Here is a 57,671-nt window from a genome sequence, read left to right on the forward strand (position 1 = left end):
GGTGTCATCGGCGGCGAATACCTGGCCGGGCCCGAGAAAAAACAGGACGCCTTCACTGAAATCGTAGGATTGCCGGCCGTAGATGATGTTTCCTTTCAGGCCCCGCTTCAAGGCCACGGTATAGAGTTGCTGCACGACCGGCGTCGTAACGCGGGGCAGGCAGCGTGCCTCCTCCAGGTCGACTACCGTGAGCAGCGGGTGGGCCGGGGCGGGCAAACCGTAGAAGCGGGTATAGTCCGTGACGGTGTTGAGAACCAGGAATTCTTTGGCGGCAGCTTTCATAGCGGGGTAAGGTAAGAGGTAAGTTGGGCTGTTCGCTGCCTGGCTGGTTCGCAAACCGCTTCCGGGTTGAATACGAACAGCCCAACCCCCTGATCAGCTTTAGAAACCTTCGGGATAAGCCGCGCCGGCCGAGCTGCCCACCGGCATAATGGCTTCCAGCTCGGCTAATTCCGCGGGGCTGAGCGCAAGGCTGGCCGCCGCCACGTTCTGCTCCAGGTACTTACGGCGCTTGGTGCCCGGAATAGCCACCACGCCCTGGGCCAGCACCCAGGCCAGGGCCAGCTGCGCGGCCATGACGCCCTTGGCCTGGGCCAGCGCCTGGAGCTTTTCGACCAAAGCCAGGTTCCGGTAGAAATTCTCGCCCTGGTAACGGGGGAAAATCCGGCGCGAGTCGGAGGCTTCCAGGTCGTCGGGGCTCTTGAGTTCACCAGACAAAAAGCCCCGGCCCAGCGGCGAGTAGCCCACAAAGCCGATGCCCATGTCGCGGGTGAGCTGCAGCATGCCGTTTTCCTCCACGCCCCGGTCGAAGAGCGAGTACTCAGTTTGCAAAGCGGTAATGGGGTGCACCTGGTGGGCGCGGTGCAGAATGTCGGCCGACACTTCGGAAAGGCCCAAATAACGCACTTTGCCTTCTTCCACCAGGCGGCTCATAGCCCCCACGGTGTCTTCAATGGGCGTGTTCGGGTCGAGGCGGTGCAGGTAGTAAAGGTCCACGTAGTCGGTACCCAGGTTGCGCAACGAACGTTCAATGGATTTGCGCACGTACTCGGGGCGGCCGTTGTACTGGCCGGTCCAGTTTTCCTGGTCATCTACTTCGAAGCCGAATTTGGTGGCCAGAATAACCTCCTGGCGCCGGCCGGCAATGGCCCGGCCCACCAGCCGCTCGTTCAGCAGCGGGCCATACAGGTCGGCCGTGTCGAGCAGGTTGATGCCCAGCTCCAGGGCCCGGTGAATGGTAGCTACGCTTTCCGTTTCGTCGGCCTCGCCATACACGCTCATACCGTTTACGCCGGCCGTCATGCCCATGCAGCCCAGGCCTTCGACGGGTACTTCCAGGCCCTGGCTGCCCAGGGCTACTTTTTTGATGGTGCTCATTGTTGTGGTTGTCAAGGGAATAGTAGGAACAGATTACACTACAAAGGTCTGGCGGCAGCACTCCGGCCGAGCTATACAAACCGGTGCTTGTGCAACACAAAACGCGGCATCTACCGCCACGCCTGCACCTCGTGGCCCCCAAAGATGCTGCGGTTGACGGCCGGCGAGAAGATGCCGTAGGGGGAGGTCGGGGCCGGGGCACTGGCTTCATCCAGCCGCTGCAGCTGCTCGGGCGTAAGCTGAAGGGTGAGCGAAGCCAGGTTATCGTGAAGCTGGCTAAGCTGGCGGGCTCCCAGAATAAGAGAGCTGATACTTGGCTGGGCCAGCGTCCAGGCCAGAGCCACCGGAGCCAGGGGTTGCTCCAGTTGGGCGGCTACGTCGCGTAGCGTTTCCAGCACGCGCCAGTTGTGGTCGGTAAACTTGCTGTTGCCAAAGGGGTTAGGGCCGGTGAGCCGCCCCTGGCCGCTGGCTGAGCCGGTGCCTTCGGGCCGGTACTTGCCCGCCAGAAAACCAGCCGCCAGGGGGCTCCAGGGCGTAATGCCCAGCCCGCAGGCGCGGGCCGCGGCTACGTGCTCCTGCTCAATGGTGCGGGACACGAGCGAATACTCGAGTTGCAGGGCAATAGGGCCGGGCTGATGGTGAACCGCCGCCAGCGTAGCGGCTTGGGTCGCGTACCAGGCGGGCACGTTGGAGAAGCCGAAGTAGCGGATTTTGCCCGCCCGCACCAGGTCCCCGAGCGTTTGCAGCACTTCCTCCACCGGCGTCACCATGTCCCAGGTGTGCAGCCAGTACAGGTCCAGGTAATCGGTGCCCAGACGGCGCAGGGAGCCTTCCAGGGCCCGGTACAGGTTTTTGCGGCCGTTGCCGCCGGCGTGAGGGTTGCCGGGCTGGGCATTGAAGCCGAATTTAGAAGCCAGTACCAGCTGCTCCCGCAGGCCGCGGGCCTTGATGTAGCGGCCGAGCAACTCTTCACTGCGGCCGCCGGAATATACATCAGCAGTGTCCAGGAAATTGCCGCCCGCCTCCACGTAGGCCGTAAAAACGGCTTCGGATATCTCGTCGGTCGAGCCCCAGCGTGGGTTGCCGAAGGTCATGGTGCCCAGGGCCAGCGGACTAACCACCAGGCCCGAGCGGCCCAGGGTGCGAAAGGAAGTCAGGTTCATAGAGCAGGGGAATGGGTGGCAGAAAGTACTCGGCAAAGGTGCGGCCCGCACCTGCCCGCGGAGCTATACAAACCGCCGCTTCTGCAACACAAACTGCCGACCAATCCCACCTCAAAACCAACGTCGCCCCGGCCGCTTCTGATACCAGAGCAGCCGGGGCGACGTACAGGGTTCCGCTCGGAAACCTACTTCTTGAGCAGTTTCAGCAATTCTTCGGCGGCGGGTTCCGAAGAAGCCGGGTTCTGACCCGTAATCAGGTTGCCGTCCGTCACGACGTAGGGCTGCCAGTCGGCACCTTTGGAGTAGTTGCCGCCGTTTTCCTGCAGCATGTCTTCCACCAGGAAGGGCACAACGTCGGTGAGCTGCACGGCCGCTTCTTCGGTGTTGGTGAAGCCGGCTACTTTTTTGCCTTTCACCAGCGGCTCGCCGTTGGCGGCTTTCACGTGGCGCAGCACGCCGGGCGCGTGGCACACGGCGGCCACCGGTTTGCCGGCCGCATAGAGCGTCTCAATCAGCTCAATCGACTTTTTGTCCTCGGCCAGATCCCACAGCGGGCCATGGCCGCCGGGGTAGAATACCGCGTCGTAGTCGGCAGCCGAAACCGAGTCGAGCTTCACCGTGGAGGCCAGGGCCTGCTGGGCGGCGGGGTCGGCCTTGAAGCGCTTGGTGGCGTCGGTCTGGGCGCTGGGGTCGTCGCTCTTGGGGTCGAGGGGCGGCTGGCCCCCGGCGGGCGAGGCCAGCGTGAGGGTGGCGCCGGCATCTTTGAAAACGTAGTAGGGGGCGGCAAATTCCTCCAGCCAGAAGCCGGTTTTGTGACCCGTGTTGCCCAGCTCGTCGTGGGACGTCAATACCAATAATATGTTCATAGTGCGTTGTGTAGAAAGGGGAAGAAAGGAAAGTGAAAAGGGCCGTACTTAGGCCAGCAGCCGGTAAAACGTGGTTTTGCGCTCGGCCAGCAGGGGCACAATCTGATTCAGCACCAGCTCCTGAAAATGCGGGGCGGCCCGGTGGGCTAGCTGCGCGTCCTGGCTCACATACTGCTCGTAGATGAAAAACCGCGCCGGCTCGTCGGCCGACTGGTGGGCGGTGTAGACCAGGTTGCCGGGCTCGTGCTGGCGCACGGCCGCCGCGGCTTCGAGCAGCAGGCGGCGCACAGTTTCTATGTGGCCGGGCTGCACCAGCCACTCGGCGGCTACGCAATAGATATCGGCTGAAGTGCTCATGTTGCGGGAAATAGGGGAGGGAGGTAAAGCGGCTAGGCTACTTTCACAATGGCTTTGCCGGTGTTTTCGCCTGTGAAAAGGCCCAGGAAGGCGGCCGGAATCTGGTCGAAGCCTTCGGTAATGGTTTCCTCGAACTGCAGTTTGCCCTGGCCATACCACTCGGTCAGCTTCCGTACGCCTTCGGGCCAGCGGCTGAAGTAGTCACTCACGATAAAGCCCTGGAGCTTGGCGCTGGTTTTGAGCAGCTTGCCTTCGGGCCGGGGGCCTACGGGGGCTTCGGTATCGTTATAGCTCGAAATCTGGCCGCAGAGGGCAATGCGGGCGTGCTTGTTGAGCAGGTCGTACACCGCGTCGGTGATGGGGCCGCCCACGTTGTCGAAGTAGCAGTCTACGCCGTTGGGGGCCGCAGCGGCCAGGGCCTGGGCAATGTCGGGCGTGGTTTTGTAGTTGATAGCCTCATCAAAGCCCAGCTGCTTCAGGTACGCCACCTTCTCATCCGAGCCGGCCGTGCCAATCACACGTGCTCCCGCAATCTTGGCCAGCTGGCCCACCACCATGCCCACGGCCCCGGCTGCCCCCGATACGACTACCGTTTCGCCGGCTTTGGGCTGGCAAATGTCGAGCAGACCGAAGTAGGCCGTCAGCCCCGGCATGCCCAGCAGGCCCAGGAAGTAGCTCACCGGGGCTTTGTCGGTCGGGATGCGGTTCAGGCCTTTGCCGTCGGCGAGGCTGTATTGCTGCCAGGGCAGGTTGCCGACCACCACGCTGCCCACCGGCAAGGCTTCATTTTGGCTTTCGAGTACTTCGGCCACGGCCCCGCCCGCAATAGGCTCGCCCACGGTAAAAGGCGGCACGTAGGATTTACCCTCGTTCATGCGACCCCGCATGTAGGGGTCGACCGATACGTACAGGGTTTTGAGTAGCACCTGGCCCACACTGGGCGTTGGCAGCTCGATGGTTTCAAACTGGAATTGCTCAGCCGTCGGCAGACCTTTCGGGCGGCTGGCCAGCAGAATGGTTTGGGTTTTCATAGCGGCAGGATTGGGAAAAGAATAGAAACAACGGCGCCTGTCAGGCAGCGTTGTCGAAAGACATATTCCTTTGAAACGAGTCGTGATGACGATGGTCGTTCCAGCGGAAAAAGTCCTTCAGCAGTGCCGCCCGACAGGCGCCAGAAATAATGCTTACGCGTTGGTCGTCGTATTGAGCGTCACCTCAATGTTGCCTTTAGTAGCGCGCGAGTAGGGGCAAATGCCGTGGGCGGCTTCTACCAGCTGCTCGGCCTGGGCCTGCTCCACGCCGGGAATGTTCACGTGCAGATCGGCCGAAATGCCGTAGCCGCCGTCTTCCGCTTTGCCGAAGCCGATAAAGGCTTCCACCGTTACGCCTTCCAGCTTCACTTTGGCCTGGCGGGCGGCTACGCCAAGCGCACCTTCGAAGCAGGCAGCATAGCCGGCGGCAAACAGCTGTTCGGGGTTGGTAGCACCCGCTTTGCCGGGGCCGCCCATTTCCTTGGGCGTGCTCAGATCCACGTCCAGCACGTTGTTGCTGGTGCTAACATGACCGTCGCGGCCACCTTTGGCCAATGCTTGCGCAGTGAAGATTTTTTCGATTTTCATCGGAATAGAGAAGAGTGTGAGTTGGGTAAAAATAACCCGCCGGATCAGGCGAGCTTGGTTAAAAGCGTGTTGAGTTGGGAGCGAAGCTGCTCGAATTCATCCTGCGACATGCCCATGTGCCCCAGCAGCTGTTCGGGAATGTGGCAGGCGGCCTCGCGCAGGGCTTGGCCGGCTGGCAGCAGCGCAATGAGCACCGACCGTTCGTCGCGCGGGTCGCGGCGGCGGCTGAGCCACTGCTTCTGTTCCATACGTTTGAGCAGGGGAGTGAGCGTGCCCGAGTCGAGCAGTAGCTTTTCGCCCAGCTCCTTCACCGTCAGCTCGTCGTGCTCCCACAGCAGCAGAAATACCAGGTACTGCGGGTACGTCAGGTCCAGGGCCTGCAGATAGGGCTGGTAGGCCTTGGTCAGCATGCGCGAAACGGCATACAGCGGAAAACACAGCTGGTTTTCCAGTTTTAGCAGGGCCGCAGAAGAATTTTCGCTCGGAGTACTCATAGGGTTGTGCAAGTATAACGGGTTTGATTGCGCAATGTTTGATTGTGTACAATTAAATTTCTTATCTGATTATAACGTATTCGGTGTCAGGGCTTAAAAGTCGAGCAACAAGAAAGCCGGCCCTCCGCAGTTCGGAAAGCCGGCTTTCGAAACCTAAAAAGGAAAGTTGCTCTACGCTTTGTAGGCCGTGATGCCGCCGAGCAGGTTGCGCACGTGCGAGAAGCCGTGTTGGGTCAGCAGGGCCTTGGCCGTAGCCGAGCGTCCACCGCCTTTGCAGTGCACGATAATTTCCTGGTCTTTAAACTCTTCCAGGTCGGCAATTTTGTCGGGCAGAGTGCCCAGGGGAATGTTCTGGCTGCCGTCGATGCGGGATTCTTCATTTTCCCAGGTTTCGCGCACGTCCAGGATGATGGGGGTTTCGCCGGTGGCCTGGCGCTGCTTTAGCTCTTCGGGGGTGATGTCGTTCATAGGGGTAGGAGCGGGTGATACGTGACAGAAAGTACGGTGTCGGGCGCAACAATAGCCAATTCAGCCGAGGAATCAGCGAAACGGGTTAGCGGGCCAGCACCAGGCGCTTGTGCACAAGCTGGCCATCAGGCAAGGTAAGCCGCACCAGGTACACGCCAGCGGGCAGCTGGCGCAGGTCCAGCTCGCCGGTGCGGCTCTGGCCCGCAGGCTGCGTCCAGACGCTGCGGCCCAGGGCATCCAGCACGGCGGCTTGCTGGTAGGCACCTTCCACCCGCACCACGCCCGAGCTGGGGTTGGGGTAGAGCGAATAAGCTGCTGCCGCCTGGGCCTCGGTGTTGGCCGTTACGGTCTGGTTATTGGTCATCACCGGGCGCATAATAATGGAGCCATTCGGAGCACCGCCCACGCTGGAGTAGTCGAAGGAGGCGTTTTCCCAGGTACCAAACGTGTTTTTGAGGAAGTAGCCCTCCGGAGGCGCGTTGTTCAGATCCAGGGCAAAAGGCACCACCGAGTTGCCGAACGGCCCATGCCCGTAGCCCACGTAAAACGTGCCCGAAACCGGTACCGGGCTTGAAAAGATGATGTCGATGTAGCGCTGGCCGGCTGGCAGCGTGGCCGGAATCGTGAAGCTTTGGGTGGCCTTGGGCTGGGCACCGGGCTGGCCGTTCACGTCGTCCCACACGTTAGCCGTAATCAGGCGGCCGGCCGCGGCGGGCAGAATTGGGTAGAGGCGCAGGCTGCGCACCTGGTCGGGCTTGTTCAGGTCGAAGCGGTAGGCGCGGTAACGGACGCCGGTGTTCGAAAACCGCTCGATGCTGAGCGTGCCTTCCGGCGTGCCGTCGTCGTAGGCGTAGTAGTTTTTCAGCTCCGTAAGGCGCGAGATGGTGTCGTTGCGTACCGTGCGGGAGGTAGCGGCTTCCCCCGTGAGCAGGTAAATAGAATGGCGCAGCACCTTTTCTTCGGGCGTCACGGGAATGGCAAGACTGCGGGCGTCCACCGTCACGGGGCTCTGGCGCGTGCCCGGGTCGAGCGACTTGCCGGCCTTGGTGGTGGTAGCCACGGGGCCGGCAGGCAGAATCTGCACCGTGCCCAGCCAGTCGACCGGGGTGCTGGCCGGGCCGGGGCCCAGATTGTTTATTGTGGTGCTGATGACGTTGTTTAGCTCCGCGCTGGGAGTGGCATTGGCGTTGTACTGCCACACCGGCATAGCCGTGTAGCGCTTCAGCAGGCTGGTGAGCGGGCGGCTGGTGGCAATGTCGCGGCTGGTAGAGTCGGTGGCCGAGCGGTTGCGGTCCAGGCGCACGTAGTCGATGCTCCAGGCGTCGTCGTTGTCCACGTTCGACTGGTTGCCGGAGGTATGAAACCGGAACTGGAACCCCGCGTGCAGGTAGCGCGCTTCGGCCACGGGAAACAGCAGCTGCCGGAAGCCCGTGCGTACGCCCTGACTGCGCTGCATCCAGATCTGGCGCCAGATGCCGTTGTTGTCCAGGAATTCGAGCCGGATAAACACCGGCCGCGAACTGCTGGCATTGGTCGGGGCCGAGAAAATATTGCCCGCCTGCCAGAAATAGCTCAGGTACACGTTGTCGCCCGGCGTGAGGCCGCTCAGGTCGATGGGCTGGGACGTGAGCGTATCGGTGTCGCTGAAGAAGCTGCCGTAGGGCTGCCCGTTGCCTTTCAGGCCGTCGAAGGTGACGGCCCCGCGGGACGGTGGCGCCAGCACAAATCGGTTGTTGACCAGCGTGCCGCCGCCCCGCTGCCAGCGCTCCTGGCTGGGCGCGCCTTCGGGCTGGGTAGAGAAGTCGTCGAAAAAGGGCAGGGCGAGGACACTGGGGCGGGCCATTTCGGGCTGCGTCGTCAGCGAAGCCGCGCGGCTGGGGTCATTGGTCAACGGGCCTACTTCCTGGGCCTGGGCCGCAAGGGGCAGCAAGCCGGCCGCCAGCAGAAAAGACTGTACTAATCGTAATGAACGGGTCATAGAGGCAAGTTACGTAAGCCAAACGTGGGCGGCGGTCAGAATATTTCAAGGCTTGGGCCCGGGGCGCCCGGCCGCAGCAGTAGCGGGTATACGCTACAAGCAAAAGACCTTCCCGGCGGTTCCGAAAAGGTCTTTTGCAAAAGCTGCTGATCAGTGGAACACTGGTTACTCCACGGCTTTAAGCGGGGCGTCGCCGGCTATCCACAGGTCCACGAGCTGGCCCATGCGGATAGTGGCGCCGGGCGAAGGTACGGGGCGCTGCTTCACCACGGTGCCATCCGTCTGACCTTCCTCGGCGGGCTGGTAGAAAATTTCGCCCACCTGCAGGCCCTGGCCCACGAGCAGCGTGGCGGCTTCATCCTGGGGCATGTTCACCACGTTGGGCACCGGGAACTCCTGGTTACCCTGCCCGTCGCCGACCACCAGATCCACGCGGGTACCTTTGGCAATGGGGGCACCGGGCGCAATTTCCTTCCCGTTCACGAGCTGCTTGAGCACGGCGTTCTGGGCCAGGTCGGGCACCAGCTTGATTTCACCCACCACTAGGTCGTAGCTTTTCAGAATCATCTGGGCATTTTTCACCGAGCCGTCTACCAGCTTGGGCATCTTAATCACCGGTGGGTTTTTCATGCTCACCGAGATGTAGATTTTGCGGTCTTCCTTCACCCGCTCGCCCGGTGCAGGGTCCTGGGTCAGCACGGTGAAGGGCGCAATGGTGGGGTTATAGCTGCTGTCGTCCACGAAATAGCGCAGGTTCCGCTCGTCGAGGTAGTCTTCCAGGGCTTCCTGCTTCATGCCCGTAATCTTGGGCACCACGATGGTTTCGCCGTGGTTGGTGGTAATGGGCAGGTAGACGAAAAAGAAGCCAAACAGCAGCAACGCTCCCGCGGCCCCAATCACCAGCAGGTGCTTTACCAGGTCGAGGGGCGTATCCGATTTAAGAAATGACATTGGGGAAGAAATGCTAAAAGTTGGGAGCCGGAATTCAGCGCGAAAGGTAGGAGCTAAATGCCATTAGAAAACTATAAACCAGTTCCCCTCCTCAGTTGAGGAGGGGCATTAGAATAGCTTCTGGCTCTAGCCGGCGGCGGTCAGCTTGGCGTTGCGCTCTTTGCCGAATTCCAGAATCCGGTCGATGAAATCGTAGGGCGTGTAGCCGTTGAGGGCCGTTTGGTGGAAGATGCAGGTGGCGGGCGTCATGCCGGGCAGAGAGTTTACCTCGATGATGATAACCTCCACGGCCCCCGTCTCGCGCACCCGCACGAAGGCGTCGATGCGGGCATAGCCCTGGATGTTGAGCACCTCGGCCACACGCTTGAGCTCGGCTTTCACCTCATCCGAAATGCGCTGCCGCTCCTGCGCCTGCGGGGCATAGCGGGCGGGCGTGATGTTCTGGCCTTCGCCGGCCAGAAACTTCTCTTCCAGGCTCAGCACCTCGCCGTTGGCCAGGGCTTCGGAAGCTTCGAATACTTCGATTTCCAGCTGCCCGTTGGCTTTCCAGTGGGTGAGCAGGCCGCCGGTAACTTCGAGGAAGTGCTTGGCCCCGTCGCGGCTGATGAGGGTTTCAACCAGGAAGGCGTCCTTTTGCGGGAACTCCTCCTTGAAGCCTAGGTTCAGTACCGTGGCGGGCTCAGGCATGAGGTCTTCCTGGTCGCGGAAGATGAGCTGGGTGAAGGCTTCGAGCTCCGCGCGGTTCTTGATTTTCTTCACGGCCGAGGAGCAGCCGTCGTCGGCGGGCTTGGCAATGAAGGGGTAGTGAAACTGCGTTTCCAGGCTGCGGTAGAAACTTTCGGCGTCGGCGTCCCACTCCAAGCGGGCAGCCATGCGGTGCTCGGCCACGCGCAAACCGGCTTCGCGCAGGCGGCGGTTCGTCTCAAACTTGTTGATGGTGATGCTGCTGCTTTCAACGCCCGAGCCATTGTAGGGCAGGCCGTACTGCTCCAGCTGCTTCTGCAGGGCGCCATCCTCACCGGGGCGGCCATGCAGGGCAATAAAGACTTCATCCACCTCGTGGGCCAGCTCCTCGAACGACAGGCAGCGGGGCTGAGCCGTGGCCTGACCGGCGTAGGTGCTTGTAATGGCATTGGCCTCAATCCGAATCCGCTCCAGCACCGGGTGCAGGGCGTGGCCGGCTTCGGCATACTCGATTTTCTCCCGGATGTCGTCGGCGTTGTCCTTGAGCATCACATTGATGGGCAGCACGTAGAGGCGGAATTCCTGGCTGTTGCCGGTCAGAAACACGGGCACGGGCTCGTACTTCACGCTGGAGCTGAGCTTCTCGTAGATGTTGCGGCCACTTTCCACCGAAATGTGGCGCTCCGACGAGTAGCCGCCCATAATGACGGCCACTTTGGTGCGGGTGCGCTCCTCGTGCTGGCGCGAGGCCACGGCCTCATCGAGCTGCTGGAGCAAACCTCCCAACTGCACGGGCTTCATGCCGGCGCGGCGCCGAGCGGCCAGGGAGGTGCGAATCAGGTAGGTGAGGAACTGCGAGGGGTTCAGCCCGATTTCGGCGGCCTGGTGGAAGAAGAACGACGCCGGCAGCATGCCCGAGGTCGTGTTCGGGTCGTTGAGGAAAATTTGGGCGTTTGGAAGGGTAGGCGTTTGTTCTCCCTCATACCCTCTTACCCCCTTGCCCTCATTCCCTGCAACTATGAATCCGTCGATGCGGGCGTAGACTTGAAAGCCGAAGGTGCGGAACATCTCCTCGCAGGCCTCCCGGATGCGTTGAATCTCGTCCTCGGGCAGGTCAATCGGGGTAATTTTGCGCGAGAGGCCGGGCAGGTACTTCGAGCGGTAGTCGAACATTTCCTCGCCCTTCACAATCTCGGTGGGGGGCAAGGCCAGCGGGTTGCCCTGCGGGTCCTCCACCACGATGCAGCTGAACTCCCGGCCTGCTACGAACGACTCAACCAGCACCTGGGCCTCGCCGTCCACGTTGGTCAGCCGCACCGATTCGGCCGTTTGCAGCCGCTCGTTGAGCGTGTTTAGCAGGGCTTCAGGGTGATAAATAACCTCGGCTTCCGCGTCCAAAACCACCGGCAGACCAATACCGTCGCGGATGTCGGTCAGGTGCTGGACCCAGGCAATCTTGTCCTGCTCGCCTAGGCGCGTCCATTCCTCACGGGTCACGGTTTTGCGGAACAGGCTGCGCTCCACGGCGCGAGCAAACTGCTCGGCATTGGCTTCGCGCAGAATGGAAATACCGATGCTGGAGCCCTGGCGCGGTGCTTTAAACACCAGCGGCAGGCCCAGCTCGCGCACCAGGTAATCCATAATGGCCGGCTGGCTGGCGGCCGTGTCCCATTCCTCGCCGGTTAGCACGCGGTAGTCGGGCGTAGGCTTATGCAGGGCTTTGAGCAGCTTTTTCTGGGCAATCTTATCAATGCCAAAGGCCGAGGGCAACACGCCCGAGCCGGAGTACGGGATGCCGTACCATTCGAGCAGGCCCTGAATGGCACCATCCTCGCCGCCGGGCCCGTGCAGGGCCAGAAAGGCGAAGTCCATCAGCTCGCGCAGCTCCGCGGGCTGCACGCGCCGGCCCACTTCACCGATGATTTTATCCTGCTCCTCCATGCTTAGCTCGCCCAGGCTTTCCAGGTACACCTGCAGCTTGTGCTGGGAGTTGGGCAGGGCCGACACGGGCGGGTAAAAGTCGCGGATGGTGCCCTTGTAGATGAAGTGCCAGTCGAGCAGAATGAAGTTGCCGCGGCTGTCCACGAAGATGGGAACGGCCTGGAACAGGGACTTGTCCAGGTTATCATATACCGTGCGGCCGCCAGCAAAGGAAATTTCCCGCTCACGCGACGGGCCGCCGAAGAAGATGCCTATTTTCATACGTAGGACAAAGGTACGAGTCATTGGGGGATTGACGACGCGCCAGCCAGTAGCGCGAACTTTGTAGTTCGCGTACCTGAACGACCTATTGGCGCAGGCACGCGAACTACAAAGTTCGCGCTACGATCTGCCAGTGGCCTTAAGAGGAATTCTCAAACCTGTTTTGACATGCCGAAAGTCAATTGAGGAAGCCCCGAAGCCGTTTTGGCATGCTGCTAAGATAGGATTGAGGCGTGCTCAGAGCAGATTTAGCGCGTCAAAAGTCGGTTGAGGTGTCCTCAAAGCAATTTTTATCTGCTAAAACTAAATTGAGGGGGCCCCAGAGGAGTTTTTACACGTCGAAACAGGATTAAAGAATCCCCGGAGCGGTTTCCCTCGGCCCTGCTTACATTCGCCCCGTAGTAAGACCTCTTCCAACCCTATTCTTTTCCATGAAAACTCTGGATCAGTACAACTTCGCCGGCAAGCGGGCCGTGGTGCGCGTCGATTTTAACGTGCCGCTCGACTCCTCGCTGCGCATCACCGACGACACGCGCATCCGGATGGCGACGCCCACCATCAAGAAAATCCTCGCCGACGGTGGCTCCGTGGTGCTGCTCTCGCACATGGGCCGGCCTAAAGGCGGCCCCGACGAGAAAAACTCCCTGCGCAACCTCGTGACGCGCCTGCAGGAAGAGTACGGCACGACGGTTAAGTTTGGTGGCGACGTTATCGGGCCGGATGCGGCCCAGCTGGCGGCGGGCTTGCAGCCCGGCGAAATTCTGCTGCTCGACAACGTGCGCTTCTACGCCGAAGAAGAGAAAGGTGACGCGGCCTTTGCCGAAAAGCTCAGCAAGCTCGGCGACGTATACGTGAATGATGCCTTTGGCGCGGCCCACCGCAAGCACGCTTCCACGGCTGTTATTGCCCAGTATTTCACCCCCGACAACCGCATTGCCGGCTACCTCATGCAAGGCGAGCTGGACAATGCCCGCAAGGTGCTGACCAACCCCGAGCGGCCCTTCACGGCCATCATGGGCGGGGCCAAGATTTCCGACAAAATCCTCATTATCGAGCAGCTGCTCGATAAAGTGGACTACCTGCTCATCGGCGGCGGCATGGCCTACACGTTTGCCGTGGCCCAGGGCGGCAGCATCGGCAGCTCCCTGCTCGAAGCCGATAAGGTGGAGCTGGCCGCCAGCCTCATCGAGAAAGCCAAAGCCAAAGGCGTGCAGTTGGTGCTGCCCGTCGACAGCCTGATTACCGACCGGTTTGCCAACGACTCCGACGTCGACGTGGCCGGCAATCTGAGCATCCCCACCGGCTGGATGGGCCTCGACATTGGTCCGGAGTCGCGCGAGCTGTTTGCTGGCATCATCCGCCAGTCGAAAACCATTCTGTGGAACGGCCCGATGGGCGTATTCGAGATGTCGAACTTCGCCGTGGGCACCGAGTTTGTGGCCCGCGCCATTGCCGACGCTACGGCCGGCGGCGCCTTCAGCCTCATCGGCGGCGGCGACTCGGCCGCGGCTGTTAACCAGATGGGCTTTGCCGATCGGGTGTCCTATATCTCAACTGGCGGCGGCGCGCTGCTGGAGTACATGGAAGGCAAAGAGTTGCCCGGCGTGGCCGCCCTGGAAGGCCGCTAGAACAAGCATTGCCACAAAAAGAACGTCCGGTTGACCAATGGTCGACCGGACGTTCTTTGTTGTGCGGGTTTCTTCGTGCCCTAATTGACATACGGCGCTTCCAGCGTTTGACCCATGCTCACGAGCGGCGCCGTGGGTACTTGTCCGGTCAGGCGCGTGGCCAGGGCCCGGGCTTCTCCCTCGCTCACCACGTCGAGATGCCGGAGCCAGTGCAGGCGCTGCAGCTGAGGCTCGATAATGCCCAATGGGTTGACGGCCGCGTAATGCTCCCGCAGGTAGGCTTTGGTGCGCTGGTCGAGGGCTTCGGCAAAGTTGTTTAGCTCGTTGCGCTGGCTGCGACGGTCGGCCAGGTGAATATTGGCCCGGGCCGTGCTCAGGGTAAAGTGCTTCCACCAGTTGTTTTTCCCGTAGAAGTAGCCTGCTACCAGCAGCAGGCCCGCGCCCAAGGCAATGACCCACTCCTCATTGGTTAGGCTTCCCGTATTTCTTACCACGTACTGCAGCATCGTGGAGGCCGTCCAGAACAAGGCGAAGGGCAGCCATTTCAGCTGGGGTGGACTGCTGCTGCGCTCCACGCGCACGGGCAGCACTTCCTCATAGGGCATTTCAAATTCCAGAATCGTTTTGCCCTGGCGGGTGCGCTGGCAGACGTATAAGCCGTGCGGACGCAGGGCCAGTTGGGTGGTACGCGTAAGCTGACGTTGTTCGAAAAACATACTGGTTCCGGCTCCTGCCGGGTAACAAAATCACCCGAAAGGTGAAGGGGAGAAACAGAGCACAAAAATAGCAAGCATCAGCCAGCCCACCACCTTGCGGCCCGCGCTAAGGGGCCGCTCGTCGGGCGCCGGTGGATGAAAGATGCCCATAAAGCGGCCAAGTAGCAAGCCAAAAACCAACCAGCCGGGGTTGCCGAAAATGCCGGGCACGGCCAGCGTAAGCGCTAATTGGGCCGCCACTACACTCAGGGCCAGCAGCAGGGTACGGCGCACCGTGGGCACCACCCGCCGGAACACCAGAAATAAATACAGGGCGTAGGGAATGCCGCCGTAGAGCCACGCTTCCCGGGAACTGTGCAGGGTGAACAGGCCCAGGCCCGCATAAAAAATGAACCCCACGAAAAACACCACCGACAGCCGGTTGAAGCGTCGGAATCCAAGCAGACCGTAGAGAATGTGGCCCCCATCGAGCTGCCCGATGGGCAGTAGGTTAAGAGCCGTGAAAAACAGGGCCAGGGACCCAGCCAGCAGCACCGGGTAGTGGGTCAGCTCCAGGGGGTGAGGCAGGCGGGCGGGGTCGGCAAACCAGTACTCCAGTAGCTGGTAGAGCAGCGGTCGGCTCAGCGTCAGGGTGTTAGCCAACTGCTCGGGTGGGTAAAGTGCCTCGATGGGCAGGCGCGGGCCGGGTGGCAGATGCGTGAAGCCGTAGATAAGCACCGGCACAGCCACCAGAAAGCCCGCCAGCGGCCCGGCCAGCCCGATATCAAAGAACTCCTTGCGGGAAAAAATCCGGTCTTTGATGCGGATAACGGCCCCAAACGTGCCGATGGTATTGAAGGCGCCGGTGAAAAACGGAATGTAGTAGGGTAGGGTGGCCCGCACCCGGTAGTAGCGGGCCGTGAAGTAGTGCCCAAACTCGTGGATCGTCAGCACGCCCAGAAACGGCAGGGAAAACCACAGGCCCCGCAGAATTTCGGCCTGCGTGAGCCAGCCACTGGCCCGGAACGTCATCCGGGGGTCGTCGATGGAGTACAGCGTGAAGAAGAACTTGTCCGTCATCCACTCCGCCCCGGCTATGGTTGTGGTGGCCAGGGTAACGAGAAACAGCAGCAGGTGGAGTGCGTAGCGGAGCCAGCGCGGCGCGGCGGGCCGCTCGTAGCGGTCAAACTCAATTTCCGGAAAAGCCTCGGGGGCGGGGGCGTCAGGCAGCGGAAGGGAAGGCACGGATGGCAGCGGGGAGGGCGTCGGTGAGCGTAAGGGGCGGGGCCAGAAACAGCGTGTGCAGTCCCAGACGCCGGGCCGTTTCGATGTGCTGGATGCTGTCTTCAATAAACAACGTTTCCTCGGCCTTCCAGTTCATTTCGCGCAGGGCGTGGGCAAAAATCTCCGGGCCGGGCTTGCGCACCCCCACTTGCTGGGAGTAGAAAACCCGGTCGAGGCAGTCGGCAATGCCGTGCGCAAATCCGTACTGCGTTTTGAGCTGCCGGTTAATTTCCTCGATGTGAATCTGGTTGGTGTTGCTCAGCAGGGCCGTCTGGTGCCCCTGGGCGCGCAGCTCGGCAATGAAAGCCAGACGCTCGGCGGGCACGTCGAGCAGCATGGCATTCCAGGCCTGGTCGAGGGCGTCGTCGGTAGCTTCCAGGTGGTAATGCTGCCGCAGCCCCGCCCGAAACTCCGCGGCCGTGATGCGCCCGGTTTCCAGCAGATCAAATAGCTCCGACTGGCTTTGCTGGCTGAATTCGATGGTGCTTTCGGCCCGGCTCAGGGCGCGCATCGCCTCCACCGTGCGCTGGTAGTCGATGTTGATGATGACGCCTCCGAAGTCGAAGAGCAGGTGTGGTTTTTTACCAGGCATAGAGTAATAGCAACCCGTTGGCAGGAATAACAGAAAACCGACCCAAGTGGCTTCCGGGATTTAAGAATTGGAAATCCGGCCGTAAACTTCGAAGTTTGCAGCGCCGAAACCAACTACGGAAGGTTTTAGCCGGGCCTATAGCTCAATCGGTTAGAGCAGCTGACTCATAATCAGCAGGTCACTGGTTCGATTCCAGTTGGGCCCACATTACACCCTTGTAAATAACTGATATATAGTTGTTTGCAAGGGTTTTTTTTATTTCTTGGGGGCGTCTCACGAGACACAAGTTATTCAATACACACAATGTGGCCCTTATTAGGCTTCGATTCTATGAGAGCAGCACTATTACATCTGTTATTTTTTTCTCTGCTTTGGCCTACCAGCTCTTGCTGTCAATCCCTTTTGGGTGAGAATGGACAAGAAGATCATCGATGAAGTCAACTCCGTTGTCAAGGCTAGTCCAAGAGCCGTTGAGCGATATTTTATAAAAAGACTTCGTGAGGCTGACAATCTTGGGTTCGGTTGGAAGGTGCGGGGTAGTGCTGTTGGGGGCGGTTACATCTCTATTAAGGCTAAATTCTACTATCGTAACGATACTCTAGTTAGCTATTCGGTATTCCCTGAGTTGCCAGATGAGAGTAAGCTCAAGAACACCTATGCTAACTGGTATGCACCTGCCTTCATCGTTGACTCGATAGAAATAAAGCCGTTTCGGTACAATGATGCTCTATTAAGTACCCCGCTAGCGACCTATCATGAGCCGTATTCCTCAACTAGTATGACTAAGGCCATTGCAGCTTATATGTCGCCCGAATCAGGGTTAGAGTATGGGACTTATGGCGGATACTCAAGTTCTATGCTTCAGAATAGAAAGAATTTCACCAACCTCCAGGACAGCTTATCCTCTGGACAGGTTCTTCTAATGATGCACGCCGTTAATCCCGCTAGTCGATTAACAGCTATTGAGTACTACCTGAAAAACAAAAAGCTGTTCACTAATCAGCCGCACATTGAGCAGTGGATAGAAACCGTTTTTCGGGAGCTACCAGAGGTAAAAAGCCTGCAGGGCTGTATGGGAGGCATGTATAATGCACGGATGCTTGTAAGTTGGTACAGCTCGATTGAATAGCTAGAATTCCTATGGTCGGTAAAACATCTAGTAAAACATAGGTAAAACAAACCCTGAACATCGCCTTATATCGGCTGTCAGTAAGTATTGTAAACCTTCGTCGAGGCGCTGGACAGACGTTGTTCAGTAGGAGCGTTCAAAACGAGTGGAACAGTTGGGCCCACCCAAATGGGTTGTATTCCTTTTAGGGGGTGCAAACCATTTTTTTATGCGGCTTCACGCTTGATTTTCTGGCTGTTATTTCAAATCAACGCCTGAGCCACCGGCACGATGCTGACCTTTTTCGGGCGCGCATGCCACCTTCATTGGACCAGACCCGTTGCTGAACCGGATGGCGGGTGCTCATCTCGGCTTCTCTACCGAGAGGTAAATAGCCAGCGCCAGCACCACCTCGTTCGGCCGAGTCGATACTTCCGAGCCTGGGCGCTGACGTTCGGCGTACAGCGGCAGTAGCTTTTGCCCATTCCCCGCGCCAGAGCATTTTGAGCACCCGTACGTCCCGTCTTTGTCTATGCGCGGCTCTTGAGCAGCAAGATGTATTACAGTACGACTAATTTGGATGCGGGTGGGTTGGTCAGGTCGGGCAAGGTGTGGGGCTTGCACGGGAATATTTTTGGGGATGGTACTGTCACTCAAAACGTATCCAGTCCACTTCCACGGCCCCGGAGGTCGGCGCTACATGGAGGGCATGCGTACCGGGCTTGAAGAACCGGACCGTAGCGTTGACGTTCTGCCAGGTGCCCCCCTTGGGAACTGTTACTTCCGCTACGAGCGGCCCAGCCGCATTGTCCAGCCGGATTTGCAGGGTAGCCCCGGTGGTAGAAGCGCCCCGGAGCATAACGGTTTTGGGCTTTTGCTGGCCAAATGCCACCCCGTTGTACTGTACCCAGCCGCCGGTGCCCGCGAAAACGGTTTTCCAACCTTGGAAGGTATTGGCGGTGTCCAGGAAAGTAATGGTTGCGCCCCGCTCGCTCAGGCGGCTGTAGCGGTCCAGCTGAATTTTCTGCCGGGCATCGGTCAGGCCGACGCCGCGCAACGTGGGCTGCACCTTTCGAATGGAGCCATCGGCGGCAAAGGATACGCTGTCGATTCTTATTGAGCGGTTCTTGTCGAACCGGGGCGACAAGTCATTATGGTGGTAGAACAGGTACCACTGGTTCCTGAATTGCAGGAAGGAATGGTGGTTGGTCCAGCAGCCGGTCGGCGACTCGTCCATAAGTACGCCGCGGACCGTGAACGGCCCGAGCGGGCTGGTGCTGGTGGCGTACTCCAGGCGCTCAGTCTTGTTTTCGACGTGCGGATAGGTCAGGTAATAGATTCCCTGACGCTCAAATACATACGGCCCTTCCTTCAAGCCTTTCGTCGGCAGCTCACCCAGCGTTTTGGGCGCGGAAGCCAGTTCCAGCATGTTCTCCTTCAGCTTGGCCCCGTAGATGTTGCCCTGCGACCAAAAGAGGTAGGCCTGCCCATCTTTGTCGATAAAGACGTTGGGGTCGATGCCGTGCACGCCGGCAATGGGCGCGGCCTGCGGTACAAAGGGCCCGGTCGGCTTGTCGGCCACGGCCACCCCGATGCGGAAGCCCTTACCCTGGGTGGTGTCGCGGGGAGTGGTGGGGAAGTAGAAGTAGTACTTGCCGTTGCGCAAAACGCAGTCCGGGGCCCACATGCTGTAGCTGTCGGGCTTCACCCAGGGCACCTTGTTCTGGGTGACGATAACGCCGTGGTCGGTCCAGTCGGTGAGGTTGGCCGAGGAGAAAACGTGGTAGTCTTCCATGCAAAACCACCCGACTTTGCCCCGCCCCGGTCCGCACGGAATGTCATGTGAGGGATACACGTACACCCGGTCGCCGAATACTCTAGCGGTGGGGTCGGCCGTAAACTGGTTGGTGATAAACGGGTTCTGGGCGCGGGCGGGCTGAAGCAACGGAAACGCTAGCGCAATTAGTAGCCAATACTTTAAGTTTTGTATCATAGGTTGGGGGTAGGGACCTAGGCTCGTCCTGGCGGGGCGCCTCACCCCGCCCCGTCCGCATCTGCTCGAAGCGCAAAGTCTCCAAAAAAGGGGAGGAGCTGGGGAGAGACTTTACTAAAACAGCTATTTATTTAACTTATCGGTGATGCGGAAGTAGTCGAAATCGGCGTACCCGCCCGCCGCCTGAGTAGCGTAATTGAACAGGCTGAAGTGGTAGCCCATGAAGTGGGGCAGGGTATAGGCCATTTTCAGCGGCCCGCCCACGGGCCGCCAGGTGTTGCCATCGAGGCTGTAGAAGAAGGTGGCCACATCCCGGCGGTCCGTGAAGTCGCACTCAATCTTGAAGTACACTTTGTCCTGCGTCAGCGGCAGGCGCTGCAGTTCTACCGGCTTTTCCGATTCGGCGCTGACCATCACAATGGCCTTCGCGCCCCGGCTCCTCTGCACGCCCACCAGGCCGTAGCGCTTCTGCAACACGCCCAGGCCCGCAAAGTCGCCATCCTTCAGGTGCGTAACGTCCAGGGCCGTGGTGCCGGCGCACACCGGCCCGATGGTGCGCTGCGTGAGCGTGTTGCGGGCCAGCAGAAACGACGTGTCGATGCGCCCGGTGGTGAGGCGCAGGAACCCCGGCCGCGCAGTGACGGACCAGTGCCTGTTGTCGGGATTGTGGTTCCATTGCCAGACCAGGGGCAGGGCCGGCTCGCCCGCCCGGCGCGCAAATTCGTCGGAGGCTACGATACCCGGCAGTAGGCTTTTGTTGGCGGGTAACGGCAGCGTTGCGGGCACTTTGCCCGCCGGGGAGCCCAGCACCGGCCAGCCGTCCGCCCACTGCACCGGCACCAGGTAGGGAATGCGGCCCACGGCGCCAAAGTCGCGGAATAAGTACGCGTACCATTGGCCGTCGGGCGTGTCGATGAGGCCGCCCTGGGCCACGCCCAGGTCCTGCAGGGCCACCCGGCCTTCGTAGGGCCCCGTTATTTTATCGGCCCGGTGCACTACCACTGTGCGCATACCATCCTTAGGCCACGTGATGTGGAAGAGGTAATATTTGCCCCTGATTTTGAACAGCTGCGAGCCTTCGGCCGGTAGGCCGAGGTTGGGGCCGGCGGGGGCGGAGGCATTTTCGATGATGACCTGCGCAGTGGTGCCCGGCTTGAGGCCGGCCGCGTCGGCGGTAAGCTCCACGAGCTGAATTTTGCCCGCGCCGTACACCATGTATACCCGGCCATCATCGTCGAAAAACAGCGAATGGTCGTGCAGGCTCGGCCGGAAAGCCACCGCCTTCCAGGGGCCTTTTTCAATGTTTTTGGTGGAATACACGTGGGTTTTGCCCGTGGTTTGGGCAAACGTGCTGACGTAATATGTGCCCCGGTGGTAGCGCAAGCTGCTGGCCCACGACCCGCGCCCGTAGGTGCTCTGGCCCCTGGCCAGCGTCATGGCATCTACCGTAGCCAGGGTGTCGTAGGCGTAGCTCACCAGCTTCCAGTTCACCAGATCCGTCGATTTCATGATGGGCACTCCCGGGCTCATGTGCATGGTGGTGCTGCTCATGTAGTAGGTTTTCCCCACCCGAATCATGGACAGGTCGGGCACGTCGGCATGCACCACGGGGTTGCGGGCCGACGGGACTTGGGCCCAGGCGGCCGGCCGCAGCCCAAGGCTACCCAGCACGACTAGCAGCAGCAATGCGTAGTTCTTCATATGTGGCTCTCGTAATTAACGCGCTACAGGCTTTATCACCTGGTACTTGCCACTCAGGTGCATCAGACTGAATAGGTACAGCAGGCCGTCGTAATACGGGTCGAAGTAGCCGTCTTCGTAGGGCGCGAGCTTGGCATTCCAGAGGGCGTGCACGAAGTCCAGCTTGGGCGGGGCCGGGCGCATGAGCGAGGCCGAAGCCGACGTAGCCACCAGCCCCAGCGAGTGCCGCAGCTTCTTCACCTTGCCGGCCGGCAGAATGAAATCCGGCCGCGAGCCGTCCACGTTGAACTGGTCTTCGAAGGTGTTGAGGCCTTTGCTGCGCAGAAAACCCTGGAAGCGCTGAGCGTACTGCTGCTGCCAGCGGCGGTCTTTGCCAAACCACACGTAGTCCATGGCAATGTTCATGGGCACGCGCCAGGAATCGTAGCGAAACGCGGCGGGTGCCCACCGGGTGGCGTGGGGCCGCCCGCTAAACTCAGTGTAGTCGTAGTTGAGGCCAGTGGGGGCGGCGCAGGCGCGGTGCAGAAACACGCGCGACGTGTCGGCGCAGTCCCGGTAAAACTGCTCGTGCCCGTCCTTGGCGTATTCGGCCCACACTTCCAGAAAAGCCGGCACGTGGTACGAGGGGTCGGTCCAGTTATACATGTCGCCGGTCGGCACGAAGCTTATCTGCTTGTGCTTGGTATTGAAGAGGTTGTACACGTCGCCGGTGCCGTCCTTTTTCCAGGAGGCATCCAAGATGCGGCGGGCTTCCCGGTAATAATCGATGCCGGTAGTGTTGCCCCAGCGGTTCGAGGCAAACAGGAGGCTGGTCACGAAGTACAGCTCCCCATCCGAAGCCGGCCCTTCGGAGTTGCGCTTCATCGTGGCCGTATTGATGCTCCAGGCAAAATAACCTTCCAGCGGGCCGCTTTGGTGCTGCAGGTACTTCTTCGACCAGCGCCAGAGGCGGTCAAACACCTCCTTCTTGTTAAGCTGCACGGCCACCATCAGGCCGTAGGAAAGCCCTTCGGTGCGGGCATCCTCGTTCTTCACATCCGACACGTAGGCCAGGGAGTCACCCACTTCGAAGTAGACCTTACTGGGGCCTTCAAATACGTCGTGGTACGCCTGGGCTACTTTCTTGTCAATGTCGGCCTGGCGGTAGCCGGCCTCCCGGAACAGGTTGGGGTAGGTGTTGGTGTAAAAGGCGCCTTTCGTAACCGGTTGGCGCGGCTGGGCCGAGGGCTGGGCCACCGCGCGGCCAGCTCCCAGGCAAAGCGCCAGCAGGCAGGCGCGCCGGCCCAGGGTGGCCAAGGATGAGTAGTTCATGGAAAAACGAGTGGCTGGGTGGGTTTTTATTTCACCGGTGCTACGCCCGTGGTTGTCTGCACGATGGGCTGAATGGTGCCGTCCGGGTTGTAGCGCAGGTAGTCCACGCAGATGGCGCGCCGGTAGCTGCCGCCGGTGGGCAGGGCGCCGTTGTGGTAGAAAAAGTAGCTCTGGCCCTTGTAGTCGATAATGCCCGGGTGCGTGGTGAAGCTGTTGGGCACGTTTTGCTGGATAATGCCCCGGTACGTCCACGGCCCGGCGGCGCTGGGGGCCGTGCAGTACTCTATCATTTCGGGCTTGGTGCCGGCACTGGCGTACACGAGGTAATACAGCTTTTTGCGCTTGTACACCCACGGGCCTTCGATGTAGTTCTTGGGCGTGAACGTGGTGATTGGCCCGGCCAGCTCGGTCATGTTGTCCTTGAGCTTCACCCACTTGCAGCTGCCGTTGCCCCAGTACATGTACACCTGCTTGTCATCGTCCACAAAAACCGTGGGGTCAATGTCGTCCCAGGCGTGTGGCAGGTCTTTGGTCATCTCATTGGTGATAAGGGCCTGGCCAATGGCATCCTTAAACGGGCCCGTGGGCCGGTCCGACACGGCCACGCCGATGGCCGCGCCGCCCTGGCTCTGGTCATTTTTCTTGTGAAACGTGGATACGAACCAGTAGAACTTTCCCTTGTGGTACACGCACTGCGCCGCGTAGGCGTCGCCGGTGGCCCAGGCGAAGGTTTTGGGCGAGAGACGGGTGCCGTAGTCTTGCCAGTGCACCATGTCGGTGGTGGAGTAGATGCGCCAGTCGGGCATCTTGTAGTTGGTTTCCTGTACCGACGCCGTGTCGTGGCTGGTGTACAGAAACAGCGTATCGCGGTACACCAGCGGGGCCGGATCAGCCGTGAATACGCCGCGGATAATAGGGTTCTGCGCCCGCGAATCGAGACTGATTAGCGTGGGGAGCAGGGCTGCGAGCAGGAAGGAAAAGCTGTTTTTCATGGCGTTGGGCGGGGGAGGGGCGTTTGGCGGCTGGCAATTCATCGTTGAGTGCGGCGGCGCTGGCGGCTGCCTGGCTGCCGCTTGGGCAAGAGGGAAGCAGGGGCCTAAAACAAGCCTTGGGCAAACAGGTACAAATCGTGCCGCCACACGGGCCAGGTGTGGCCGCCGGGATACTCGCTGTAGACGTACTTAATGCCCAGCTCGTCCAGTTTGGCCCGCATCACCTTGTTGTTGGCGTAGGCAATGTCGGCCGGGCCGCCCATCGAAAGCCACAGCTGCTTCAGGTTGGCGTTAATGGTGCTGGCATTGGCTTGCATAAAGGCGTACTGCGGGTCGGAGAGCGTGGGGTTGTTGGCAAAAAAGCCCGAGCTGAACACGCCCAGATGCTGAAACATCGTGGTGTTGCGCAGGCCGGCATACAGCGTTTGCAGGCCGCCCATCGACAAGCCCGCCAGCGCCCGGTTCCGGGGCCCTTCGGCCACTCGGTAGCTGCTTTCCACCATTGGGACTACCGTTTGCTTCAGCTCGTCTTCAAAGCGCTTTAATGTACCCTCGTTGAAGCCCGCCAAGCCACCGGGGCCGCCCATGTTGCCGTCTAGCATCACCACGAGCATGGGTTTGGCCTTTTGCTCGGCCAGCAGGTTGTCCAGAATCAAATCGGCTTTGCCTTGCCGGGCCCAGCCGGTTTCATCTTCACCGCCGCCGTGCAGCAGGTAAAGCACCGGGTACTTGGTGCCGGCAGCGGCCTCGTAGCCCGGCGGCGTATACACGTAGCACTGCCGCCACGAATTAGTGACCTTGGAGAAGAACCGCTTCAGCCGCACCTCGCCGTGGGGCACGTCCTTCAGGGCATAAAAGCTGGTGCCGCGGCCCGGAATTTCGATGCCGCTGGCCATGCGCCCCATCCCGTAGAAAGTGGCGCTGGCCGGGTCGGCAATGGGCAGGCCGTCGAGTACCAGGGAGTAGTAGTGCAGGCCCCGGCTCAGCGTGTCGGTCGTCACCGTCCAGGTGCCGCTGCTGTCTTTGGCCATGTCGTATTTGCGGCCCAGGTCGAGCTGGGCCCGCTGCACGCCGGGGGCTTTGAGGCGGAATACGGCGCGGTTATCGGGTAAAATCTGCGGGTATTGAGCGTTGCGCACGTTGGTGGCAGCCGGCGCGCCCAGCACGGTGTAGGTGGGCAGCGCGGCCGTATCGACGGGCTTGAACAGGAACTGCGAAAACATGTACAGCCCGTTTTTCCAGACCTTAAAGTCGTGGCCGCCGGGTTCGAGGTAGTACACGTGCGGCACCTTGTGCTGGTAGAGGTAGTCGTGGGTGCGCTGGCTGATGGGCAGCAGGCCGTCCTGGTCGCCGCACGAAATCCAGAGCAGCTTGAGCTGCTTCTTGGCTTTGGCCACGTCGGGCACCAGCTGCTCGGGCTGCTTGGTGTTGGGGGCCGAGGAAAAGCCGCCCACCCAGGCAAACGTAGCCAGGTTGCCCAGCCCGAAGTTCAGCGACTGTCCGCCGCCCATCGACAGCCCGGCCAGGGCCCGGTTATCGCGGTTCCGGAGCACGGGGTAATGTTTTTCGACGTAGGGGATGAGGTCGGTCAGCAGGTCTTGCTCGAAGTTGGCAAACGCGGCCACTTTCTCCGGATCGAAGATATTGCCCACAGCCCGGTCGTCTTTCATGGCCCGGCCGTTGGGCATCACCACCAGCATGGGCTTGAGCTTGCCGGCCGCGTAGAGGTTATCCAGAATAACCTGCGGGCGTCCGCCCCGGAGCCACTCCTTTTCATCGCCCCCGATGCCGTGCAGCAGGTAGAGCACGGGGTACTTCTTCCGTTTGGAATACCCCGGGGGCGTATACACCAGCGCCTTGCGCACCGTTCCCACCGTTTTTGAGGGGTAACGGATGCTGTCGAGTCGGCCGGTCGCAATGCCCGCAGTGGGCTGGTCGAACCCCCTGGGTGCTTCCCGGGCTATTGTTTGGGCCGCGGCGGTGCTTGCGCTCAGGAAGACGACACTTACGAGGGTTAAAAAAACGTTTCTCATAGCTTACAGATAGTATGTCGGCCCCTTACCGAGTGGCCGGCGTCCGCGGCACGGCCGCTGGAAATCAGGAAAGCCGCAGCGTAGGAGTGGAGCAATGACAAGAACACTACCCCCGCAACGGGCCAGAGAATGCAGGCCTGCCGGGTCGGAGGCGGCAGGGCAGGGGCCGACCTGAGGCTATTTCTTATATACCGGGTCGTTGCCCGCGTATTTCAGCCACTGGAAGGAGGCTGTGTTCGTGCTGGGCTGGCCCGAGGAAGTGGCGTACATGCCGAACAGGCAGCCGATGAAGCCGCCGGCTACCTGCGTGCTCAGAAACCGGGCATCCACCTTATCCTTGAGCAGCGTCCAGGCTTTGCCGTTCTCCGAGAAGTGGAAGCTGTAGGTGTCGCCCTGGGCCGTGGTGCGCAGCTGCACGCGGGCCGTGGCCGACTTGAGCGGGGCCTGCGTTAGCAGCTCCATTTTCTTGGCTTCGGCCGTGCTCTTGAAGAGCTGGAGCACCGGCTTGCCACTGTCCACCGACTTGCAGAGGTAGTAGAAGTGCTTCTCGTCCTGAAAAATGACCAGGCCGGCTTTTTCATGGGCCGCTTTCGGTGTGAAATTCAGCTCGGTTTCGGTGGTGCAGTACAAGTGCTGCTGACGCTTGCCGACAAACGCCGGGTTGCCGGTTTCGGCGCAGGTTTCGGGCTTGAGCTTCAGGGTGAGGCCCTGGGCCTTGCTCAGCGAGAAGCTGGTGCTATCCACGGTGCGCAGGAAGAGCAGGGCCGGGTCGAGCTGCTTTTCAAAGGTGAGGGTGTAGCTGAAGTTGCCGCTCTGGGGCCGGGCGCCGGGCTGCTTCACCTCGGGGTAGCTGGCCTGGTAGCTGTACTGCACGCCGTCGGGGCCTGGGGCCATCACTGGCCACTCGTCTTTCCAGACTACGGGCACGATGAAGGTTTCGCGGCCGGTGTTGTAGAAGTTGTCCTCGTAGGGCCGCACGGCCAGGAAAATGGCGTAGGTCTTGCCGTCGGGCCCCTCCACAAACTGCGCGTGCCCGGCTGAGGTAATGGGGTTCTGGCGGTCTTTGGGCAGCTCGCGCTGCGAGAGAATGGGGTTCTTCTCGTAGGGTACGAACGGCCCCAGCACCGTCTTGCTGCGGAACACCACTTCCGTGTGGTTTACCGACGTGCCGCCCTCGGCCGCGTAGAGGTAGTACCAGCCGTTGCGCTTCATAATGTGCGGGCCCTCAATCCAGACCGGCTTCTTGCTCAGGTCCACGCCGCCGTTCACCACGATTTTAGCCTCGCCCACGGTTTGCAGCGTCTGCGGGTTCAGCTCTATCATCTTGATGGAGCGGTGCCCGTCGTAGAGCGGCTTGTTGTCGGGCGGGTCGCTGTTGTAGATAACGTAGGCTTTGTCGCCTTCGAAATACAGCGAGGGGTCGATGCCCTTCACTTCGGGCAGGAAAATAGGGTCGCTCCAGGGCCCGGCGGGGTTTTTGGCTGTCACCACGAAGTTGCCCTTGTGGTCAATCAGGGTGCAGGTGACGTAGTACGTGCCGTTGTGAAAATCAATGGCTGGGGCAAACAGGCCCCGGGTCATCCGGTCGCCCAGGAAGTTCATCTGCGAGGGCCGGCTAATGACGTTGCCGACCTGCTTCCAGTTTTTGAGGTCCCGGCTGTGCATCACCGGAATGCCGGGGAAGTAGGAAAAGGTTGAATTCACCAGATAGTAGTCCGGCCCCACCTTCACGATGCTGGGGTCCGGATAAAAGCCGGTCAGGATGGGGTTAACTAAGTTTATCGATTGTGCAAACAGCACAGTGTGTTGCAGCAACAGGGTGGCCAAGACGGTCAGGAATATTCTCATGCTCTTCATTTTCACGCCTACAATTGTCGGGCGCAGGTACATTTTGAGGGTTCGAGCTTAAAGCTATTGGATTCTAGGCGCAATTCTTAGGGCTCGAGAGTATTCGGATGTAGCCGCCGCGGGTTTTGCAGGGCTTGTCCCCAGAGCGGACGCGCCTGTTTGCTCAGGGCTGCTCCCTCACCATAAAGCCGGCTCTTCACCTTGAAAAGGCAATGAGCCGGCTTTTTTGAAGCTGCTAGGAATTAATACCCTGGGTTTTGCGGCAGCTTCCAGGTTTGGGCATCGTTGAGGGAAATGGGCAGCAAGGGCGTGGGGTTCACGGACACCTCCCGGGCAACGTGGGACATAGCGCGGGCCCGCACCTCAGGCGGCAGAATAGCCATGTAGCGGCCCGTGCGAATCAAATCCCACAGCCGCAGCGACTCTTCCCCGAACTCTACCCGGCGCTCGTGCCAGATGGCGTTCAGCAAGGCCTGGCCCGATAAGCCCGCGGACAGGTCTGGCAGGGTGCCGGCGGGAGTATTGGCCGGTTCGTAGGCCAACGAGCCCAGCGTGGTGCCGGGCGGCCGGGTGGAGTTGCGGGCCCGCTGCCGTACCTGGTTCACCAATATCACTGCTTCGCCACCCCGGTTGAGCTGGGCGGCGGCTTCGGCTTTCATCAGCAGGATGTCGGCGTAGCGCAGCTTGCGGATGTTCTGCGGGCCTGATTCCGGAGCGTTGGGGGCAATAATGGCCGCCTTGCGGTTGAAATAGCCCGTGGCATTCTGCGTCAGATCGACTGGGTTAAGAATGCCCAGCACGATGTCGTTGTTCTTGATGATGGTGACTTCGCGGCGCGGGTCGTTGGGCTCAAACTCATCGACCAGGTTCTGCGTGGGGTTGTTGAAGCCATAGCCGAAGGTCTTGCGGTTGTTCTGAAAGATGTTGCTGGTAGTCCCCACCGAGATGGGGCCGTAGCCGTCGTTGGAAGTCGCAAACTGAATTTCGAACAGTGACTCGCTGCTGTTCTCGCCAATTTCCTGGTGAATGGCCGCGTAGTTGGGCAGCAGGCTGTACTGGCCGGAGCTGATGATGGTGCTCGTCAGGTCGTACACTTCCTGCCAGGTGTGGTTGTTGCCATTCACGGTGCCCAGCTGGTACATAATAACGCGGGCCAAGTAGCCGTTGGCCGCGCCCTTGGTGGCCCGGCCGTTGTCGGCGGCGGCGTAGGCGCTCTTCTCGGGGAGCAGGCCAGCCGCGGCCTTCAGGTCTTTCTCGATGAAGGCGTAGGTCTGGGCAATAGTGGCGCGGGTTACGTTGGGCGCCTCAGTGGGCGTCACGGCCTTTTCAAACAGCGGTACGCCGCCGAAGCCCTTTACCAGGTTGAAATAGAAATACGCCCGCAGAAACAGCGCTTCGCCCTTCAGGCGCGTCTTCAGGCCCGAGTCGATGGTGCCCGCGTCGATGTTGTTAATCACCGTGTTGGCCCGGGCAATGCCCGTAAAGCTGTGCACCCACAGCGTGGTTACGGGTGGGTTGGAGGGCGGAATGTTCCAGGTTTTGAGCTCAATCAGGGACAGGAAGTCGCTGGGTGAGCTGCCCCCTTTTTCGGCATCATCGGTCATCAAATCCCCGAACATCCATTCGTAGGTCTGGGCCACGTACTGGCCGGTGGGGTCACCCCACTTGGGGCCCTGGTCCCAGGCAGCTACGTCGTACACGGCGTTGATGGCCTGCACGGCATTGGTCGGGTCCCGGAACAGGTTGTCCTGAGTGGTGGTGCCCAGGGGCTCCTTGTCCAGAAAGTCGGAGCAGCCCGGGGCTATGGCGGAGGTAAGCAGCAGTCCGAGCAGGACGGCGGCGCGGGTGGGTTTCATAAAAGGGAGGTAGGACATAGTGGGTTAGAACTGCAGGTTGAAGCCCAGGCGGTAAGTGCGCGCCTGCGGGTAGTTGCCGTAGTCCACGCCGTAGGCCAGGGGATTGTTGTAGAACGCAGCGGTCGAAATCTCGGGGTCGTAGCCCGTGTACTTGGTGAGGGTAAACACGTTATCTACCGAGACGAACACCCGGGCGCCGGTCACTTGCACCTTGCCCAGCAGCGACTGGGGCAAGGTGTAGCCCAGCTCCATGTTGCGGGCGCGCAGGTAGCTGGCATCTTCCACGTAGCGGCTGCTCATGCGGTCATTGCCGTTGGTGTCGGTCGAGGTCACGCGGGGCTGGTTGCTGTTCGGGTTGCTCGGGGTCCAGCGGTCCATGCGGCTGGCGTAGAAGTTGCTCCACACGCCCACAAAGTCGGCCGACTTGTTCAGGTTGAAGGCCGCGCCGTTCAGCGCTTCGGCGCCTTCCACGCCGTAGAGCAGCACCTTGAAATCGAAGCCCGAGTGGCTCAGGCTCAGCGAGCCGCCGTAGCTGAAGTCGGGGGTGCCGCTGCCGAGGTAGGTGTTATCGGCGGCCGTAATCACGCCGTCGCCGTTGGTATCCTGGTAGCGTACGTCGCCGGGCACCGCGCCGGGCTGCACCAGTCCACCGTCGGCGTTCCGATAGGCATCAATCTCGCCCTGGTTGTGAAACACGCCATCGGCCTTCAGGCCATAGAAGAACGCTATTTCGCGGCCCACGTCGGTGAGGGTGGTGTTGTTGATTTGGGTCAGCACGTTACCGCTGGCAATGGGGGTAGCACCGCCCAGATCGGTCACGACGTTGTTGATTTTGGTGAAGTTCAGCCCCACGTTGTACTGGAGCTTGCCTATCTCGTTGCGGTAGTTCAGAGCCAGCTCCAGACCGCGGTTGCGCAGGGCGCCCACGTTGGCGCTGGCCGGGGCCTGACCCACGTAGTCGGGCACCGGCAGCAGGGCAATCATGTCCTGGGTGCGGCGCTCAAAGTAGTCGGCGGTCAACGTCAGGCGGCTGTCGAAAAACTCGGCATCCACGCCCACGTCGGTGGTAATGGCCGTTTCCCACTTCAGGTCCGGGTTGTTGATCTGGCTGATGGCCAAACCGGGCGCGGCCACGCCGTTGAAGGAGTAGGTCTGGTTGTTGCTGGCCACCGAGGCATAGCCGTAGTTGGGGGCCGCGTTCTGGTTGCCCACCTGGCCGTAGCTGGCTCGCAGCTTCAGCACCGACAGGTAGCTGATGTCCTTGAGGAACCGCTCGTTGGAGATGTTCCAGGCGGCGCCCACGGAGGGGAAGTAGCCCTTGCGCACGGGCCCCAGGAACTTTGAGGTCTGATCCAGGCGCAGCGTACCCGTCACCAGGTACCGGTCCCGGAAATTGTAGTTGGCACGGCCGAAGTAGGAGGACAGGCTCCCGTCGTACTGCGAGCTACGCACCACGTTGCCGGTGCTGCGCGAGGCCGAAGCGTACTGCAGCGAGGCATCGGCCGGCACGTTGAAGGCCGTAATGGAGATGCCGTTGCCGTAGCCGCGCTGGGCTTCCTGGCCCAGGGTAGCCGAGAAGGAGCTGTTGTCGGCGAAGGTCTTGGTGTAGTTGGCGTAGTTTGACCACACCCACGAAACGTTCTCATTGCGCGTCTCAATCAGCGCGCTCTGGGCCCGCTGGTCCACCGGGCCGATGTAGTACTGCGGCTGGTAAACCTTGGGGTGGTTGTTGAAGTAGTTGATGCCAAACGTGGAGCGGAACGAGAGGCCTTTCAGTAGCTCCACATCGAGGTAGCTGCTGCTGAACAGGTTGTTGTTCTGTATTTTGTTCAGCTTCTGCTCGTCGAGGTAGCGCGGCACGTTCAGGGCGTTGCGCGTGATGTTGTCCTCGTTGTAGGTTCCGTTGGGGCCGAACGGGTTAAGCACCGGGTTGGTTTGCAGGGCATACTGCAGCACCAGGTAGGGCTGCGAACCGCCCTGGCCGTCGCCGCTGCCCGTCTGGTTGTTGTTGGTGAACGTGGCCGCCACGCCCGCCTTGATGCGCTTGGTCAGCACGATGTCGTCATTCACCCGAATCACGTACTTCTTGAAGCCCGAGTTCTTGATAATGCCGTCCTGCTGGAAGTAGCTGCCACTCACCAGGTAGCGGTTCTGCTCGGTGCCACCCGAGGCCGACAGGCTGTAGTTGGTAATCAGGCCCGTCTGCGTGACCAGGTCCTGGTAGTCAATTCCCTCGGCGTTGGTGGCAATGGCATTCTGCAGCAGCGGGGCGTAGTCGGGCAGGGCTTTGCCGGCGTTGGTGAAAGCCTCCAGCACAAGCGTTGAATACTGGGCCGCGTTGGTCAGGGGCAGGGTGCGCCGAATCTGCTGGAAGCCCGTGTAGCCCGACAGGTTAAACTGCGTGGCGCCCGCCTTGCCGTGCTTGGTGGTGATGAGCACCACGCCGTTGGCCCCGCGCGAGCCGTAGATGGCCGTTGCGGAAGCATCCTTCAGAATCTCCGTCGACTCGATGTCGGCGGGCAGCAAAAAGCCGATGTCGCTGGTCTGGATGCCGTCCACCACGTACAGCGGGTCGCTGTTGTTGATGGTGCCCACGCCCCGCACCCGGATGCGGGTGCCCGAGCCGGGCTGGCCGCTGTTAGATGTCACCTCCACGCCGGCCACGCGGCCCTGCAGGGCCTGTACGGGGTCGGAAGTAGCCACCTGGGTCAGCTGGGCCCCACTCACGGAAGCCACCGAGCCGGTCAGGTCGCTTTTGCGGGCCGTGCCGTAGCCGATAACCACCACTTCGCTCAGGGCCTGTTTGTCTTCGGCCAGCGTCACGCTCAGGGAAGTAGTAGCTCCGGTTACAGGTACTTCCTGACGGGCGTAGCCCACGAAGCTGAACACCAGCACGCTGTTTTCGGGGGCCTGCAGCGTGAAACTGCCGTCCTGGCTGGTGCCGGTGCCAATAGCCGTTCCTTTCACCACCACCGTCACGCCAGGGATGCCGTCGCCTTTCGCATCAACTACCCGCCCGGATACGGGCACGTCGGGCCTACCGGAATCGTTTGCGGAAACAGACTTGGAAGACGCGCGCAGAACCACGCGCTTGTTGGCTACTTCGTATTGAATCTTGAGCGGCGCCAGCACTTCGTCCAGCACGGCCAGTAAAGGCGCGTCCTGGGCGTTGATGCTCACCTTGCGGTCGGCGCCCACCAGTTGCTGGCTGTATACAAACCGGATATTGGCCTGCCGGGCAATTTGACTGAGAGTTTCCTTTATCGTTTGTGCTTCTACCTGCAGAGTAATCTTTTGCTCGAGTACTCCCTGCGCCAATACCAGGCGGGATGCTGCAGCGCCTTCAGCAGCGGGACGCGCGCTTACGGCTAAGGCCGGCAGGCACACCATCGTCGTTTGCAGCAGAAGCCTCGCCGCCGACCAAGCGGGTGGTGGGAACTGTACAATTTTTTTCATGGAGTAGGGGGAAGTGAGTTGTGGGAATTTGAAAAAAGACGAGAAGAGGGGACCTGTCTTCGCAATCGATTAAGTAAGTATGTAGCATTGTTTAAGGACTGAGCTGATAGTATGGTGCCGGGCTTTTTGGAGGAAGTTTCCGGCCGGGCCTAGCCGCCTAGCTGGCTCTGGCAGCCTTCGCTGTGAATGAGGATGCTCGCGTCGGAAAGCGTGTAATAGGCCCCCAGCGACTTGCACAGCAAGCCCAGCTTTTCGAACAAAGGCTCGTCGTAGAAGGTGATGCTGACGGTGCAGTTGGCCAGCTTGGCTTTGTCGTACACGATGTCGACGCCGTAGGCTTTTTCCAACGCCCCGAGTACTTCGGCCACGGGCCGCGCCTCAAACTCGAAGGGCTGTGGTGCCAGCACCACCGGCCGGTCTACCAGTTCCTTCTTCAGGTGGCGCCGCGCTGCCGAGTACACCACCTGCTGGTTGGGCAGCAGCAGCACGCCCAGGGCTGCGGGGTGCGCGGGCGAGGCATCGAGCTGGGCACCCTCCCGGGCCTGTACGGCCACCTTGCCTTCCAGTACTGCCACCGAAGCATCCTGGCCGGCTGCGGCTTTCACGCGGAAGCTGGTGCCGAGCACAGTTGTGACCACCTGTTTGGTGAACACCAGAAAAGGGCGCCGGGGATTTTTGCTGACCTCGAAAAAGGCCTCGCCCTCGAGGTGCACTTCCCGGCGGGGGCCCGCCAGGGCCGTGCGGTAGCGCAGGCTACTGCCCGGGTGCAGGCTGATGCGGCTGCTGTCGGGCAGCCGGAAGTACTGCACCTGCTGGGTTGGGTTGGTTTGCTGCAGCCACCCGTCCACGGAAGCAACCGGGGTAAGAGGAGCGGGCATCTGCAACCGGTTGGTAGCCAGCATCAGCAAGCCGATGCTGACGGCCAGCAGGACTAGGGCCGCGGCCCAGCGCAATGGCGACGATTCCCACATCGGCACCACCCGGGGCTCGGGCCTGACCGAACGCCGGTTTTGCATGAGCCGCGCCCATATGGCCTGTTCCACCTCTGCCTGATTTTGGGCCCGCAGGACTGGTCCTTCCGCCTGTTCCAACTGGTCGTACCAGTGCTCGACCAACGCCTGTTCCTCGGGCGTACACTGACCAACGAGGTAGCGTTGAAGAAGCTTATGAAATTCGGATTCCGTCACGGGGCGCAGGGTTTGGCGGGGTTCTGACTAGCAAGTCACCCAAGTCGCCGATTACCCTCAACGCCAACCGTATTTATTTTTACCCGCGCAGCATATTTTAGCTGTTTATTATAGTAAGTTGCTTATTGTCAGATAATTATTTACTTAATAAAAAACAAAAAAGGCCACAGCAGCGTGAGGAAATTGCGCAGGTAGCGCCGCATTAGCTTGAGTGACTTCCGTAGGTGATACTCCACCGTTTTCTCTGACAGGTTCACGCGCACCGAGATTTCGGGAATGGTATACTGCTCCAACCGGCTCAGGCGGAAGACCTCCTGGGTTTTTTCGGAGAGGTGCTGCATGCCCGCTGCCAGCGCCTCGTTCAGGTCATTAAGAGCCACGGTTGCTTCCGTGTTTGTGTCGGCGTCAGAGAGGTTGAGGCGGCAGAAAAGCTCGTAGCTCGTCCGGACCTTCTCCGATTTAATGTAGTTGATGATGCGGTAGCGAATGGCCGAAAATAAGTAGTGGCTCAGCTGCTGAATGTGCGCGTCGTGGCGTTTGCTCCACAGGGTTTCGAACAAATCCTGCACCAGCTCCTCGGCAACTTCCCGGTTCTTGAGCTTCCCGTACGCCACGTTGAACAGTTGGTAGCTATACCGTTTATAGAGCTCCGCAAAAGCTGTTTCATCGTCCGCCTGCATTGCCTCAAGCAAGGCAGCATCCGGCCGGGAAGCATAAGTTGGTACGGAAGCAGACTTCACACAAATTAAAATTTAACAGACACTTACGAGACGAGTAACAGCGAATATACAGCTGAATGCCAGATTAGTTCTACCAGCAGGCATTTATGCTTTCCCCGCGCTGGCCGGGGGGGCGGCAGTCGGAAGAGGCTGTGCGCCTGCCGGCGCAAATGCCTTGGGTGTGGTTGCTTCCGGGATTCTACTTCCCGTTCCTGAACTTGTGCGGGGCGACGAGGTTATTGTCACGGTTTTCGGAGGCGGCTACCCCTGCGGGGCCAGGCTACTGAAGAAAATTCGCTCACAACCTTTTCCCAACAGGCAGTAAAACCGATGAAGTCCACCCTTATTCTTACGGCCGCCCTGGCGGCATTTGCTGCGCAGACGCAGGCCCAGACCACACCCCCCACCGCTTCGCCCCGCGTAGCCGCCGACCAGATTACGACCAAAAAAGGTCCGATTACGGTGCAGCCTATTACGCACGGCAGCGTGGTGTTCAGCTGGAACGGCAAGACCATTTACGTGGACCCCTACGGCGGGGCGGAAGCCTATGCCGGGCTGGCCGCGCCCGATGTTATCCTGATAACTGATATTCACGGCGACCACCTGGACCCCAAAACCCTGGCCGGCCTCTCCGTGGGCAAGGCCCTGATGGTCGTGCCCGCGGCGGTGGCCGACAAGCTGCCGGCCGAGTACAAAGCGCAGGTCCGCATTCTGGGCAACGGGCAGAAGCTCGATACGCTGGGCATGACGGTATCGGCTATTCCGATGTATAATCTGCCCGAGGCCCCCGACGCCATGCACACCAAAGGCCGGGGCAACGGCTACGTGCTGAACCTGGGCGGCAAAAACGTGTACCTCTCCGGCGACACCGAAGACATTCCCGAAATGCGCGCCCTGAAGGGCATCGACGTGGCATTTGTGTGCATGAACCTGCCCTACACCATGGATGAGAAGCAGGCTGCGCAGGGCGTTTTGGCCTTCAAGCCGGGCATCGTGTACCCGTACCACTACCGGGGCCAGAGTGGTCTGAGCGACGTAGAGGCCTTCCGGAAAACGGTAACCGCCGCCAACAAGAAGATTGACGTGCGGCTGCGCAACTGGTATCCGGCGGCCAAATAGGGAAAGCCGGACGATACGGAACGTCCTGTCGGGCAGCTGGCCCGGCAGGGCGTTTCTGCGTGTTAAGACTTCACCTATTGATGCTTCGGCGCTCAGCTGGCGCTCGGCTCATTTGCCTAGCTGCGCCCCGGTGACGGCGTGGATTAGAACTTCACGAACCCGTCGTAAGTCATTCCTCAAATCCGTTCGATGCGGGCGGCTTGCTGCCTGCGCAGGTAAAGCGTTGAGCAGTTGGTGGCTAGGAATAAAAAAATTTCAGTATCTGTAAAATAATATTTTTATATATATGAAGTTAGATTGTGATGTCATTCACGAACTGCTTCTGTCTTGGCCACACCTGTTCCTGCCTTTACGGCTCCTGCGGTTTCGCGCTACTTTCCGGCCCTGACCGGGCTGCGGGCCTGCGCCGCCTACCTGGTTTTCTTCACGCACTTCAACCCTTTTCAGAACGGTACTGGCCTCTGGAAGATTGTGCACCAGTGGAATATGGGCGTGAGCATCTTCTTCGTGCTCAGCGGCTTCCTGATTTGTACCCGCTACATCGACCGGCTCCAGCTCAGCGGCAGCTGGCTCAAAAAGTACTTCCGTAACCGCATCGCCCGGATTTATCCGCTGTACTTCCTGATGACCTCGCTCACCTTTCTGCTGATTGGGTTGGGCGTCACCGAGGACGTTACCCGGCAGTGGCATGGCTACACCGGCTACCAGCGGGAGTTGATGCTCTTGTTCAACTTTACGCTGCTACGGGGCTTTTTTAAGAACATCATCTTCACGGGCGTAGCGGCGGGCTGGACTCTGACGGTAGAGGAATGCTTCTACGCACTGGCGCCCCTACTGATGCTCGGCCTGGCGCGGGTCAGGCAGGCATGGCTGCGCTGGGGCCTACTGCCCGTGTACGCCGTGGCATTGCTGGCCACCGGCGTGCTGACGGTAGAATTGGTGCCCCGCTACATGGGATTCTTCGGCACGCACCTGTATATGCTGACCTACACCTTCCCGGGGCGCTGCGCCGAGTTTCTGGCCGGCATGGGCCTGGCCCTGTTTCTGCGCCACCACAGCTAGGCTGCCCTGCCACCGTACCTGACCTGGGCGGGAGTGCTCTGGATAAGTGCCTGCATTCTGCTGCTGGCCTGGGTTAATCCCGCGGCGGGCGGCCTGGATTCCTTTAACCTGCCGGGCATCGTGATTAATAATTTCGTGCTGCCGGGCGGGGTCGTCTTCTTGCTGTACGGCCTGATGCATGAGCAAACGTGGCTGCGGCGGCTGCTCGAAACCCGGCTCTTTATGCTGCTGGGCAAAAGCTCCTATGCCTTCTACCTGACGCACATGGGCATCTTCAGCGTGTTTCTGCACACGTATGTCACCCAGAATATTGCCCTAAACTTCCTGCTGCTGAACGGGCTGTCGATTCTGCTGTACCGCTTCGTGGAAGACCCGCTGCACAAGCTGATCAGTGCCCGCCCCAACCCCCAGCCCAGCCTGCCAGTAGCGGCGGCCGTGGCACTTCGGAGTAAAGATAAAGCCCCGGCACAGGCCGAGGCTTTATAAGCAAACACAACATGCGGTAAGGACCGGCTCCGCCAGAAAAAAGCAGCAGGTTCCTGCGGCTGTCCTAAATCAGCTTGTCGGGCGTGATGGGCAATTCGCGGATGCGCTTGCCGGTGGCGTTGAATATGGCGTTGGCAATGGCCGGAGCTACCCCGATAATGGCAATTTCGCCGATGCCCTTCGTGCCCAGGGCATTCACGTGCGGGTCGGGCTGGTTTACGAAGGCCACCTGCACATCCGGCGAGTCGGCGTGCACGGGCACGTGGTAGTCGGCAAAGTCTTTGGTGACGTAGCGGCCAAACCGGTCGTCGATGTGGGCTGCTTCCATCAGGGCCATGCCAATGCCGCCCACGGCGCCGCCCTTCATCTGGTTGCCGGCGGTTTTCTCGTTGATAATCGTGCCCGCGTCGGCGCAGGATACCAGCTTGCTCACCCGCACTTCACCGGTCAGCTCGTGCACCCGCACCTCGGCGAAGTGCACCGAAAACGAGTACATCGAGTACTTCTGGCCTTCCGGGCCGGGCTTGGCTTCCACGGTCACGGCTTTGTCGCCGCCCTGCTTGATCAGGTCGGCGTAGGCGACGCGGGTCGTGGGGCTGCCACTGAGGGCGAGGTAGCCGTCGGTGAGCGTGACATCTTCCTTTTTGGCCGAGGCAAAGGCGGCGCCGGCCAGGGTGCGCAGCTTTTCTTTCAGGGCCAAGCAGGCTTCCTGGGTGGCCGGGCCCACGCTGTTTACCGTGGACGAGCCGCCCTGGGTGCCAGCCTTCGGAAACGACGAATTACCCAGCTCAAACCGGATTTTCTTGGGGTCCAGGCCCAGGGTTTCGGCTGCAATCTGGGTCATGACGGTGCCGGTGCCGGGGCCAATATCGGTGGTGGCGCACTGCAGCAGCACGGTGCCATCGGGCCGGAGCTGGGCGCCCACGGTGGCCGCCCCGCGGTGGGCCCCAAACGTGCCTACGCCCATGCCGTAGCCGATGAGCCATTCTCCGTCGCGCAGGGAGCCGGGCTTCAGCTGGCGCTTGTTCCAGCCCACCCGCTCGGCGCCCAGTTGGTAGCATTCCTTCAGAAACTTGGTGCTCCAGGGCTTGTTTTTCTCGGGGTCCTGCTCGGTGTAGTTGCGCAGGCGAAACTCCAGCGGGTCCAGGTTCAGCAGGTGGGCCATTTCGTCCATAGCCGACTCCAGGGCAAAGGCGCCGGTAGCTTCACCGGGGCCCCGCATCCAGATCGGGGAGCACACGTCGAGGGAAGCCAGGCGGTAGCGCGTCGTCACGTTGGGCGACTGGTACATCATCCGGGTCTGGGCCAGGGTCGATTCGGTAAACTCCTCGTAGGTCGAGGTCTGGCCGACAGACTCGTGGGTAATGGCCGTGATTTTGCCGTCGGCAGTGGCGCTCATGCCCAGCTTCTGCCAGGTGTAGGGCCGGTAGCCCACGTTGGTAAACATCTGTTCCCGGGTCAGCATCAGCTTTACGGGCCGGTTCACAACTTTGGCAGCAATAATAGCCGCCGACTCGTGGGGCCAGCTGTGCAGGGCGTTGCCAAAAGCCCCGCCCACGAACGTGGCAATGACCTTCACGTTTTCCTCGGGCAGGTTCCACTCCTTGGCAAAGTCGCGGCGGGTGGCCAGGGTGCCCTGAGTTTTGTCGTATAGCGTGAGCCGGTCGGGGGCTTCCCAGTGGGCCGTAATGGCCTGCAATTCCATGGGGTGGTGCACCTCGGTGGGAATTACGTATTCACTTTCCAGCTTGATGGCACCCGTCTTGTAGGCGTCTACCTGGCCCCGCTGATAGTCGTTCATCGGGTGCTTGGGGTTTTTCTTGGCCGCCGTGGGCAAGAAGGCTTCCGAAGCATTGGCTTCGAGGTTGGTTTTGTGCTTTTCCGGGGCGTACTGCCCTTTCACCAGCCGCGCGGCAAAGCGGGCCCGCTCCCAGCTGTCGGCCACTACCACGGCAATGGGCTGGTCGTTGTAGCGGATTTTGTCGTCCTTAAAGATCTTCAGCGGACCGCCCACCGTGGCTGGCTGCGAGGGGTCTTTGCCGGCCGTGTCGAAGCCCGGCACCTTAGGCGAGTTGAAGTGGGTAATAACGGCCAGCACGCCCGGCGCCTTTTCGGCGGCCTTAGTATCAATGCCGGTGAGGCGGCCCTTGGTGATGGTGCTGCCCACCAGCACGGCGTAGGCCATGTTGGGCAACTCGTATTCGGCCGAGTACTTGGCGCCGCCGGTTACTTTCAGGCGACCATCCACCCGATCCATCGGGGCCCCGATCTGCTTATTCTGCGCTTGCTCTTTCATAGGAAGTCGGGTACTTACGCGGCCGAAGCAGCGGTTTTAAGGGCTTGCACAATGGTGTTGGGGCCCAGCTTGAGCTTGTAGGCGTTGTGCTTGAAGGCCTTGGCGCCCTGCATGGCAATGGCGGCAGCCTGCCGGAAGCTTTCCTCCGTGGCCGGCTTGCCCACCAGGCTCTGCTCGGCGGCTGTCAGGCGCCAGGGCTTGTGGGCCACGCCGCCCATGGCCAGCCGCGCCGCCTTGATGGTGTTGTTTTCGATGTCGAGGGCGGCGGCTACCGAGAGCAGGGCAAAGGCGTAGGAGGCCCGCTCGCGCACTTTCTGGTAATGCACGTGCTTGGTAAACGGCCCGTCGGGAATGTCGACGGCGGTTATCAGCTCGCCTTTTTCCAGGTTGGTGTCCTTCTCGGGCGTGTCGCCGGGCAGGCGGTGGAAGTCGGCAAACGGGATGCGCCGCTCACCCTTGGGCCCGCTCACGAGCACCGTGGCGTCGAGGGCCACTAGGGCCACGCTCATATCGGAGGGGTGCACAGCAATGCATTTGTCGCTGAAGCCGAAGATGGCGTGCATGCGGTTGATGCCTTCCAGGGCCCCGCAGCCGGTGCCGGGCTCCCGTTTGTTGCAGGGCATGGCCAGGTCGTAGAAATAGGAGCAGCGGGTGCGCTGCAGCATGTTGCCGCCCACGGTGGCCATGTTGCGCAGCTGGGCCGAGGCGCCGGCGTTCAGGGCCAGGGCCAGCAGGGGCTGCTTCTGGCGCACCTGCTTGTCGTCGGCCACCGTGGAGTTCAGAGCCAGAGCCCCGATGCGCAGGCCGTTGTTTTCCTTCTCAATCTTGGTCAGCGGCAGGCGGTTGATGTCGACTAGCTTCTGCGGGGTGGCAATGCCGCGCTTCATCAGGTCCACCAAGTTGGTGCCGCCGGCAATGAAGGTGGCATTCTGGTCCTTGGCTACCGCGTCGATGGCAGCCTGCGGCTTGGTGGGCCGCACGTATTGGAACTGGTTCATACCTTCTGTCCTCCGTTTTTCACTTCCTGAATAGCCGCCACAATGTTGGAATAGGCCCCGCACCGGCAGATGTTGCCGCTCATGTACTCCCGAATTTCGCCCTCCGAGCCGGCGTGGCCTTCGCGCACGCAAGCCACGGCACTCATAATTTGGCCCGGGGTGCAGTAGCCGCACTGGAACCCGTCGTGCTTCACGAAGGCCTCCTGCATGGGGTGCAGCTTGTCGCCGTTGGTCAGGCCCTCGATGGTCGTGATTTTCTTGCCCTCGTGCATCACGGCAAAGCTCAGGCAGCTATTCACGCGCTGCCCGTCCACGTGCACGGTGCAGGCCCCGCACTGGCCGTAGTCGCAGCCTTTCTTAGTGCCGGTCAGGTTCAGGTTTTCGCGCAGCAAGTCCAGCAGCGTGGTGCGCGGTTCCACCGAGAGTTTGTGCTTCACGCCGTTGACTTCGAGCCGGAGCGGGACTTTTTCGAAGGCCGCGGCCACTTTTTCGTCCAGCTCGTAGGTGGCCGCCTGTAGCACCGGGCCCGGCACCATGGTGAAGGCCGTGAGCAGCGACGACTGCTTGAGAAAGGTGCGCCGGGCCTCGTCGTGGCCAGCTGGCTTATCAGATTCGATAGACATAGGAATAGGAAAAGGAAGTCAGAGGGAAAGGTCGAAAAACAAGGACGTTGCGAAAGGGCCACGGTTGCGGCGCCGGGTGGTAGCTCTACTAAACTCCGGAAGGGCCCCGCGGGTTAAGGTGGAGCTGAAATCAGCCGGGCCGGGAGAAGGAAACGGGTCCGGGGCCACGGGTGTCAGCAGCGGCAACCAGCGCCCGGCAGCCTGGGCCCCGCGCAGTGCCGGATAACTGGTAGTTCCACTGGAAAACCCCGCTCCGGATGGCACGGGCCGGTTGCCTTGGCCTGGCGCTTGGTTCTCTAAGATAAGAAATTCATCTTTCTGGCTATTACGGCCGCTACAGGAGCGTAGCAGAGCGGCTACGCACTGGCCTGCTTGAACGGCGCGGCCAGGAAATATTGCCGGGGCCTGGTACCTTGCCGCCCGTTCATATTTGTACACTTGTCAGTAAGGTTCTATGAGCGAGATTCTTACGTCCGTTGCTCGCCCCAGCTTTGCCCGGGCCCTGCGCTTCTGGCTGAAGCTGGGCTTTATCAGCTTTGGCGGGCCAGCCGGCCAGATTGCCATTATGCACACGGTGCTGGTAGAGCAGAAACGCTGGATTTCCGACGCCAAGTTTTTGCACGCCCTCAACTACTGCATGCTGCTGCCCGGCCCCGAGGCCCAGCAACTGGCCACCTACATCGGGTGGCTGCTGCACGGCACGCGGGGCGGATTGGCGGCGGGTATTCTGTTCGTGCTGCCCTCAGTGTTTATTCTGCTGGCCCTAAGCCTGCTCTACGTCACGGTGGGTACGCTGCCGGCCCTGCAGGGCGTGTTCCTGGGCCTGAAGCCGGCCGTAGTAGCCATCATCGTACTGGCCATGGTCAAGATTGGTCAGAAGTCGTTGCTGAGTCCGCTGCATTATGCTGTGGCCGCGGCTAGCTTCGTGGGCATCTTCTGGCTGAACATACCTTTTCCGCTGCTCATTCTGGGGGCGGCAGCGGTGGCGCTGCTGGCCCAGCGCTTCTTCCCAGCCCCGGCCGCCACGGCCCAGACGCAGGCCCGGGCCCGGCAGGCCGAAGAAGGCTATTTTCTGACCACGCACACCGTCGTGCCGGGCGCTGGGTTTTCCCTGCCGCGCCTGATGCGGCAGCTGGGCGCGGCGCTGGTGCTGTGGGGCCTGCCGCTGGCCGTGCTGGCCGCTACCGCCACCGACTTTGCCTTCTGGCGCCGGCTGAGCGTGTTTTTCACCCAGGCTGCCCTCGTCACCTTCGGGGGCGCCTACGCCGTGCTGCCCTACGTAGCCCAGGTGAGCGTGGAGAAGCTGCACTGGCTTACCCAGGGGCAGATGCTCGATGGCCTGGCCTTGGGCGAAACCACGCCGGGCCCCCTGATTATGGTGCTGGCCTTCGTCGGGTTTATGGGCGGCTACACCCACTTCGGCGGCTCGTTGGTGCTGGGCGCGCTGGGCCTGCTCATTACCACCTACTACACGTTTTTGCCCTGCTTCGTCTTTATTCTGGTGGGCGCCCCGCTGATTGAGCGCACTCAGCACAATGCGCGCCTCAAAGCCGTGCTCAGTATTATCACGGCGGCCGTGGTGGGCGTGGTGCTGAACCTGGCCGTGTACCTGGGCCGGGCGGTGCTGTTTCCGGCCGGCAGCCTTGCCGCGGGGCAGGTGCACTGGCCTAGCCTGGTGTGGCTGCTGGTGTCGTTGGTGGCCCTCTACCGGTTTAAGCTGAACATGATTCTCTGGATCGGCCTCAGTGCCGGGGCGGGCCTGCTCCACTATCTGCTGCTGCCTCACCTGGGGTAATTGTCTGGCTCTTAGTCCGCCGGCACAGGGCGCACTTGGCTCAAGCCGTCCGGACATCAGAACCGGCCCTTCCCGCACGGTAGAAAGGGCCGGTTCCGATATAGCCACAGGATGCTTACTCGGCTTTGGCGTTCAGGTAGTTGATGGCCAGGTCGTTGAGCTTGGTGTCGGTCAGTTGTTCCTCGTCCAGGGTTTGCTGCAGCAGCTTGGCCGCGTCGGTGTAGCCCAGGCGCTTGGCGAAGTGGGCGGCCGTGCCGTAGCCCGAAATTTCGTAGTGCTCAATGCGCTGCGCCGCCGCAATCAGGGCCGCGTCCATCACCTCGTCGGTGGCGTTTTCCGACATGGTTTCCTGGCCTTCGGCAATGAGGCCTTCCATGGCTTTGCAGGTATGCCCGCTGATATCCAGGTCCTGGGCCTCAGCAATTTTTTCGAGGCGGGCCACCTGGTTTTCCGTTTCGCGCAGGTGCTTCTCGAAGCCCCGGCGCAGGCGGCCATCCTTAGCCGCTTCCGCCATCTGGGGCAGGGCTTTCACCAGCTGCTTTTCGGCGCTGTACAGGTCTTTGAGCTGCATTTCAAACAGGTCGTCGAGGGTTTCCAGTTTATCGAACATAAGACTACGGGTAAGAAGAGGGAGAAATGGCTTCGCTCTACTTGCCTACGAAAGTGCCCCCTGAGCGTTCCGGACGAGCTTTCGGCCGCCAGTCGGTAAGCTTAACCGTAGCGCGCGGCCCCGTGCCTTACCCGCCGCGCCCCGAAACTTCGGCCGGCCTGGTTTGTCTTACACGGCAACATCGGCCGCGGACAGCGGGTAGAAGTAACCCCTGAAACCCGCTTGGCACCGGGCCGTTATCTGGCTTCTTACTTTCTCTTCTGATTACTATGGAATATCGTCAACTGGGCGCCTCGGGCCTGCGCATTCCCGTATTGAGTTTTGGCACCGCCACCTTCGGGGGCGGCAACGAATTTTTCAAAGCCTGGGGCAGCACCCAGGTCGACGAAGCCCGCCACCTGATTGACATCTGCCTGGAGGCCGGCGTTAACCTGTTCGACACGGCCAACGGCTACTCCGACGGCATGGCCGAGGAAATTCTGGGCAAAACTCTGGCCGGTCGGCGCCACGAGGTGCTGATTTCCACCAAAGCCACTTTCCCCACTGGCCCCGGCCCGAACGACTACGGCTCCTCGCGCCACCATCTCATCAAGGCCTGCGACGACAGCCTGCGCCGCCTCGGCACCGACTACATCGACATCTACCACATGCACGGCTTCGACGCCCATACGCCCGTGGACGAAACCCTGCGCACCCTCGACACGCTGATTCAAAGCGGCAAGGTGCGCTACATTGCCTGCTCCAACTTCTCGGGCTGGCATTTAATGAAGTCCCTGTCGGTAGCCGAGCGCCACGGCTGGGCGCGCTACGTGGGCCACCAGGCGTATTATTCCCTGGCCGCCCGCGAGTTTGAGTGGGAGCTCATGCCCCTGGGCCTCGACCAAGGCGTGGGCACCATCGTCTGGAGCCCGTTGTCGGCCGGCCTGCTCTCGGGCAAGTTCCGCCGGGGCCAGCCCGTACCCGAGACCAGCCGCCTGGCCCAGGGCGGGGGGCAGGGCCCGCAGGTACCCGACGAGCTGCTGTTCAACATTGTGGATGCCCTGGACGCAGTAGCGGCCGAAACCGGCAAAACCGTGGCCCAGGTGGCCCTGAACTGGCTGTTGCAGCGCCCTACGGTGGTCAACATCGTGGTGGGGGCCCGCAACGAGGAGCAGCTGCGCCAGAACCTGGCCGCCGTGGGCTGGAACCTCACCGCCGAGCAGGTAGCCCGCCTCGACGCGGCCAGCGCCACCGAGCCGATTTACCCCTACTGGCACCAGCGCCGCTTCCCGATGCTGGGCCACACCGGCATCTGAGCCTGGTCGTCTCCGGCCGGCCCGGGACCAAAAGACCGAAGCCAAAAAAAGCGCCCCTCCGCCGTCCCGATTGTAGAGGCCGGCAGGAGGGGCGCTTTCGTTACAAAGCCGGAGTTGTTACTCAACCACCAGGCGCTGGGCGCTGGTGCCTACGCGCACCGTGTACACGCCGCGGGGCAAGTCGGCTACCGTCAGCTGGGCCTGGGTGGCACGGGCGGGCAGCATCTGGGTGCGAACCTGGCGGCCTAGGGCATCCAGCACGCTGATTTCCTGGGTTGTGGCCGAGCCCTCCGCCAGCGTGAGCTGGGCGCTGGCGCTGGCTGGGTTTGGCGTCAGGGCGAAGGCTACGGCGGCAGCGGCTTTGCTGGTGCCGGTAACCGTGTTGGTGACGTTGGCGCCAATCATCAGCGGGCCGTAGTTATTGGTAGAAATGTCGGCAAAGACGCCGCCGTTGATGTTGCCGTTGTCGAAGAACGAGCCCGAGCGGACAGGATTCTCAAACAGCATACCCACCGGGTAGTAGGCCACCGTACCCACTGGCTGGGCGATGCCCACCATAAAGTCGCCGGCCGGAATAGCCACCGGAGCCGTGAGGGGCAGGGTGATGGTGGTGCCCACGTCGGCGGTGCGCACGGTGTAGGAGGGCGTGGAGCCCAGGATAGTGCCGGCAGTATTGGTTACCACTCCATACACTACCTGACCCACCGAGTTGCCGTCGGCGGGTACAAAGTTGGTTACCGACACCACCGAAGTGGCCCGGGGCGCGGTGTAGCGCACGGCCGAAATACCGGCCCGCGTGCCAAACCCGTACGAAGTAGGGGTCGTGCTAAGCTGCACGGGCGCATAGCTGTAGGTCGTCTCCGTCAGCGTCTGGGTTTCAGTGCGCAGGTCGGTGTTAGGGAAGGCATCCGCGGGCACGCTTACGGCAATGGCGTTGTTGCCGAGGCGGCTGCCGCTGGTGTAGGCCGCAAACGTAACCGTAACCGAAGCGCCGGGCGCCAGGCTGCTGATGGTCTGGGTGTTGTTAAACGAGTTGATGCCGCTTACGTCGAGGCGCACGGGCACGTTGGTCACGGCCTGGGTGCCGGCGTTGCGGATGTTGGCCCGCACGATGTGCGGCGTACCAATGGGCAGGCGGCCCAGGGTATACACGGCCTGCACGGCCAAGTCGTTGGCCGCGTTGGCCCGGAACCGGTAGGTGCGGCCCGCCTCGGGGCGCACCGTGCTGCGCACGTTGTGCGGGTCGCCCTGGAAGTAGTTGGTGGAAATAAAGGAGCTGACCGACCACTGGCTCGTCGAGTTTTTATCGGCCAGAACCAGGTTGCCGGGCTGCGGATTGGTGCCCTTGATGCCAACAGCGACGGTCCGGAACGCGTCGGGGCCCGCGCCGGCCGTGCTCGGGCCGTACACAAACTCAATCTGTCCGCTGGTTTCGTAGAGCTTCACCTGGAAGGAGAAGTTGTCGTACTGGGTGCCGATGATGGTGGAGACAACGGAGTTAGCCTGCTTGGGCTTGTCGCGCACGTTTTTCCACTGGATGGTGCACACCCGGTTAGGGGCGGTGCCGGTGGTAGCCACCCGGTACTCGGTGCCGCCGGCGGTGGCGCTGGTCAGGTCGGTGGAGAAAGGCGCGACGATGTTGTTGCTGCGGGAATCGGTGCTGGCAATGGGGCCGCCGGGAAATACCGTGGTGCCTTGCACGTTCTCGGTCTGGGCATATTCATAAAACAGGAACGGGTCGGAGAGCGGGTCGCTGCCCAGCTTGATAAACCCGTTGGTGCTCAGAATAAAGGACGAAACCGCGGTGTTGTTGTAGGGAAAGCTAAAGCCGATGCTCTGGGGTGCGGAGTTGGCATCGTCGGTGTTGGCCGTCGGAATAACGGTGCCCGCGCTGCCCAGGTCCTGGTAGGTACCCAGCACGTTCTGGGCATTTACCGCGTCGTAGTTGAGCGTCTGGGCTAAGGCCGGCTGGGAAGCCAGGGCCAGCAGGCCCAGCAAAGCGCCGCCGGCCAGCGTGCGGGAAATAGAGGTAGGCTGGGGCGAAGCCGGCCACGGGGAGTAACGGTGCATCATAGGTGAGAAATAGGGATGGTGAAAAATGCGCTTTGGCAGTATGCCAAAGGTCCTCCGCGGCTAGCCCTGCTCCAATACCTACATCTAGGTATTTTACTACGGCCACCGAAAAGCGCAAGCCGGGTAGTGGGCGGTCCGCAGGTGCTGCGCTGGCCCGGTCTGATGGCCAGCCGGGCTGCTTTGCCCGTAAACTGCCGGAATTACGTTTTCTTTGCCCGTCCATTCCTGCCCTATGCCCGACCGTATTCCTGTGCTCCGAACCGTGGAGGTGACGCGCTACGTCACGCCCCTGCGCGAGGGCGGCTCCCTGCCGGCGCTGGTGGAGGCCGACGACAACTTTATGTACGTAGTCAAGTTCCGGGGCGCGGGGCAGGGCATCAAGGCCCTCATTGCCGAGCTGGTGGTGGGCGAGCTGGCCCGGGCCCTGGGTTTGCGCATGCCCGAGTTGGTGTTCTGCCAGCTCGACGTGGCTTTTGGCCGCTCCGAGCCCGACGAGGAAATTCAGGACTTGCTGCAAGCCAGCACCGGCCAGAACCTGGGGCTGCACTACCTCTCCGGCGCCATCACCTTCGACCCGCTGGTGACGACCGTGGCGCCGCGCCTGGCTTCGCAAATCGTGTGGCTCGATGCCCTGACGCTGAACGTGGACCGCACTGCCCGCAACACCAACCTGCTGATGTGGCACAAGGAGCTGTGGCTGATTGACCACGGTGCGGCCCTCTACGTGCACCACGCCGGCCCGGGCTGGGCGACGCCCCGGCCCCGCGCCTTTCCGCAGGTGAAAGACCACGTGCTGCTGCCCCAGGCCAGCGAATTGGCCGAAGTCGATGCCGAGTACCGCGCCCTACTAACGCCCGAAGTGCTGCGCGCCATTCTGGCCCTCGTGCCCGATGCGTGGCTGGAAGAAGCGGCCGCCGGTGACGCTACGGCGGCCGAGCAGCGCGAGAATTACGTCGGGTTCCTGGCTAGTCGCCTGGCCGCCTCAGAAACCTTTGTTCAGGAAGCCGAAGATGCCCGAAAAGCACTTGTTTGAGTATGCCGTGCTGCGCGTGGTGCCCCGCGTGGAGCGCGAAGAGTTTCTGAACGTCGGCGTGATTGTGTACTGCCGCGCCCAGGGCTTCCTGCAAACCCGCTGCACCCTGCCCGAAGCCCGCCTGCAAGCCTTTGCCAGCGTCAGCCTGGACCTGGACGAGCTGCGCCTGCGCCTGCAAACCTTCGAGCGAATCTGCCGGGGCAAGCCCGAGGGCGGCACCATCGGCCGCCTGTCGTTGGCCGAGCGCTTCCGCTGGCTCACGGCCACCCGCAGCACCGTGGTCCAAACCTCGGCCACGCACCCCGGCCTCTGCGACGACGCCGCCGCAACCCTGGACCGGCTCTACGCCCAGTTGGTAGAGTAGGGGCTGGCTAACAGAGCGTCATGCTTGCTAAGCCGTGCTGCGACCAGCTCAGCATGACAGACAGATAGTATGGTAGCAGCACCAGCACGCCAGATGCCTCGCAGGGCCCGGAGTGACGTTTTAATACGAAGAGTAAAGCCTTAAAACTCCAGCACCAGCACCAGCGCGTCGTTGCTCAGGGCTTCCAGCTCTACTGCCGCTGCCTGCCATAGGGCCAGGCCGTCCTTTTCGTGGAGCAGGCGGCCTTCCACCTCGAAGGCACCGGCCAGCACGAAGGCAAACAAGTGGGCCTCAGCATTCTGAGGGCTATAAACGGCTTCCTGGCGCCCCGCAAACCGGCCCAGGCTCAGCGCAATGCCGGCTTGGGCAGCGGCGGATACAATGACCGCCAGATTATTCTCCAAAGCCTGAAAGTCGAAAGAGAAAAGCTGCGGCGGGGCCGGAAAGTCTGCGGCCGTCAGCCAGATATGCAGGAAGCTGATCAGCTCCGTTTCGTACAGGTTGGTAAAGCTGATGACACTTTGCGCGGGCAGGTGCAGCAGCTGCGCTTCCTCCACCTGCACTGTGGCCACGGTGCTGCCTCCGGCCACGCCCACGGCCCCAATGATGGGCAGGACCAGTACCAAAGAGGCGGTTTCGGCCGTTAGCTCCAGGCGGTGGCCGCCAGCCAGGGTTTCCTCGTTTAGGGCCCGTAAGCGGCCAAAGGGCTCCTTAAACTCCTGCTGGTAGCCGTCGAAGTTGAAGGTGCTGTGGCGCCGGAACCGACTGGTTTCGGTCAGGCCGCGCTGGTCGGCCAGGTAAATGCGGCCCGGAGTCTGCTGGATCATGCTAAACGGAGGGTTGCAGGGAGTAAATGCTCAGAAAGGGCGGCAGCTGAAACAGGCTGGTCGGCAGGGCAGCGCCAGCTGTAGCCGGTGCTTCCGCGGCCGATACCAGCAGGTAGGTACCGATGGTGTCGTGCCAGAGCAGGGGCTCGGAGTAGAAGCTCACCGCTACCTGGTGCCGGCTCTGGTCGAGCAGGTCGGAGTTGATGATTTCAAACTGGAACTGGCTGAACCGTAGAAAGTGCCGGCCCAGGTTGTCGGGCACGTCGGGCACCAGGCCCCCTAGCTGCTGCAGATACCCGCGCACGGCCGCGCTGACCAGGAAATGCAGCTGCTCGGCGCCCGGCACATATTGCAACAGCTGCCCAAAGGAGCGGTACTGCTGCCCGGGATTGAAGTTCGGGGCCTGCATCCGGAACTCGGTGTAAGTGTCCGCAAACACGAGCTTGTCCCAGGGCTTTCTGGAGGTAGCATCAATGACTTTGCGGTAGCAGAGGGTGATAATACGGGGCATGTGAATGTGCTGATGATTAATGTGCTCAGGTGCTAGTGCTGAGCTTGTGCCCTTGCGAGGAGACGCGGAATGTCCTTTGTCCTCGCAAGGATATATTTCTCACATTCAACCATATTCCCCACATTCGCACATTCAAAGTTACGCCGCAACGGCGAAGGAAATGGCCAGCTGAAACCCCTCGGTGGTGTTGCCCGTCACGGTGGCCAGCTCCTGGGCTACCCCGTCTCTGAACACGTTGTCTTTGGCGTTGGTGGTGTAGCCGCTCAACCCTTTCGCGTAGCCGTTGACGGCCGCTACGGCCGTGCCGGCGCCCTCGGGAAAGGCAATTTGGGTGACTTTGAGCGAGGTGCCGCTGGCCGAGTACACGTGCACGTGAATGTGGGTGGCCCGGCCCGAGTACCAGCCGGGGAAGATGCTGGTAAACGTCACTAGGCCGTTGGCGTCGGTGACCTGGCGGCCGCGCAAAAAGTGGACGCCGGTGTAGTTGGTGCTTTGCATGCTGCTGCCGCCGTACTCGGAGTAGTTACCCTCAGCGTCGCAGTGCCAGATGTCGACGATGGCGCCGGCCAGGGCCGCGCAGTTGCTGTTGCTATTGGCAATGGTGATGCGGGCGGTCAGCTTATGGCCCGTCTTGCCGTCGGTAATGTCGCTGCGCACGAAGGAGGCCGGCGCCTTGGTGGGGAAAGGACCCTCGGTTTCGGTGGGCGCTACGGCGCAGTTGCCGGGCGTGCCGGTGCCGCCCGTAGTGCCCGCCGAAGCCGTGTCGGGCGTCACGTCGTCTTTGCTGCAGGCCGACAGCAGCGCGGGCACCGAAACGGCGCCGACCAGCAGGCTCTTGAGGAAGTTCTTTCTTTCCATGACAGGGGGAGTGTGGTTGGGGTGCTGATGAGGATAGGCGAATTTGTACTTCTCCATCCCAGCATCCCGCCAGTAATCGACAGTCCGGAAAGTATTACCGACGAATACCGCAGATGTATCGGGTGTGGGCGTCAGGGCAACTTGCGGCGCAGGCTGCGTTACTGGCCCTTAGGTGGTACTATTCCGGGAGGTCTTAGCGAAACAGATCCAGCAGATCTTCCCGGCTCAGGGCCTTTACCAACGACAGATCGGTGTGCACCAGCTCCTGGGCCAGCTCCCGCTTGCTCTGCTGCAGCGTCATGATTTTCTCCTCAATTGTGTCGGGGCAAATCAGGCGCACGGCCACCACTTTCTTGTCCTGCCCGATGCGGTGGCTGCGGTCAATGGCCTGGTTTTCCACGGCCGGGTTCCACCACGGGTCCACCAAATACACGTAGTCGGCTTCGGTGAGGTTGAGGCCGGTACCACCCGCTTTCAGGCTGATCAGAAACACGCGCACCGAGTCGTCCATCTGAAACCGGGCCACGGTGGCGGCGCGGTCCTTGGTGTGGCCGGTGAGGTAGGTGAAGGGAATGGCGTGCACCTGCAGCTCCTGCCGAATCAGGTTGAGCATGCTCACAAACTGCGAGAAAATCAGGATTTTATGCTGCCCGGCTTTGGCGCGCACTTCCTCTACCAGGGCCTCCAGCTTCGCCGATTCGCGGCCGTAGTCGGCCTCATCGGGCAGCAGGGCGGGGGAGTTGCAGATCTGGCGCAGCTTGGTGAGGCCCTGCAGAATGTGCATGCTTTCCTTGCGCGGCGCGTCCTCGTGCACACCCATCAGCAGGTCGTGGTACTCCTTTTTGCAGGCGTCGTACACGCGGCGCTGGGCGGCACCCATCTCGCAGTACAGCACCATTTCGGTTTTGGCGGGCAGCTCGCGCGCCACCTGGGCCTTGGTGCGGCGCAGCACAAACGGGCTGATGAGCTTCTGCAAGTCCCGGGCCCGCCGCTCGTCCTTGAACTTGTCGATGGGCCCGGCATACAGGTCCTTGAAGTGGCGGGCGCTGCCCAGCAGGCCGGGGCAGGCAAACGACAGCAGCCCGTAAATATCGAGCGTGTTGTTTTCCAGCGGCGTGCCCGTCAGCACCACGCGGTTGCGGGCCTGCAGCAGCCGGGCGGCTTTGTAGCGCTGCGATTCCGGGTTCTTGATGGCCTGGGCCTCGTCCAGAAACACGTAGTTGAACGCGTAGTCGCGCAGCTGCCGGATATCCGACACCATCGTGTTGTAGGTCGTCAGCACGATGTCGCAGGCGTCGAACTGCGCGGCTTCGGCCCGGCGCAGGGCCCCGTGCAGCACGTGTACGCGCAGGCTGGGCGCAAACTTCTCGACCTCGGCCTGCCAGTTGAACACCAGGGAAGTGGGTACTACTACCAGGTTGGCCGCCGTGTGGCCCTTGGCACGCTGCAGCAGGATAAAGACCAGCACCTGAATGGTTTTGCCCAGGCCCATATCGTCGGCCAGGCAGCCTCCGAAGCCGAAGGTGTCCAGGAAATTCAACCAGTTCAGGCCCTGGCGCTGGTACTCGCGCAGCGTGGCTTGCAGCCCGGACGGCACCGCTACGGGCGCAATGCCGGTGAAGTCGGCCACGGCGGCCTGGTAGGTGGCCAGGCGGGCGCGGGCCGCGTCGTCCAGCGTCTCGGGGTCGTAGAGTTCCTGAATCAGGCGGAAGCTGATGCTGGGCGTGCGAATCTGGTCGTCGACCACGTCGCCGGCGGCAAAGTATTCCGCGAATCGCTCGACCCATTCCTGGGGCAGAATCCCGCGGGTACCGTCGTCGAGGCGCACGTAGTGGCTCTTGTTGCGAATGGCCTGCTGCACCTGCCGGAGCGAGGCTTTCTGGGTGCCGAAGCGGATGCCGATCTTGGTGTCGAACCAGTTGTTTTCGCCCGTTACGCGCACCGAAATGCGCGCCCGGTGCGGGTTCAGGGTGTTATTCTTGAGCTGGTTGAAGCCCAGAATGGCAATCTGCTCCTGCCGCCAGTCCTCGAAGGCCGTCAGAAACCACTCTTCCTGCAAGAACAGCGCCTTGGGCACGTGTAGGGCCTGCTGCTGCAGCTGCTCCTGGAACTCGGGGTAGTGGCGCAGCAGGACCGTGATAAACTGGCTTTCGGCCTGGGTGTCGCGCGCTACCACGAAAGGCTTGCCCAGCTCGTCGGTGGCCAGCAGCTGCCGCCGCGAGAGTACCGACACCTCCCGCGTACCGTAGCGCATCACGGGCAGCAGCTCCACGCCCAGACCAGCATCGGAAAGATAGAGCAGCTTTTCGGGGACCTGGTCGAAGCCGCTGCCGGCCAGCTGCCGGCGGGTGGCCGGCCGCACGTAGGAGTAGCTGATGCGGATCCGGTCTTCCAGATTGGCCAGCACGTCGCGCTGAAACTCCCCAAACTTGCTCTGGTGGATCAGCAGGGTGTTGTTGCGCTTCCTGAAAAACTCTAGCACGCGCCACACGTCCAGGTCTTCCAGCAGGTAGAGCCGCTCCCGCACCACGACGAAATACTCGTAACGAATGGCCACGGTTTTCAGGTCCACCGGCTCGCCGTCGAGCAGCAGCTGGCCGGCTACTTCATAAAACTCGCTTTTGTGGCTTACCTGCAGGTGCAGCTCGGTAGGGGCGCAGTGCAGCTGCAGGGGCGTGAGGGCCGGGCCCGTCAGCTTGTCGGATACGGCCGAATTATGGGCAAAGACCGGCAGGCCCTCGGGGTTGTCCACGATGGCGCGCAGGGCCTGCACGGCCGCGGTCGAGCGGTTTTCGTCGTAGTTGTGCTGAAAGCGGGCCAGCCCGGTATAAAACTTCAGCTGAGCCAGATTGTCGCTGGTGCCCAGGCTGTCGAGTGGGTTGAGCACCGTCACGGGGTTTTTCACCTTGCCCGCCACCGTCAGCGTAGCCTCGGCCAGCTGCACGGTCAGGTGGCCGTAGTACCGGTGCTTGCCAAATACCACGAGGCGCTGGCTCCCAGCGGGCCCGGCCGCCACGGGCGCCGGTAGCAGCTGGCCTACCAGCGCCTGGGTGCTGGCCGTCGTGACGGGGTAGAGGCCCGCCTGCCGGGGCATCACGAGTACCGTGGGGCGGCTGTAGGTCAGCTCAAAATGCGTGTCGAGGCTGACGGCATTTTCCAGGCCGTAGTCGCGGGCGGTGGCACGCAGCAGCTCCCGGCGCTGGTGCGGGTCGAAAAACACGCGCAGCTCCCGGCGCTCCAGAATGCTGAGCAGCACCAGGGCCTCGTGCTCGCACAAACCGGCCTTAGGCGCCGCGCAGCCGCAGACCAGCAACAGGCCCTGGGGCAGCTGCTCCACCACCACGGTTAGAAACGCCGGCCCGCCGGCCGGAGTGGGGCTGGTAAACGTGCCGAAGTTCAGCGTCAGCGTCTGGGGCTGAATGGCAGTGAGGGCGCGGTAGTCGGCGGGGGGCAGCGCGGGGCCGTGCCGGGCCACCTCGGCACTGGTAAGCGTGGCAATGGTAGCGCCCGCAAACAGGTAGCGGTGGCGGCCCGGCTCCGGATCAGGCAGCATTTCCAAGGGGTCGGGCATACGGGCAGAACGAGCGGCGTGGGCAAAGAAGCAGCGGCCGAAAAAACCGGCTGCCGCGCCCCGAAGATACGGCGGCCCGATGGCGTTATCGAACAAAAAAGCCCCCGGCTACGGCCGGAGGCTTTCAGAATACGGGCTGGGCGGGCTGGGCTACTCCGCGGCCGGGGCTGCGGCGGCCACCACGCCGGGCGTATAGTTGGGTACCAACGACTTATCGACAAACCACACGGTCAGTGTGTTATTGATGCCCCGGTCGAAATCTGAGTGGCAGTGAATGTTGGCATTGTTGTTCAGCAGGATAAAGCTGGTATTGTTGAGCTGAGAATTTTTCCACCACATGCCGTCGTCGTCCTTGTTGCGCTGCAGCTGCCACTGGATGATGGGGCCGCTGACGGGGAGCGAAAAATCGTGGTCGACGTGGCCCGATTCCCAGTCCTGCCAGCTGTTGACCGAGCTGGATTGAATCACAAAAGCCGGGTCGTTGGCCGCGTTGGGGTAGACGATGCTGCCAAAGGTGCGGGACGAATCCTGCCCGTAGTCGTCGCCGATACCGGGCTCCACTACCTGCATGGCCCGGATAGCGTGCAGAAAGATGTAACGCTGGGTCAGGTTGTTGATATTCGTGAGCAGCGTAGTGGCCTGCGTGCTCAGCGCGGCCAGCGTGGGCGCGTCGCCCGCCAGGTTTTGGGCGTTGGCATTGACTGTGGCCGCCAGCGTATGTACCTGGGTGGTGTAGGTGTCCTGCCAGGTCGGGGGCAACGAGTGGTGCATAATCTGCACCCGGTAAGTATTGAAATACAGTAGGCCAATAGCCGTGAAGACATCCGGGCTAATGGGCAGCGTGGTTGGAATGCGGTTGTCGAGTTGGCTGTAGTGAATCAGCTCGGCCCGGTCGGGCACCGGCGAGTTGTTATCCTGAAACCACTTCAGATACTGCTGCATGGTATCGATGCCGGCCGGCACGCTGGGCTGTTCTGCGGCCGTGGGAGATATACCGTGCATATCCAGGTCGAAGCTCATGGCCACGTCCTTGTTGGCAATGGCCTTTTTAAAGGCAGTTTCTCCCTCGGCCGTAAACATGTCCGGCACCTCGGCTCCAATGGCTGCTTTAACTTGGTCTAGCGTCTCTTCCGAGGTGGTGCTGATGGTATAGATGGCCCGAAAAGTAGCCATGCGCTTGTAGCCGCCAATGTAATAGTCGCCGTAGAGCTTGCGAAAGTCCTCAAACCGACCCGCGTCCAGCAGCTGCTTGGCATCCCCCGTAAACTGCAGCCCGGCCGGAGCCAGGACGTCATAATCATTATAAAATACCTCGTAGGTGGCCAGAATAGTCATATCCATCTTGGATTGCTTCACCTGGCTCAGATATTCGCTGGAGGCATTCATGCTTAGGCCGCCAATGTTATAGGTGGCGCTAGCGGAGGCCGTAATCAGACTATCAACGTCGCTGGTGCTGGTCACGGAGGTAAAGGACGTGTGCGCATCCTTGTGCTGGGCGGGCGTCACGGTGGAGGGCTCCAGCGCGTGCCCGCACAGAATGCCCGTCACGGCATTGACGCCCTTGCCCAGCTGATAGATATCCTGCCAGGGCTGGTTGCCCAGGTCGCTGACCAGGGTAGTGGTGCTGGCGCTCAGCGGCTGGCCGGGCACGCGGGTAGCCAGGGCCGCGGCGGGCAGGTCCGAAATGTCTTGGGAGGTAGTTGGCAGGGACATACGTATGAGAAAATAAGGAGGAAGAATGAAGGCAGACGAATACGAGTACTGGCGCTTAACACCCAGGGTCCGGCCCGGCAATGCTCAGATTTTATCGAAAGGAAAACGAGTGAGCCGGTACAGATTAAGCAGCTCACAAACTAAGGGCGGAGAAGACGTAAAGCACGATCTTTTGCCGAAACTATTCTCAGGTAAAACTACCTGACTTGCGAAGTCCACAGTTTAGTCTTCCCCGCCGGCTCCTGCTTTTGAAAAACCGGCTCGGAATCGACACGTTGCTGCTTACCCGGCCCGCAAAAAAGCCGCCCCCGGGCGGGCCGTCCGGAAGGAGCGGCACAACCCAGGGGCGGCTGTTTGGTGCGGTAGTTCGGGCCTTGCGGGCGGCTAGCTTTTCTTGGCCGGAGCTTTCTTGGCCGGGGCAGTAGTTGCCTTGCTGCCACTCATCGGAAAGCCGCGCTCCTTCATCAGCGCATCGATTTTCGGGTCGCGGCCCCGGAACTTGCGGTAGCCCTCGGCCGGGTCCACGGTGTTGCCCACCGAAAACACGTTCTGGGTCAGGCGCTTGCCCACGGCTTTGTCGTAGGCCCCGCCGCCTTCGGTGAAGGCCGAGTAGGCATCGGCCGCCAGCACCACCGACCACAGGTAGCTGTAGTAGCCGGCCGAGTAGCCATCCGAGGAAAACACGTGCGAGAACTGCGGGGTGCGGTGGCGCATCACGATTTCGCGGGGCATGCCCATCTGAGTCAGGGTTTCGCGCTCAAACTTGTCGGCGTCAATCTTCTGCGAGCCCGCCAAATGCAGCTTCATGTCAATCAGGGCGCTGGCCAGGAACTCGGTGGTTTCGAAGCCCTGGTTGAAGGTCGAGGCCTTCTCAATCCGGTCGACCAAGGCCTGCGGAATCGGCTTGCCGGTCTGGTAATGGAGGGCAAAGCGGTTCAGCACCTGGGGCGTGGGCAGCCAGTTTTCGAGCAGCTGGGAGGGGAATTCGACGTAGTCGCGCACCACGCTGGTACCCGAGAGAGTAGGGTAGGTCACGTTCGACGAGAGGCCGTGCAGGGCGTGGCCGAATTCGTGGAACAGGGTGGTGGCGTCGGTCCAGGAAATGAGCGTGGGCTCCCCGTCCTTGCCCTTCACGAAGTTGGAGTTGTTCGAGACGATGGTCGTCACGTTGCCGTCGAGGCGCTGCTGATTGCGGTAGGCGTTCATCCAGGCCCCCGAGCGTTTGCCGGGCCGCGCATACGGGTCGAAGTACCATAAGCCCACGTGCTTGCCGCTGGTTTTGTCCTTCACTTCCCACACTTTCACGTCGGGGTGGTACACGGGCACGTTGGTCACGGGCGCAAACGAGAAGTTGAACAGCTCGCCGGCCACCCAGAACATGCCCTCGCGCATCTTATCTAGCTGCAGGTACTGCTTCACCTCGTTCTGGTCGAGGTCGTAGCGCTGCTTGCGTACTTTCTCGGCGTAATAGCGGTAGTCCCAGGGCTCGATCTTGAAGTCGGCGCCGGCGCCTTCCTTGCGGGCCAGGGCCTGCATGTCGGCCACTTCCTGCTTCACGCGGGCCACGGCCGGCGTCCAGACCTGCTCCATGAGCTGCATGGCGGCTTCGGGCGTTTTGGCCATCGTGTTGTCGAGGCGCCAGTGGGCGTGGGTGGCGTAGCCCAGCAGCTTGGCCCGCTCGGCCCGCAGCTGTAGAATCTCGCTGATAATAGCGTTGTTGTCATGAGCCCCGCCGTTGTCGCCGCGGTTGTAGAACATACGCCAGGCCTTCTCGCGCAGCTTGCGCTGGTCGGAGTAGGTCAGGAAGGGCTCCACGCTGGAGCGGGTGTTGGTGATAACGCCGGCGGCACCCGAAACCTTGCGGCTGGTGGCGGC

45 protein-coding genes and 1 tRNA gene (2 of these 46 running past the window's edge) are annotated in these 57,671 nt (G+C 61.4%); 10 read left to right on the forward strand and 36 right to left on the reverse strand.

Going from position 1 to position 57,671, the window contains the following annotated elements:
• From LGH70_RS10110 to LGH70_RS10165, 12 genes are all read right to left on the reverse strand, one after another.
• Positions 1 to 282 carry the beginning of a helix-turn-helix domain-containing protein gene (locus LGH70_RS10110; RefSeq protein WP_226185113.1) on the reverse strand. It extends 633 nt beyond the left edge of the window, so the window shows 282 of its 915 coding nt (coding positions 1-282); the start codon lies at positions 280 to 282; its stop codon lies off the left edge, out of view.
• 99 nt (positions 283 to 381) lie between these two features.
• Entirely contained in the window at positions 382 to 1,377 is a 996-nt protein-coding gene (locus LGH70_RS10115) for an aldo/keto reductase (RefSeq protein ID WP_226185114.1), read from the reverse strand.
• A 110-nt stretch (positions 1,378 to 1,487) separates the two neighbouring features.
• Positions 1,488 to 2,540 carry an aldo/keto reductase gene (locus LGH70_RS10120; protein ID WP_226185115.1) on the reverse strand — a complete coding sequence of 351 codons (1,053 nt, stop codon included), beginning with the start codon at positions 2,538 to 2,540 and terminating at the stop codon, positions 1,488 to 1,490.
• Between the two features lie 185 nt (positions 2,541 to 2,725).
• A complete protein-coding gene (locus LGH70_RS10125) occupies positions 2,726 to 3,406 on the reverse strand; it encodes a type 1 glutamine amidotransferase domain-containing protein (protein ID WP_226185116.1) in 681 nt (226 codons plus the stop codon).
• A 48-nt stretch (positions 3,407 to 3,454) separates the two neighbouring features.
• On the reverse strand, positions 3,455 to 3,763 hold the full coding sequence (locus tag LGH70_RS10130; RefSeq protein WP_226185117.1) for a putative quinol monooxygenase: 309 nt from the start codon (positions 3,761 to 3,763) through the stop codon (positions 3,455 to 3,457).
• 32 nt (positions 3,764 to 3,795) lie between these two features.
• Positions 3,796 to 4,794 (reverse strand): NADP-dependent oxidoreductase, encoded by a 999-nt coding sequence (locus tag LGH70_RS10135; RefSeq protein ID WP_226185118.1) that lies wholly within the window; start codon positions 4,792 to 4,794, stop codon positions 3,796 to 3,798.
• A 153-nt stretch (positions 4,795 to 4,947) separates the two neighbouring features.
• Positions 4,948 to 5,382 (reverse strand): organic hydroperoxide resistance protein, encoded by a 435-nt coding sequence (locus tag LGH70_RS10140; protein WP_226185119.1) that lies wholly within the window; start codon positions 5,380 to 5,382, stop codon positions 4,948 to 4,950.
• Positions 5,383 to 5,426: 44 nt separating this feature from the next.
• Complete coding sequence (locus tag LGH70_RS10145) at positions 5,427 to 5,876, reverse strand: MarR family winged helix-turn-helix transcriptional regulator (RefSeq protein ID WP_226185120.1); 450 nt, start codon at positions 5,874 to 5,876, stop codon at positions 5,427 to 5,429.
• 171 nt (positions 5,877 to 6,047) lie between these two features.
• Entirely contained in the window at positions 6,048 to 6,344 is a 297-nt protein-coding gene (locus tag LGH70_RS10150) for a rhodanese-like domain-containing protein (protein ID WP_226185121.1), read from the reverse strand.
• 85 nt (positions 6,345 to 6,429) lie between these two features.
• Complete coding sequence (locus tag LGH70_RS10155) at positions 6,430 to 8,322, reverse strand: T9SS type A sorting domain-containing protein (RefSeq protein ID WP_226185122.1); 1,893 nt, start codon at positions 8,320 to 8,322, stop codon at positions 6,430 to 6,432.
• Positions 8,323 to 8,487: 165 nt separating this feature from the next.
• Positions 8,488 to 9,273: a PASTA domain-containing protein gene (locus tag LGH70_RS10160; protein ID WP_226185123.1), complete on the reverse strand. Its 786-nt coding sequence runs from the start codon at positions 9,271 to 9,273 to the stop codon at positions 8,488 to 8,490.
• Between the two features lie 126 nt (positions 9,274 to 9,399).
• Positions 9,400 to 12,159 (reverse strand): D-alanine--D-alanine ligase family protein, encoded by a 2,760-nt coding sequence (locus LGH70_RS10165; RefSeq protein WP_226185124.1) that lies wholly within the window; start codon positions 12,157 to 12,159, stop codon positions 9,400 to 9,402.
• Positions 12,160 to 12,590: 431 nt separating this feature from the next.
• Here LGH70_RS10165 and LGH70_RS10170 point away from each other — a divergent pair, with 431 nt between their 5' ends.
• Positions 12,591 to 13,787 carry a phosphoglycerate kinase gene (locus LGH70_RS10170; RefSeq protein ID WP_226185125.1) on the forward strand — a complete coding sequence of 399 codons (1,197 nt, stop codon included), beginning with the start codon at positions 12,591 to 12,593 and terminating at the stop codon, positions 13,785 to 13,787.
• A gap of 80 nt (positions 13,788 to 13,867) precedes the next feature.
• On the opposite strand, the gene LGH70_RS10175 is transcribed toward LGH70_RS10170, so the two are convergent.
• Genes LGH70_RS10175 through LGH70_RS10185 form a run of 3 tightly spaced genes read right to left on the reverse strand, consistent with a single transcriptional unit; the run spans position 13,868 to position 16,358 of the window.
• Complete coding sequence (locus tag LGH70_RS10175) at positions 13,868 to 14,503, reverse strand: hypothetical protein (RefSeq protein WP_226185126.1); 636 nt, start codon at positions 14,501 to 14,503, stop codon at positions 13,868 to 13,870.
• 30 nt (positions 14,504 to 14,533) lie between these two features.
• On the reverse strand, positions 14,534 to 15,727 hold the full coding sequence (locus tag LGH70_RS10180) for a site-2 protease family protein (RefSeq protein WP_226185127.1): 1,194 nt from the start codon (positions 15,725 to 15,727) through the stop codon (positions 14,534 to 14,536).
• Complete coding sequence (locus LGH70_RS10185) at positions 15,705 to 16,358, reverse strand: HAD family hydrolase (RefSeq protein WP_226185128.1); 654 nt, start codon at positions 16,356 to 16,358, stop codon at positions 15,705 to 15,707. The genes LGH70_RS10180 and LGH70_RS10185 overlap by 23 nt, the downstream gene beginning before the upstream one ends.
• A gap of 131 nt (positions 16,359 to 16,489) precedes the next feature.
• On the opposite strand from LGH70_RS10185, the gene LGH70_RS10190 reads away from it, so the two are divergent.
• Positions 16,490 to 16,563: transfer RNA gene (locus LGH70_RS10190), tRNA-Ile, on the forward strand.
• Between the two features lie 207 nt (positions 16,564 to 16,770).
• Complete coding sequence (locus LGH70_RS10195; protein WP_226185129.1) at positions 16,771 to 17,487, forward strand: hypothetical protein; 717 nt, start codon at positions 16,771 to 16,773, stop codon at positions 17,485 to 17,487.
• A 628-nt stretch (positions 17,488 to 18,115) separates the two neighbouring features.
• Here LGH70_RS10195 and LGH70_RS10200 read toward each other — a convergent pair.
• The 10 genes from LGH70_RS10200 to LGH70_RS10245 all read right to left on the reverse strand — a co-directional run bounded on the left by LGH70_RS10200 (position 18,116) and on the right by LGH70_RS10245 (position 34,583).
• Entirely contained in the window at positions 18,116 to 19,459 is a 1,344-nt protein-coding gene (locus LGH70_RS10200; protein ID WP_226185130.1) for a family 43 glycosylhydrolase, read from the reverse strand.
• Positions 19,460 to 19,582: 123 nt separating this feature from the next.
• Complete coding sequence (locus LGH70_RS10205; RefSeq protein WP_226185131.1) at positions 19,583 to 21,160, reverse strand: glycoside hydrolase family 43 protein; 1,578 nt, start codon at positions 21,158 to 21,160, stop codon at positions 19,583 to 19,585.
• 15 nt (positions 21,161 to 21,175) lie between these two features.
• Complete coding sequence (locus LGH70_RS10210) at positions 21,176 to 22,471, reverse strand: family 8 glycosyl hydrolase (protein WP_226185132.1); 1,296 nt, start codon at positions 22,469 to 22,471, stop codon at positions 21,176 to 21,178.
• Positions 22,472 to 22,497: 26 nt separating this feature from the next.
• Positions 22,498 to 23,463 (reverse strand): glycoside hydrolase family 43 protein, encoded by a 966-nt coding sequence (locus LGH70_RS10215; protein ID WP_226185133.1) that lies wholly within the window; start codon positions 23,461 to 23,463, stop codon positions 22,498 to 22,500.
• 104 nt (positions 23,464 to 23,567) lie between these two features.
• Positions 23,568 to 25,496, reverse strand: coding sequence for an alpha/beta hydrolase-fold protein (locus LGH70_RS10220; protein ID WP_226185134.1), 1,929 nt, complete (start codon positions 25,494 to 25,496; stop codon positions 23,568 to 23,570).
• A 177-nt stretch (positions 25,497 to 25,673) separates the two neighbouring features.
• Entirely contained in the window at positions 25,674 to 27,353 is a 1,680-nt protein-coding gene (locus tag LGH70_RS10225; protein ID WP_431357423.1) for a glycoside hydrolase family 43 protein, read from the reverse strand.
• Between the two features lie 233 nt (positions 27,354 to 27,586).
• A complete protein-coding gene (locus LGH70_RS10230; RefSeq protein WP_226185136.1) occupies positions 27,587 to 29,200 on the reverse strand; it encodes a RagB/SusD family nutrient uptake outer membrane protein in 1,614 nt (537 codons plus the stop codon).
• A 24-nt stretch (positions 29,201 to 29,224) separates the two neighbouring features.
• On the reverse strand, positions 29,225 to 32,656 hold the full coding sequence (locus LGH70_RS10235; RefSeq protein ID WP_226185137.1) for a TonB-dependent receptor: 3,432 nt from the start codon (positions 32,654 to 32,656) through the stop codon (positions 29,225 to 29,227).
• A 149-nt stretch (positions 32,657 to 32,805) separates the two neighbouring features.
• Positions 32,806 to 33,843, reverse strand: coding sequence for a FecR family protein (locus tag LGH70_RS10240; protein ID WP_226185138.1), 1,038 nt, complete (start codon positions 33,841 to 33,843; stop codon positions 32,806 to 32,808).
• Positions 33,844 to 33,983: 140 nt separating this feature from the next.
• Positions 33,984 to 34,583, reverse strand: coding sequence for an RNA polymerase sigma factor (locus LGH70_RS10245; RefSeq protein WP_348533745.1), 600 nt, complete (start codon positions 34,581 to 34,583; stop codon positions 33,984 to 33,986).
• Between the two features lie 309 nt (positions 34,584 to 34,892).
• Between LGH70_RS10245 and LGH70_RS10250 the strand changes: the two genes are divergently transcribed.
• The 3 genes from LGH70_RS10250 (at position 34,893) to LGH70_RS10260 (ending at position 37,229) form a co-directional block, all read left to right on the forward strand.
• Positions 34,893 to 35,681 carry an MBL fold metallo-hydrolase gene (locus tag LGH70_RS10250; protein WP_226185140.1) on the forward strand — a complete coding sequence of 263 codons (789 nt, stop codon included), beginning with the start codon at positions 34,893 to 34,895 and terminating at the stop codon, positions 35,679 to 35,681.
• Between the two features lie 327 nt (positions 35,682 to 36,008).
• Positions 36,009 to 36,743, forward strand: coding sequence for an acyltransferase family protein (locus tag LGH70_RS10255; RefSeq protein ID WP_226185141.1), 735 nt, complete (start codon positions 36,009 to 36,011; stop codon positions 36,741 to 36,743).
• A gap of 33 nt (positions 36,744 to 36,776) precedes the next feature.
• On the forward strand, positions 36,777 to 37,229 hold the full coding sequence (locus LGH70_RS10260) for an acyltransferase family protein (protein WP_226185142.1): 453 nt from the start codon (positions 36,777 to 36,779) through the stop codon (positions 37,227 to 37,229).
• A gap of 64 nt (positions 37,230 to 37,293) precedes the next feature.
• Here LGH70_RS10260 and LGH70_RS10265 read toward each other — a convergent pair whose 3' ends face one another.
• Genes LGH70_RS10265 through LGH70_RS10275 form a run of 3 tightly spaced genes read right to left on the reverse strand, consistent with a single transcriptional unit; the run spans position 37,294 to position 41,146 of the window.
• Complete coding sequence (locus LGH70_RS10265) at positions 37,294 to 39,525, reverse strand: xanthine dehydrogenase family protein molybdopterin-binding subunit (RefSeq protein ID WP_226185143.1); 2,232 nt, start codon at positions 39,523 to 39,525, stop codon at positions 37,294 to 37,296.
• A gap of 14 nt (positions 39,526 to 39,539) precedes the next feature.
• A complete protein-coding gene (locus LGH70_RS10270; RefSeq protein WP_226185144.1) occupies positions 39,540 to 40,523 on the reverse strand; it encodes an FAD binding domain-containing protein in 984 nt (327 codons plus the stop codon).
• Positions 40,520 to 41,146, reverse strand: coding sequence for a (2Fe-2S)-binding protein (locus LGH70_RS10275; protein WP_226185145.1), 627 nt, complete (start codon positions 41,144 to 41,146; stop codon positions 40,520 to 40,522). Before LGH70_RS10275 ends, LGH70_RS10270 begins: the two co-directional genes overlap by 4 nt.
• 454 nt (positions 41,147 to 41,600) lie before the next feature.
• Between LGH70_RS10275 and chrA the strand changes: the two genes are divergently transcribed.
• A complete protein-coding gene (chrA, locus tag LGH70_RS10280) occupies positions 41,601 to 42,941 on the forward strand; it encodes a chromate efflux transporter (RefSeq protein ID WP_226185146.1) in 1,341 nt (446 codons plus the stop codon).
• Between the two features lie 115 nt (positions 42,942 to 43,056).
• On the opposite strand, the gene LGH70_RS10285 is transcribed toward chrA, so the two are convergent.
• Positions 43,057 to 43,551 carry a YciE/YciF ferroxidase family protein gene (locus tag LGH70_RS10285; RefSeq protein WP_226185147.1) on the reverse strand — a complete coding sequence of 165 codons (495 nt, stop codon included), beginning with the start codon at positions 43,549 to 43,551 and terminating at the stop codon, positions 43,057 to 43,059.
• Between the two features lie 269 nt (positions 43,552 to 43,820).
• On the opposite strand from LGH70_RS10285, the gene LGH70_RS10290 reads away from it, so the two are divergent.
• Complete coding sequence (locus LGH70_RS10290) at positions 43,821 to 44,846, forward strand: aldo/keto reductase (RefSeq protein WP_226185148.1); 1,026 nt, start codon at positions 43,821 to 43,823, stop codon at positions 44,844 to 44,846.
• Positions 44,847 to 44,963: 117 nt separating this feature from the next.
• Here LGH70_RS10290 and LGH70_RS10295 read toward each other — a convergent pair whose 3' ends face one another.
• Positions 44,964 to 46,919: a T9SS type A sorting domain-containing protein gene (locus LGH70_RS10295; protein ID WP_226185149.1), complete on the reverse strand. Its 1,956-nt coding sequence runs from the start codon at positions 46,917 to 46,919 to the stop codon at positions 44,964 to 44,966.
• 232 nt (positions 46,920 to 47,151) lie between these two features.
• On the opposite strand from LGH70_RS10295, the gene LGH70_RS10300 reads away from it, so the two are divergent.
• Both LGH70_RS10300 and LGH70_RS10305 read left to right on the forward strand, forming a co-directional pair.
• Positions 47,152 to 47,952, forward strand: a complete 801-nt coding sequence (locus LGH70_RS10300) for a HipA family kinase (RefSeq protein ID WP_226185154.1) — start codon at positions 47,152 to 47,154, stop codon at positions 47,950 to 47,952.
• Positions 47,930 to 48,316 (forward strand): DUF3037 domain-containing protein, encoded by a 387-nt coding sequence (locus tag LGH70_RS10305; protein WP_226185156.1) that lies wholly within the window; start codon positions 47,930 to 47,932, stop codon positions 48,314 to 48,316. Before LGH70_RS10300 ends, LGH70_RS10305 begins: the two co-directional genes overlap by 23 nt.
• 140 nt (positions 48,317 to 48,456) lie before the next feature.
• On the opposite strand, the gene LGH70_RS10310 is transcribed toward LGH70_RS10305, so the two are convergent.
• The 6 genes from LGH70_RS10310 to LGH70_RS10335 form a co-directional block, all read right to left on the reverse strand.
• Positions 48,457 to 49,143, reverse strand: coding sequence for a pirin family protein (locus tag LGH70_RS10310; RefSeq protein ID WP_226185158.1), 687 nt, complete (start codon positions 49,141 to 49,143; stop codon positions 48,457 to 48,459).
• Between the two features lies 1 nt (position 49,144).
• Entirely contained in the window at positions 49,145 to 49,654 is a 510-nt protein-coding gene (locus LGH70_RS10315) for a hypothetical protein (protein ID WP_226185160.1), read from the reverse strand.
• A 138-nt stretch (positions 49,655 to 49,792) separates the two neighbouring features.
• Entirely contained in the window at positions 49,793 to 50,512 is a 720-nt protein-coding gene (locus LGH70_RS10320) for a dioxygenase family protein (protein WP_226185162.1), read from the reverse strand.
• 193 nt (positions 50,513 to 50,705) lie between these two features.
• A complete protein-coding gene (locus LGH70_RS10325) occupies positions 50,706 to 54,083 on the reverse strand; it encodes a DEAD/DEAH box helicase (protein ID WP_226185172.1) in 3,378 nt (1,125 codons plus the stop codon).
• 150 nt (positions 54,084 to 54,233) lie between these two features.
• Positions 54,234 to 55,796, reverse strand: a complete 1,563-nt coding sequence (locus tag LGH70_RS10330) for a hypothetical protein (RefSeq protein WP_226185177.1) — start codon at positions 55,794 to 55,796, stop codon at positions 54,234 to 54,236.
• 384 nt (positions 55,797 to 56,180) lie between these two features.
• Positions 56,181 to 57,671, reverse strand: the 3' portion of a protein-coding gene (locus tag LGH70_RS10335) for a M3 family metallopeptidase (protein ID WP_226185186.1). It continues 738 nt past the right edge of the window; only the last 1,491 of its 2,229 coding nucleotides appear in the window; its start codon lies beyond the right edge, outside the window; the stop codon is at positions 56,181 to 56,183.

Source organism: Hymenobacter nitidus (genome assembly GCF_020447315.1).
GTDB classification, from domain to species: Bacteria; Bacteroidota; Bacteroidia; order Cytophagales; family Hymenobacteraceae; genus Hymenobacter; species Hymenobacter nitidus.

Bases quoted from the DNA above. Each gene is read 5' to 3' on its own strand.
- LGH70_RS10220 (WP_226185134.1), bottom strand. From the start codon at position 25,496: ATGAGAAACGTTTTTTTAACCCTCGTAAGTGTCGTCTTCCTGAGCGCA.
- LGH70_RS10285 (WP_226185147.1), bottom strand. From the start codon at position 43,551: ATGTTCGATAAACTGGAAACCCTCGACGACCTGTTTGAAATGCAGCTC.
- LGH70_RS10230 (WP_226185136.1), bottom strand. From the start codon at position 29,200: ATGAAACCCACCCGCGCCGCCGTCCTGCTCGGACTGCTGCTTACCTCC.
- LGH70_RS10205 (WP_226185131.1), bottom strand. From the start codon at position 21,160: ATGAAGAACTACGCATTGCTGCTGCTAGTCGTGCTGGGTAGCCTTGGG.
- LGH70_RS10125 (WP_226185116.1), bottom strand. From the start codon at position 3,406: ATGAACATATTATTGGTATTGACGTCCCACGACGAGCTGGGCAACACG.
- LGH70_RS10330 (WP_226185177.1), bottom strand. From the start codon at position 55,796: ATGTCCCTGCCAACTACCTCCCAAGACATTTCGGACCTGCCCGCCGCG.
- LGH70_RS10270 (WP_226185144.1), bottom strand. From the start codon at position 40,523: ATGAACCAGTTCCAATACGTGCGGCCCACCAAGCCGCAGGCTGCCATC.
- LGH70_RS10150 (WP_226185121.1), bottom strand. From the start codon at position 6,344: ATGAACGACATCACCCCCGAAGAGCTAAAGCAGCGCCAGGCCACCGGC.
- LGH70_RS10140 (WP_226185119.1), bottom strand. From the start codon at position 5,382: ATGAAAATCGAAAAAATCTTCACTGCGCAAGCATTGGCCAAAGGTGGC.
- LGH70_RS10130 (WP_226185117.1), bottom strand. From the start codon at position 3,763: ATGAGCACTTCAGCCGATATCTATTGCGTAGCCGCCGAGTGGCTGGTG.
- LGH70_RS10170 (WP_226185125.1), top strand. From the start codon at position 12,591: ATGAAAACTCTGGATCAGTACAACTTCGCCGGCAAGCGGGCCGTGGTG.
- LGH70_RS10120 (WP_226185115.1), bottom strand. From the start codon at position 2,540: ATGAACCTGACTTCCTTTCGCACCCTGGGCCGCTCGGGCCTGGTGGTT.
- LGH70_RS10320 (WP_226185162.1), bottom strand. From the start codon at position 50,512: ATGGAAAGAAAGAACTTCCTCAAGAGCCTGCTGGTCGGCGCCGTTTCG.
- LGH70_RS10290 (WP_226185148.1), top strand. From the start codon at position 43,821: ATGGAATATCGTCAACTGGGCGCCTCGGGCCTGCGCATTCCCGTATTG.
- LGH70_RS10175 (WP_226185126.1), bottom strand. From the start codon at position 14,503: ATGTTTTTCGAACAACGTCAGCTTACGCGTACCACCCAACTGGCCCTG.
- LGH70_RS10145 (WP_226185120.1), bottom strand. From the start codon at position 5,876: ATGAGTACTCCGAGCGAAAATTCTTCTGCGGCCCTGCTAAAACTGGAA.
- LGH70_RS10275 (WP_226185145.1), bottom strand. From the start codon at position 41,146: ATGTCTATCGAATCTGATAAGCCAGCTGGCCACGACGAGGCCCGGCGC.
- LGH70_RS10155 (WP_226185122.1), bottom strand. From the start codon at position 8,322: ATGACCCGTTCATTACGATTAGTACAGTCTTTTCTGCTGGCGGCCGGC.
- LGH70_RS10300 (WP_226185154.1), top strand. From the start codon at position 47,152: ATGCCCGACCGTATTCCTGTGCTCCGAACCGTGGAGGTGACGCGCTAC.
- LGH70_RS10115 (WP_226185114.1), bottom strand. From the start codon at position 1,377: ATGAGCACCATCAAAAAAGTAGCCCTGGGCAGCCAGGGCCTGGAAGTA.
- chrA (WP_226185146.1), top strand. From the start codon at position 41,601: ATGAGCGAGATTCTTACGTCCGTTGCTCGCCCCAGCTTTGCCCGGGCC.
- LGH70_RS10265 (WP_226185143.1), bottom strand. From the start codon at position 39,525: ATGAAAGAGCAAGCGCAGAATAAGCAGATCGGGGCCCCGATGGATCGG.
- LGH70_RS10310 (WP_226185158.1), bottom strand. From the start codon at position 49,143: ATGATCCAGCAGACTCCGGGCCGCATTTACCTGGCCGACCAGCGCGGC.
- LGH70_RS10325 (WP_226185172.1), bottom strand. From the start codon at position 54,083: ATGCCCGACCCCTTGGAAATGCTGCCTGATCCGGAGCCGGGCCGCCAC.
- LGH70_RS10195 (WP_226185129.1), top strand. From the start codon at position 16,771: ATGGACAAGAAGATCATCGATGAAGTCAACTCCGTTGTCAAGGCTAGT.
- LGH70_RS10295 (WP_226185149.1), bottom strand. From the start codon at position 46,919: ATGATGCACCGTTACTCCCCGTGGCCGGCTTCGCCCCAGCCTACCTCT.
- LGH70_RS10200 (WP_226185130.1), bottom strand. From the start codon at position 19,459: ATGATACAAAACTTAAAGTATTGGCTACTAATTGCGCTAGCGTTTCCG.
- LGH70_RS10305 (WP_226185156.1), top strand. From the start codon at position 47,930: ATGCCCGAAAAGCACTTGTTTGAGTATGCCGTGCTGCGCGTGGTGCCC.
- LGH70_RS10160 (WP_226185123.1), bottom strand. From the start codon at position 9,273: ATGTCATTTCTTAAATCGGATACGCCCCTCGACCTGGTAAAGCACCTG.
- LGH70_RS10185 (WP_226185128.1), bottom strand. From the start codon at position 16,358: ATGCCTGGTAAAAAACCACACCTGCTCTTCGACTTCGGAGGCGTCATC.
- LGH70_RS10165 (WP_226185124.1), bottom strand. From the start codon at position 12,159: ATGAAAATAGGCATCTTCTTCGGCGGCCCGTCGCGTGAGCGGGAAATT.
- LGH70_RS10210 (WP_226185132.1), bottom strand. From the start codon at position 22,471: ATGAACTACTCATCCTTGGCCACCCTGGGCCGGCGCGCCTGCCTGCTG.
- LGH70_RS10250 (WP_226185140.1), top strand. From the start codon at position 34,893: ATGAAGTCCACCCTTATTCTTACGGCCGCCCTGGCGGCATTTGCTGCG.
- LGH70_RS10135 (WP_226185118.1), bottom strand. From the start codon at position 4,794: ATGAAAACCCAAACCATTCTGCTGGCCAGCCGCCCGAAAGGTCTGCCG.
- LGH70_RS10215 (WP_226185133.1), bottom strand. From the start codon at position 23,463: ATGAAAAACAGCTTTTCCTTCCTGCTCGCAGCCCTGCTCCCCACGCTA.
- LGH70_RS10315 (WP_226185160.1), bottom strand. From the start codon at position 49,654: ATGCCCCGTATTATCACCCTCTGCTACCGCAAAGTCATTGATGCTACC.
- LGH70_RS10235 (WP_226185137.1), bottom strand. From the start codon at position 32,656: ATGAAAAAAATTGTACAGTTCCCACCACCCGCTTGGTCGGCGGCGAGG.
- LGH70_RS10225 (WP_431357423.1), bottom strand. From the start codon at position 27,353: ATGAAGAGCATGAGAATATTCCTGACCGTCTTGGCCACCCTGTTGCTG.